The 54,066-nt window shown below is 73.2% G+C and carries 62 protein-coding genes (1 of these 62 cut by a window edge); 33 read left to right on the top strand and 29 right to left on the bottom strand.

The window, feature by feature from the left end:
- Window positions 1–245: 245 nt before the first annotated feature.
- Complete coding sequence (locus tag FHX44_RS03845) at window positions 246–1,112, bottom strand: aldo/keto reductase family oxidoreductase (protein ID WP_147254197.1); 867 nt, start codon at window positions 1,110–1,112, stop codon at window positions 246–248.
- A 101-nt stretch (window positions 1,113–1,213) separates the two neighbouring features.
- Here FHX44_RS03845 and FHX44_RS03840 point away from each other — a divergent pair, with 101 nt between their 5' ends.
- A complete protein-coding gene (locus FHX44_RS03840) occupies window positions 1,214–2,059 on the top strand; it encodes a helix-turn-helix domain-containing protein (RefSeq protein ID WP_147254196.1) in 846 nt (281 codons plus the stop codon).
- Between the two features lie 4 nt (window positions 2,060–2,063).
- Here the strand turns inward: FHX44_RS03840 and FHX44_RS03835 are convergent, their stop codons facing one another.
- Window positions 2,064–2,303, bottom strand: coding sequence for a DUF5703 family protein (locus tag FHX44_RS03835; protein ID WP_170308758.1), 240 nt, complete (start codon window positions 2,301–2,303; stop codon window positions 2,064–2,066).
- Between the two features lie 98 nt (window positions 2,304–2,401).
- Entirely contained in the window at window positions 2,402–3,346 is a 945-nt protein-coding gene (locus FHX44_RS03830; protein ID WP_147254195.1) for an aldo/keto reductase, read from the bottom strand.
- A 51-nt stretch (window positions 3,347–3,397) separates the two neighbouring features.
- Here FHX44_RS03830 and FHX44_RS03825 point away from each other — a divergent pair, with 51 nt between their 5' ends.
- Genes FHX44_RS03825 through FHX44_RS03810 form a run of 4 tightly spaced genes read left to right on the top strand, consistent with a single transcriptional unit; the run spans window position 3,398 to window position 6,374 of the window.
- Window positions 3,398–4,219, top strand: a complete 822-nt coding sequence (locus tag FHX44_RS03825) for an undecaprenyl-diphosphate phosphatase (RefSeq protein ID WP_147254194.1) — start codon at window positions 3,398–3,400, stop codon at window positions 4,217–4,219.
- 21 nt (window positions 4,220–4,240) lie between these two features.
- On the top strand, window positions 4,241–4,948 hold the full coding sequence (locus FHX44_RS03820) for a histidine phosphatase family protein (protein WP_147254193.1): 708 nt from the start codon (window positions 4,241–4,243) through the stop codon (window positions 4,946–4,948).
- A gap of 50 nt (window positions 4,949–4,998) precedes the next feature.
- Entirely contained in the window at window positions 4,999–5,568 is a 570-nt protein-coding gene (locus FHX44_RS03815; RefSeq protein ID WP_147254192.1) for a DUF3090 domain-containing protein, read from the top strand.
- 11 nt (window positions 5,569–5,579) lie between these two features.
- Window positions 5,580–6,374, top strand: a complete 795-nt coding sequence (locus tag FHX44_RS03810; RefSeq protein WP_147254191.1) for an SCO1664 family protein — start codon at window positions 5,580–5,582, stop codon at window positions 6,372–6,374.
- On the opposite strand, the gene FHX44_RS03805 is transcribed toward FHX44_RS03810, so the two are convergent.
- On the bottom strand, window positions 6,341–6,622 hold the full coding sequence (locus FHX44_RS03805; protein WP_147254190.1) for a hypothetical protein: 282 nt from the start codon (window positions 6,620–6,622) through the stop codon (window positions 6,341–6,343). The two genes, FHX44_RS03810 and FHX44_RS03805, sit on opposite strands and share 34 nt — an antisense overlap.
- Before the next feature lie 256 nt (window positions 6,623–6,878).
- Here FHX44_RS03805 and FHX44_RS03800 point away from each other — a divergent pair, with 256 nt between their 5' ends.
- The 4 genes from FHX44_RS03800 (at window position 6,879) to FHX44_RS03785 (ending at window position 9,442) form a co-directional block, all read left to right on the top strand.
- Complete coding sequence (locus FHX44_RS03800) at window positions 6,879–7,700, top strand: hypothetical protein (RefSeq protein ID WP_147254189.1); 822 nt, start codon at window positions 6,879–6,881, stop codon at window positions 7,698–7,700.
- Window positions 7,697–8,200, top strand: coding sequence for a phage holin family protein (locus FHX44_RS03795; protein ID WP_147254188.1), 504 nt, complete (start codon window positions 7,697–7,699; stop codon window positions 8,198–8,200). The genes FHX44_RS03800 and FHX44_RS03795 overlap by 4 nt, the downstream gene beginning before the upstream one ends.
- On the top strand, window positions 8,197–8,889 hold the full coding sequence (locus FHX44_RS03790; RefSeq protein WP_147254187.1) for a DUF3618 domain-containing protein: 693 nt from the start codon (window positions 8,197–8,199) through the stop codon (window positions 8,887–8,889). The genes FHX44_RS03795 and FHX44_RS03790 overlap by 4 nt, the downstream gene beginning before the upstream one ends.
- Window positions 8,890–8,983: 94 nt before the next feature.
- Window positions 8,984–9,442, top strand: a complete 459-nt coding sequence (locus tag FHX44_RS03785; protein WP_147254186.1) for a hypothetical protein — start codon at window positions 8,984–8,986, stop codon at window positions 9,440–9,442.
- On the opposite strand, the gene FHX44_RS03780 is transcribed toward FHX44_RS03785, so the two are convergent.
- Together FHX44_RS03780 and pdxR are read right to left on the bottom strand one after the other, a co-directional pair.
- Window positions 9,432–10,175: a TetR/AcrR family transcriptional regulator gene (locus FHX44_RS03780; RefSeq protein WP_147254185.1), complete on the bottom strand. Its 744-nt coding sequence runs from the start codon at window positions 10,173–10,175 to the stop codon at window positions 9,432–9,434. The genes FHX44_RS03785 and FHX44_RS03780 overlap by 11 nt on opposite strands.
- Before the next feature lie 94 nt (window positions 10,176–10,269).
- Entirely contained in the window at window positions 10,270–11,676 is a 1,407-nt protein-coding gene (pdxR, locus tag FHX44_RS03775) for a MocR-like pyridoxine biosynthesis transcription factor PdxR (RefSeq protein ID WP_212612314.1), read from the bottom strand.
- A gap of 28 nt (window positions 11,677–11,704) precedes the next feature.
- On the opposite strand from pdxR, the gene FHX44_RS03770 reads away from it, so the two are divergent.
- Complete coding sequence (locus FHX44_RS03770) at window positions 11,705–12,385, top strand: B3/B4 domain-containing protein (RefSeq protein WP_170308757.1); 681 nt, start codon at window positions 11,705–11,707, stop codon at window positions 12,383–12,385.
- Between the two features lie 103 nt (window positions 12,386–12,488).
- Window positions 12,489–13,355 carry an LLM class F420-dependent oxidoreductase gene (locus FHX44_RS03765; protein ID WP_147254183.1) on the top strand — a complete coding sequence of 289 codons (867 nt, stop codon included), beginning with the start codon at window positions 12,489–12,491 and terminating at the stop codon, window positions 13,353–13,355.
- 63 nt (window positions 13,356–13,418) lie between these two features.
- Here the strand turns inward: FHX44_RS03765 and rpsT are convergent, their stop codons facing one another.
- Both rpsT and FHX44_RS03755 read right to left on the bottom strand, forming a co-directional pair.
- Complete coding sequence (gene rpsT, locus FHX44_RS03760) at window positions 13,419–13,679, bottom strand: 30S ribosomal protein S20 (protein ID WP_075950844.1); 261 nt, start codon at window positions 13,677–13,679, stop codon at window positions 13,419–13,421.
- A gap of 93 nt (window positions 13,680–13,772) precedes the next feature.
- Complete coding sequence (locus FHX44_RS03755) at window positions 13,773–14,987, bottom strand: MFS transporter (RefSeq protein ID WP_147254182.1); 1,215 nt, start codon at window positions 14,985–14,987, stop codon at window positions 13,773–13,775.
- Between the two features lie 385 nt (window positions 14,988–15,372).
- On the opposite strand from FHX44_RS03755, the gene FHX44_RS03750 reads away from it, so the two are divergent.
- Window positions 15,373–15,810, top strand: coding sequence for an IS110 family transposase (locus FHX44_RS03750; protein WP_147254181.1), 438 nt, complete (start codon window positions 15,373–15,375; stop codon window positions 15,808–15,810).
- 16 nt (window positions 15,811–15,826) lie between these two features.
- Entirely contained in the window at window positions 15,827–16,507 is a 681-nt protein-coding gene (locus FHX44_RS03745) for a transposase (protein WP_147253830.1), read from the top strand.
- A 675-nt stretch (window positions 16,508–17,182) separates the two neighbouring features.
- Here the strand turns inward: FHX44_RS03745 and FHX44_RS03740 are convergent.
- Window positions 17,183–17,521, bottom strand: coding sequence for a CinA family protein (locus FHX44_RS03740; protein ID WP_246170194.1), 339 nt, complete (start codon window positions 17,519–17,521; stop codon window positions 17,183–17,185).
- A gap of 50 nt (window positions 17,522–17,571) precedes the next feature.
- Window positions 17,572–19,299, bottom strand: coding sequence for a GGDEF domain-containing protein (locus FHX44_RS03735; protein ID WP_147254180.1), 1,728 nt, complete (start codon window positions 19,297–19,299; stop codon window positions 17,572–17,574).
- A gap of 459 nt (window positions 19,300–19,758) precedes the next feature.
- Between FHX44_RS03735 and lepA the strand changes: the two genes are divergently transcribed.
- Genes lepA through FHX44_RS03720 form a run of 3 tightly spaced genes read left to right on the top strand, consistent with a single transcriptional unit; the run spans window position 19,759 to window position 22,313 of the window.
- Complete coding sequence (gene lepA / locus FHX44_RS03730) at window positions 19,759–21,597, top strand: translation elongation factor 4 (protein WP_212612313.1); 1,839 nt, start codon at window positions 19,759–19,761, stop codon at window positions 21,595–21,597.
- A 57-nt stretch (window positions 21,598–21,654) separates the two neighbouring features.
- Window positions 21,655–21,888: a ribbon-helix-helix protein, CopG family gene (locus FHX44_RS03725; RefSeq protein WP_147254178.1), complete on the top strand. Its 234-nt coding sequence runs from the start codon at window positions 21,655–21,657 to the stop codon at window positions 21,886–21,888.
- Window positions 21,885–22,313: a TA system VapC family ribonuclease toxin gene (locus tag FHX44_RS03720; protein ID WP_147254177.1), complete on the top strand. Its 429-nt coding sequence runs from the start codon at window positions 21,885–21,887 to the stop codon at window positions 22,311–22,313. Before FHX44_RS03725 ends, FHX44_RS03720 begins: the two co-directional genes overlap by 4 nt.
- Window positions 22,314–22,371: 58 nt before the next feature.
- Here the strand turns inward: FHX44_RS03720 and FHX44_RS03715 are convergent, their stop codons facing one another.
- On the bottom strand, window positions 22,372–22,749 hold the full coding sequence (locus tag FHX44_RS03715) for a hypothetical protein (protein WP_147254176.1): 378 nt from the start codon (window positions 22,747–22,749) through the stop codon (window positions 22,372–22,374).
- A 70-nt stretch (window positions 22,750–22,819) separates the two neighbouring features.
- On the opposite strand from FHX44_RS03715, the gene FHX44_RS43065 reads away from it, so the two are divergent.
- Genes FHX44_RS43065 through FHX44_RS03700 form a run of 3 tightly spaced genes read left to right on the top strand, consistent with a single transcriptional unit; the run spans window position 22,820 to window position 24,946 of the window.
- Window positions 22,820–23,200, top strand: coding sequence for a hypothetical protein (locus FHX44_RS43065; RefSeq protein ID WP_147254175.1), 381 nt, complete (start codon window positions 22,820–22,822; stop codon window positions 23,198–23,200).
- Between the two features lie 55 nt (window positions 23,201–23,255).
- Window positions 23,256–24,302, top strand: a complete 1,047-nt coding sequence (locus FHX44_RS03705; RefSeq protein ID WP_147254174.1) for a nitronate monooxygenase — start codon at window positions 23,256–23,258, stop codon at window positions 24,300–24,302.
- Complete coding sequence (locus tag FHX44_RS03700; protein ID WP_147254173.1) at window positions 24,299–24,946, top strand: MOSC domain-containing protein; 648 nt, start codon at window positions 24,299–24,301, stop codon at window positions 24,944–24,946. The genes FHX44_RS03705 and FHX44_RS03700 overlap by 4 nt, the downstream gene beginning before the upstream one ends.
- Before the next feature lie 66 nt (window positions 24,947–25,012).
- Here FHX44_RS03700 and FHX44_RS03695 read toward each other — a convergent pair whose 3' ends face one another.
- Both FHX44_RS03695 and FHX44_RS03690 read right to left on the bottom strand, forming a co-directional pair.
- Window positions 25,013–25,423 carry a MarR family winged helix-turn-helix transcriptional regulator gene (locus FHX44_RS03695; protein WP_170308756.1) on the bottom strand — a complete coding sequence of 137 codons (411 nt, stop codon included), beginning with the start codon at window positions 25,421–25,423 and terminating at the stop codon, window positions 25,013–25,015.
- A 151-nt stretch (window positions 25,424–25,574) separates the two neighbouring features.
- The gene (locus FHX44_RS03690; RefSeq protein WP_147254171.1) at window positions 25,575–26,540 is read right to left on the bottom strand and encodes a quinone oxidoreductase family protein; all 966 of its coding nucleotides are present in this window, start codon (window positions 26,538–26,540) and stop codon (window positions 25,575–25,577) included.
- 43 nt (window positions 26,541–26,583) lie between these two features.
- Here FHX44_RS03690 and FHX44_RS03685 point away from each other — a divergent pair, with 43 nt between their 5' ends.
- The 3 genes from FHX44_RS03685 to trpS all read left to right on the top strand — a co-directional run bounded on the left by FHX44_RS03685 (window position 26,584) and on the right by trpS (window position 29,460).
- Window positions 26,584–26,775, top strand: a complete 192-nt coding sequence (locus FHX44_RS03685) for a hypothetical protein (protein WP_147254170.1) — start codon at window positions 26,584–26,586, stop codon at window positions 26,773–26,775.
- 152 nt (window positions 26,776–26,927) lie between these two features.
- On the top strand, window positions 26,928–28,265 hold the full coding sequence (locus tag FHX44_RS03680) for a lipopolysaccharide biosynthesis protein (protein ID WP_147254169.1): 1,338 nt from the start codon (window positions 26,928–26,930) through the stop codon (window positions 28,263–28,265).
- 136 nt (window positions 28,266–28,401) lie between these two features.
- Entirely contained in the window at window positions 28,402–29,460 is a 1,059-nt protein-coding gene (trpS, locus tag FHX44_RS03675; protein ID WP_147254168.1) for a tryptophan--tRNA ligase, read from the top strand.
- Window positions 29,461–29,469: 9 nt separating this feature from the next.
- On the opposite strand, the gene FHX44_RS03670 is transcribed toward trpS, so the two are convergent.
- Window positions 29,470–30,309 carry an NAD-dependent protein deacetylase gene (locus FHX44_RS03670; RefSeq protein WP_147254167.1) on the bottom strand — a complete coding sequence of 280 codons (840 nt, stop codon included), beginning with the start codon at window positions 30,307–30,309 and terminating at the stop codon, window positions 29,470–29,472.
- A gap of 63 nt (window positions 30,310–30,372) precedes the next feature.
- Here FHX44_RS03670 and FHX44_RS03665 point away from each other — a divergent pair, with 63 nt between their 5' ends.
- The 5 genes from FHX44_RS03665 (at window position 30,373) to chrA (ending at window position 33,762) form a co-directional block, all read left to right on the top strand.
- A complete protein-coding gene (locus FHX44_RS03665; RefSeq protein WP_147254166.1) occupies window positions 30,373–30,963 on the top strand; it encodes a TIGR03086 family metal-binding protein in 591 nt (196 codons plus the stop codon).
- Window positions 30,960–31,403 carry a nitroreductase/quinone reductase family protein gene (locus FHX44_RS03660; protein ID WP_246170193.1) on the top strand — a complete coding sequence of 148 codons (444 nt, stop codon included), beginning with the start codon at window positions 30,960–30,962 and terminating at the stop codon, window positions 31,401–31,403. The genes FHX44_RS03665 and FHX44_RS03660 overlap by 4 nt, the downstream gene beginning before the upstream one ends.
- 86 nt (window positions 31,404–31,489) lie before the next feature.
- Window positions 31,490–31,930 carry a Chromate resistance protein ChrB gene (locus FHX44_RS03655; protein WP_246170192.1) on the top strand — a complete coding sequence of 147 codons (441 nt, stop codon included), beginning with the start codon at window positions 31,490–31,492 and terminating at the stop codon, window positions 31,928–31,930.
- Entirely contained in the window at window positions 31,927–32,370 is a 444-nt protein-coding gene (locus FHX44_RS03650; protein WP_147254165.1) for a chromate resistance protein ChrB domain-containing protein, read from the top strand. Before FHX44_RS03655 ends, FHX44_RS03650 begins: the two co-directional genes overlap by 4 nt.
- 9 nt (window positions 32,371–32,379) lie before the next feature.
- Window positions 32,380–33,762: a chromate efflux transporter gene (gene chrA / locus FHX44_RS03645; protein WP_212612311.1), complete on the top strand. Its 1,383-nt coding sequence runs from the start codon at window positions 32,380–32,382 to the stop codon at window positions 33,760–33,762.
- 29 nt (window positions 33,763–33,791) lie between these two features.
- Here the strand turns inward: chrA and FHX44_RS03640 are convergent, their stop codons facing one another.
- Both FHX44_RS03640 and FHX44_RS03635 read right to left on the bottom strand, forming a co-directional pair.
- Complete coding sequence (locus FHX44_RS03640; RefSeq protein WP_147254164.1) at window positions 33,792–34,772, bottom strand: NAD-dependent epimerase/dehydratase family protein; 981 nt, start codon at window positions 34,770–34,772, stop codon at window positions 33,792–33,794.
- 103 nt (window positions 34,773–34,875) lie between these two features.
- Window positions 34,876–35,466 carry a hypothetical protein gene (locus tag FHX44_RS03635; protein WP_147254163.1) on the bottom strand — a complete coding sequence of 197 codons (591 nt, stop codon included), beginning with the start codon at window positions 35,464–35,466 and terminating at the stop codon, window positions 34,876–34,878.
- A 186-nt stretch (window positions 35,467–35,652) separates the two neighbouring features.
- On the opposite strand from FHX44_RS03635, the gene FHX44_RS03630 reads away from it, so the two are divergent.
- Window positions 35,653–36,684: an endonuclease/exonuclease/phosphatase family protein gene (locus tag FHX44_RS03630; protein WP_147254162.1), complete on the top strand. Its 1,032-nt coding sequence runs from the start codon at window positions 35,653–35,655 to the stop codon at window positions 36,682–36,684.
- Window positions 36,685–36,795: 111 nt separating this feature from the next.
- Here FHX44_RS03630 and FHX44_RS03625 read toward each other — a convergent pair whose 3' ends face one another.
- The 5 genes from FHX44_RS03625 to FHX44_RS03605 form a co-directional block, all read right to left on the bottom strand.
- On the bottom strand, window positions 36,796–37,803 hold the full coding sequence (locus tag FHX44_RS03625) for an RNA polymerase subunit sigma-70 (protein ID WP_147254161.1): 1,008 nt from the start codon (window positions 37,801–37,803) through the stop codon (window positions 36,796–36,798).
- Between the two features lie 171 nt (window positions 37,804–37,974).
- A complete protein-coding gene (locus FHX44_RS03620) occupies window positions 37,975–38,541 on the bottom strand; it encodes a dihydrofolate reductase family protein (protein WP_147254160.1) in 567 nt (188 codons plus the stop codon).
- Window positions 38,542–38,695: 154 nt separating this feature from the next.
- A complete protein-coding gene (locus FHX44_RS03615; protein ID WP_147254159.1) occupies window positions 38,696–39,466 on the bottom strand; it encodes an enoyl-CoA hydratase-related protein in 771 nt (256 codons plus the stop codon).
- On the bottom strand, window positions 39,463–41,379 hold the full coding sequence (locus FHX44_RS03610) for an ABC transporter ATP-binding protein (protein ID WP_246170191.1): 1,917 nt from the start codon (window positions 41,377–41,379) through the stop codon (window positions 39,463–39,465). Before FHX44_RS03610 ends, FHX44_RS03615 begins: the two co-directional genes overlap by 4 nt.
- A 55-nt stretch (window positions 41,380–41,434) precedes the next feature.
- Entirely contained in the window at window positions 41,435–42,232 is a 798-nt protein-coding gene (locus FHX44_RS03605; RefSeq protein WP_147254158.1) for a helix-turn-helix domain-containing protein, read from the bottom strand.
- 87 nt (window positions 42,233–42,319) lie between these two features.
- On the opposite strand from FHX44_RS03605, the gene FHX44_RS03600 reads away from it, so the two are divergent.
- Both FHX44_RS03600 and FHX44_RS03595 read left to right on the top strand, forming a co-directional pair.
- Window positions 42,320–42,724 (top strand): PaaI family thioesterase, encoded by a 405-nt coding sequence (locus tag FHX44_RS03600; RefSeq protein WP_147254157.1) that lies wholly within the window; start codon window positions 42,320–42,322, stop codon window positions 42,722–42,724.
- 102 nt (window positions 42,725–42,826) lie between these two features.
- Window positions 42,827–43,765: an NADP-dependent oxidoreductase gene (locus tag FHX44_RS03595; RefSeq protein ID WP_147260899.1), complete on the top strand. Its 939-nt coding sequence runs from the start codon at window positions 42,827–42,829 to the stop codon at window positions 43,763–43,765.
- Between the two features lie 4 nt (window positions 43,766–43,769).
- On the opposite strand, the gene FHX44_RS03590 is transcribed toward FHX44_RS03595, so the two are convergent.
- From FHX44_RS03590 to FHX44_RS03580, 3 genes are read right to left on the bottom strand one after another with little or no spacing between them, the layout of a single operon-like run.
- On the bottom strand, window positions 43,770–44,759 hold the full coding sequence (locus FHX44_RS03590; protein ID WP_147254156.1) for a CapA family protein: 990 nt from the start codon (window positions 44,757–44,759) through the stop codon (window positions 43,770–43,772).
- Between the two features lie 50 nt (window positions 44,760–44,809).
- Window positions 44,810–46,069, bottom strand: a complete 1,260-nt coding sequence (locus FHX44_RS03585) for a sensor histidine kinase (RefSeq protein ID WP_147254155.1) — start codon at window positions 46,067–46,069, stop codon at window positions 44,810–44,812.
- Entirely contained in the window at window positions 46,066–46,740 is a 675-nt protein-coding gene (locus FHX44_RS03580; RefSeq protein ID WP_147254154.1) for a response regulator transcription factor, read from the bottom strand. The genes FHX44_RS03585 and FHX44_RS03580 overlap by 4 nt, the downstream gene beginning before the upstream one ends.
- 165 nt (window positions 46,741–46,905) lie before the next feature.
- On the opposite strand from FHX44_RS03580, the gene FHX44_RS03575 reads away from it, so the two are divergent.
- Window positions 46,906–47,304, top strand: coding sequence for a hypothetical protein (locus tag FHX44_RS03575; protein WP_147254153.1), 399 nt, complete (start codon window positions 46,906–46,908; stop codon window positions 47,302–47,304).
- A 66-nt stretch (window positions 47,305–47,370) separates the two neighbouring features.
- On the opposite strand, the gene FHX44_RS03570 is transcribed toward FHX44_RS03575, so the two are convergent.
- Together FHX44_RS03570 and FHX44_RS03565 are read right to left on the bottom strand one after the other, a co-directional pair.
- A complete protein-coding gene (locus FHX44_RS03570) occupies window positions 47,371–48,039 on the bottom strand; it encodes a response regulator (RefSeq protein WP_147254152.1) in 669 nt (222 codons plus the stop codon).
- Window positions 48,036–49,148 (bottom strand): sensor histidine kinase, encoded by a 1,113-nt coding sequence (locus FHX44_RS03565; protein WP_170308755.1) that lies wholly within the window; start codon window positions 49,146–49,148, stop codon window positions 48,036–48,038. Before FHX44_RS03565 ends, FHX44_RS03570 begins: the two co-directional genes overlap by 4 nt.
- A 176-nt stretch (window positions 49,149–49,324) precedes the next feature.
- Here FHX44_RS03565 and FHX44_RS03560 point away from each other — a divergent pair, with 176 nt between their 5' ends.
- Window positions 49,325–49,696: a hypothetical protein gene (locus tag FHX44_RS03560; protein ID WP_147254150.1), complete on the top strand. Its 372-nt coding sequence runs from the start codon at window positions 49,325–49,327 to the stop codon at window positions 49,694–49,696.
- A 19-nt stretch (window positions 49,697–49,715) separates the two neighbouring features.
- Here FHX44_RS03560 and FHX44_RS03555 read toward each other — a convergent pair whose 3' ends face one another.
- A complete protein-coding gene (locus FHX44_RS03555) occupies window positions 49,716–50,927 on the bottom strand; it encodes a hypothetical protein (RefSeq protein ID WP_147254149.1) in 1,212 nt (403 codons plus the stop codon).
- 490 nt (window positions 50,928–51,417) lie between these two features.
- On the opposite strand from FHX44_RS03555, the gene FHX44_RS43060 reads away from it, so the two are divergent.
- On the top strand, window positions 51,418–52,350 hold the full coding sequence (locus FHX44_RS43060) for a M23 family metallopeptidase (protein ID WP_246170190.1): 933 nt from the start codon (window positions 51,418–51,420) through the stop codon (window positions 52,348–52,350).
- A gap of 61 nt (window positions 52,351–52,411) precedes the next feature.
- On the opposite strand, the gene FHX44_RS03545 is transcribed toward FHX44_RS43060, so the two are convergent.
- Both FHX44_RS03545 and FHX44_RS03540 read right to left on the bottom strand, forming a co-directional pair.
- A complete protein-coding gene (locus FHX44_RS03545; RefSeq protein ID WP_147254148.1) occupies window positions 52,412–53,725 on the bottom strand; it encodes a sulfatase family protein in 1,314 nt (437 codons plus the stop codon).
- A protein-coding gene (locus FHX44_RS03540) for an MFS transporter (RefSeq protein WP_170308753.1) crosses the window boundary here: on the bottom strand, window positions 53,722–54,066 show its 3' portion. It continues 183 nt past the right edge of the window; the window shows 345 of its 528 coding nt (coding positions 184–528); its start codon lies off the right edge, out of view — the gene reads right to left on this strand; it ends in the stop codon at window positions 53,722–53,724. Before FHX44_RS03540 ends, FHX44_RS03545 begins: the two co-directional genes overlap by 4 nt.

The following is a 54,066-nucleotide window of genomic DNA, read 5'->3' as shown; positions in this document are numbered from 1 at the left end:
CCCGTGCTCCTTGTCGATCGGGGCGCGTAGGCCCCGGCGAGGGCATCGGCCGAGGGGGTGCGACGGGGGAGGGAGGCCCGCGGACCCCCCGTCGGCTCGCGCTTCCCGTCTCCGCCTGCGCCCCGTCGATCGGGCGCGTGGGCTGCCGCGGGGGGCGTCGGCTGACCGGGGGTGCGTCGGGGCGGGCGCTCGCGCGCCTCGTTCCGGCCGGCGCGATCCGTTGGGTTGCGTGAGCACCGATGCGTTCAGCCGCCGATCGCGTCGAGCTCCGCGATCGCATCGGCCGGGAGCTCGAGCGCGGCGGCGGCGACGTTCTCGCGCAGGTGTTCCACGGAGGACGTGCCGGGGATCAGCAGCATGTTCGGCGACCTGTGCAGCAGCCAGGCGAGCGCGACCGCCATCGGCGTCGAGTCCAGCCGCTTCGCCACGGCATCCAGGGCGTCCGACTGCAGTGGTGAGAAGCCGCCCAGGGGGAAGTACGGGACGAACGCGATCCCCTCCCGCGCGGTGAGGTCCACGAGGGCGTCGTCGTCGCGGCGGGCGAGGTTGTAGAGGTTCTGCACGCAGACCACCGGTGCGATCGACCGCGCCTCGGCCAGCTGGTCGGCGTCGACGGTGCTGAGCCCGAGGTGGCGGATCAGCCCCTGCTGCCGCAGCTCGGCGAGCGCCTCGAACTGCTCCGCGATCGAGCCCGCCTCGGGGGTGTCGAAGCCGCCGACGCGCAGGTTCACGACGTCGAGCACGTCGAGCTTCAGGTTCCGCAGGTTGTCGTGGACCTGCTCGCGCAGCTCGGCCGGGGTGCGGGCGTGGGGCCAGCCGCCGTTCTCGTCGCGGCGGGCGCCGACCTTCGTGACGATGTGCAGGTCGTCCGGGTACGGCGCGAGCGCCTCGCGGATGAGGTGGTTGGTGACGTGCGGCCCGTAGAAGTCGGCGGTGTCGATGTGGTTGATGCCGAGGTCGACGGCCGCGCGCAGCACGGCGATCGCGGCGTCGTGATCCTTCGGTGGTCCGAAGACGCCGGGGCCGGCCAGCTGCATGGCGCCGTACCCGACGCGCGTGAGCTCGATGTCGGCGACGCGGTAGCGGCCGCCGGGGAGATCGTTCGATGCCATGGCTCCATGATTCGTCCAGGCGCCCGCCGCAGGGGACGCCCTCGTCATCCTGGGGGTGACGGGACCAGGATCGGCGGGCCGCTCCGACTTACCATGACCCTGTGACCAGGTCGAACGCGCTGGGCGAGTACCTGCGTGCGCGGCGCGAGCTCGTCGACCCCGCCGACGTGGGGCTGCACGTGGCAGGGGTCCGACGGACGCCGGGCCTGCGCCGCGAGGAGGTCGCCACCCTCGCCGGGATCAGCGCCGACTACTACCTCCGGCTCGAGCAGGGACGCGACCGGAACCCCTCGACCCAGGTGCTCGAGGCGCTGGCGCGCGTGTTCGGGCTCGACGCGACCGCCACCCAGTACCTGCTGGGCCTGTCCGCCGCTCGGTCGAGGCGGCGGCGGCCGCGCCGCGAGGTCGTGCCGGCAGGGATCCGCCAGCTGCTCGACGTGATCGAGCTGCCGGCGTTCGTCGAGAGCCGGATGTTCGACGTGCTCGCGGCGAACCGTCTCGCGACGGCGCTCTCACCGAGGATCCGGCCGGGGGAGAACCGGCTGCGGTCCATGTTCCTCGACGAGGACGAACGGGAGCTGCACCCCGACTGGGAGCGGATGATCGGCGGCATGGTCGCCGCGTTCCGCACGTCGCTCGGCACCGACGGCGACGACCCGCGCCTCACGCAGCTGGTGGGCGAGCTGTCACTCGGGAGCGAGCAGTTCCGGCAGCTGTGGGCGCGCCACGACGTCAAGCCGCTCGCCGGCAAACAGCTGAAGATGCAGCATCCGGACGTCGGGATCCTCGAACTGCGCCTCGAGAAGTTCCCGGTCGGCGACTCCGGCGGCCAACTCTTGGTGATCTACCACGCGGAGCCCGGTTCGGAGAGCGCCAGGTCGCTCGCGCTGCTCGGGTCGCTCGCCTCGGATGCCACCCGAGACACGCGCACGTCCGCCGGCGGATGAGAGCTCAGACGGACAGCTCCGGCAGCATTCTCGAACTGCGCCGACGGCGCAGCACCACCTTCCGGACCCCACCCGGGTAGAGCCGTACCCGGGACAGCTCCCAGCCGCCGAACTCGGCCTGGATCGCCAGCCGTACCGCCGCGGTCATCCGGGACACGTCCCCCGGGAGCTGGACCGGGCGGTACTCCCAGTCCCCGTCGACAGAATCCCCCTCGATCGGGCCGGTCGGGCTGCTACGCGCCACCGGCTCACCTCCCTAGCACCTCGCCGCCACCTGACGCCCGAGTGAACGCCGGGTGGAATGACCACACCATAGGCGCGGCCGAGCGAGCGTGCCACCGTTCAGCGGGGGTCGCTCACGTCGTCGAGAGCGGCGCGGATCTCGGCCGGGAGCACCAGCTGGTCGGCGGCCATCGAGGCCGTGAGCTGCGCCGCGTCCCGGGCGCCGACGATGGCCGCTGCGACGCCCGGCTGATCACGCACCCACGCCAGTGCGACGGACAGCGGCGACGTTCCCAGGCCGTCTGCGGCCGTGAGCACGGCGTGGACGATCCGGGTCGCGTGCTCGGTGCGGCGGGCCTCGACGTACGGGGCGAGGCCGGGGGAGGCGCCGCGGGAGTCGGCCGGTGTGCCGTCGACGTACTTGCCGGTGAGCACACCCCGTCCGAGCGGCGCCCAGGCGAGCAGCCCGATGCCGTGGTGGAGTGCCGCGGGCAGCAGCTCGCGTTCCGGGCCGCGGCACAACAGCGAGTACTCGGCCTGCGCCGCCACCGGTACCGCGACGCCGCCGAGCATCCGGCCCCGCTCGGCCACGGTGGCGAGCTGCCAGCCCGCGGGCCCGACGAGCCCGGCGTAGCGGGTCTTGCCGGAGTACACCGCCACCTGCACCGCCGACAACGTCTCCTCGACGGGCACCCGTGCGTCGAAGAAGGGCAGTTGCCACAGGTCGATGTGGTCGGTGCCGAGCCGCTCCAGCATCGAGTCCAGCCCGTCGAGCAGGGCTCCGCGCGCGGAACCCTCGCCGAGCGGGCCTCCGGGTACGCCGCCGCGCCCGGCGATGACGACGTCCTCCCGCCGGACGGCTGTGGAGAGCACCTCGCCGAGCATCTGCTGCGCGACGCCGTTGCCGTAGCTCTCGGCGGTCTCGACGAGGGTGCCGCCGGCGTCGACGAACGCCGTGAGCTGGTTGGTGGCGGCGTCGACGTCGGTGGAGACGCCCCAGGTCATCGTGCCGAGCCCGATCTGCGAGACCTCCAGCCCGCTGCCTCCGACCCGTCGCCGCCGCACAGGGGAAGCCTATGTGGGGAGGGATGAGGGGCCCTCGGTACGGTCCCGCGCGTGACGTGGCTGGAAGTGATCGTGCTCGGTGTGGTGCAGGGGCTCACGGAGTTCCTGCCGATCTCCTCGTCGGCGCACCTGCGGATCGTGTCGGAGGTGTTCTTCGGGCGGGACGCGGGCGCGGCGTTCACCGCGGTCACGCAGCTCGGCACGGAGGCCGCCGTGCTCGTCTACTTCGCGCGTGACATCGGACACCTCCTCCTCACCTGGTTCCGCGGCTTCCGCTTCCCCGCCGTCCGCGCCACCCCGGACTACCGGATCGCCTGGCTCGTGATCATCGGCACGATCCCGATCGGTCTGCTCGGCTTCCTGTTCGAGGACCAGATCCAGACCGCGGCGCGCAACCTGTGGCTGATCGCGACGACGCTGGTGGCGTTCGGCTTGCTGCTCGGGCTCGCCGAGCGGATCGGCCGACAGCGCCTGGAGCTGGAGCAGATGAAGCCCGCCGACGGCATCCTGCTCGGCCTCGCGCAGGCCATGGCGCTGATCCCGGGCGTCTCCCGTTCCGGCGGGACGATCACCGCGGGACTCTTCCTCGGGTTCTCGCGCCCGGCCGCCGTCCGGTACTCGTTCCTGCTGGCGATCCCCGCCGTGGTGGCGTCGGGCATCTTCCAGATCCCGGACGTGTTCGCGGGCGACGGGCCGACCGCCGTGCAGATGCTGGTGGCCACGGTGATCGCGTTCGGGATCGGCTTCGCGACGATCGCGTGGCTCCTCCGCTACGTGGAGCGCCACAGCGTCTACGTCTTCGTCTGGTACCGGGTGGCGCTGGGGGCGGTGCTGTTCGTCGCGCTGGGTGCGGGCTGGGTCGCCGCGTCCTGACCGCACGTACGCTCGGCGCTCGTGACGACGCTCATCCTGCTCCGCCACGGCCGCTCGGCGGCCAACGCATCCGGTGTGCTCGCCGGGCGCGCCGCAGGCGTCGAGCTGGACGACACCGGCCGGGCACAGGCGGAGAAGCTCGTGGACCGGCTCGCGGGCGTGCCGCTCGCGGCGGTCGTGTGCTCGCCGATGCTGCGCTGCGAGCAGACGGTGGCGCCGTTGGCCCAGGCCCGCGACCTCGTCCCGACCTCGGAACCGGAGCTCGCGGAGGTCGACTACGGCTCGTGGACAGGGCGTGAGCTGAACGCGCTGGCCAAGGAACCCCTGTGGAAGGTGGTGCAGGCCCACCCGTCGGCCGCCGTGTTCCCGGAGGGGGAAGGGCTCGCGGGGATGCAGGCGCGGGCGGTGGCCGCGGTGCGCAGGCACGGGGCGCGGATCGCGGCCGAGCACGGCCCCGGCGCCGTCTGGCTGGCCTGCAGCCACGGCGACGTGATCAAGTCGATCCTCGCCGACGCGCTCGCGACACACCTGGACAACTTCCAGCGCATCGTCGTCGACCCCGGCTCGATCAGCGTCGTGCACTACACCGAGACCCGCCCGTTCGTGGCGCGCGTGAACGACCTGGGTGGGGACGTGTCCGGGCTGATCCCGCCTGCGCCGAAGCGCAAGCGGCGCAAGACGCCTGCGCGCAGCTCGGACGCCGTCGTGGGCGGCGACACCGGGGCTTAACGCTCACTGACGTGCCCTCTGCGCCGGAGCGGTCTACCCTCGGGGACGCCATGTCACGCGTCATCCACGTCTTCCGCCAGCCCGAACGCTTCGTCGCGGGCACCGTCGGCGAGCCCGGCGACCGCTCGTTCTACCTCCAGGCGATCCAGGAGGCGCGCACGGTGAGCGTGCTGCTGGAGAAACAGCAGGTGTCGGTGCTCGCCGACCGGATCAGCGCGCTGCTGCAGGAGGTGGCCCGCCGGTTCGGTGCGGACGACCTGGCCGACGAGGACCCCGGCACCGACCTCGACCCCCTCGCCGTGCCGCTCGAGGAGGAGTTCCGCGTCGGCACGATGGGCCTGGGTTGGGACGCCGAGACCCGCTCGATCGTGGTGGAGCTGCTCGCCGTCACCGAGGAGGAGGTCGACGAGTCGGTGGTCCTCGACGACACCGAGGAAGGCCCCGACGCGCTGCGCGTGTTCCTGTCGCCGGTGCAGGCACGGGCGTTCGCCGACCGCGCCGAGCGCGTGGTCTCCGCGGGCCGCCCGCCGTGCCCGCTGTGCGCCGAGCCGCTCGACCCCGCCGGTCACCTGTGCGTGCGGCTCAACGGGTACCACCGACGGTCCCCGGCCGAGGACTGACGCGAGACCCGGTGGACCCTCGTGACCCGGCCGTGCCGGGACTGCTGCGGCACGGCCGCATTGAGATCACCGGCCGTCTGGTCGACGCATCGAACGCCACGCTCTTCGGCACCATCACGCTCGACGGCGTCGACGCGGAGTGCGTCTACAAGCCGGTGCGCGGGGAGCGGCCGCTGTGGGACTTCCCGGACGGCACGCTCGCCGGGCGCGAGGTGGCCGCGTACCTGGTGTCCGAGGCCGGGGGGTTCCACGTCGTGCCGCCCACGGTGCTGCGCGACGGGCCGTTCGGGCCGGGAATGGTGCAGGTGTGGGTGGACACCGACGCCGAGCGAGAGCTCGTGGACGTCTGCCACCCCCGCGCCGTGCCCGCGGGCTGGATCGGCGTGCTGCGCGCTCGCGGCGACCGCGGCGAGCCGGCCGTGCTCGTCCATGCCGACACGCCCGAGCTGCAGGCCATGGCCGCGTTCGACGTCGTCGCCAACAACGCCGACCGCAAGGGCGGGCACGTGCTCGCCGGGGTGGACGGGAACGTCTACGGCGTGGACCACGGCCTGTGCATGCACACCGAGGACAAGCTCCGCACGGTGCTCTGGGGCTGGGTCGGCAAGCCGCTGCCCCGCCCGGTGATCGAGATGCTGGAGCGGGTGCGCGCCGAGCTGGGCGGGGCGCTGTCCGAATCCCTGTCCGAGCACATCACGCGGCGCGAGCTGCGCACGTTCGTCCACCGGGTCGATCACCTGCTCGACGAGTCGTGCTACCCGGAGCCGTCCGGCTACGGGCCCGCGATCCCCTGGCCCGCCTTCTGATCTCGGGTCGCCTTCGCGATGAGGGCGGCCGGCACAGCGGCGGCGAGGGGCAGCACCGCGGCCACGGCGAGTGCGAGGCCGGACATCCAGCGGAGCCGTGAGCCCGCGCCGCCGAGCACGAACGTCAGCGCCAGCAGACACTGCGGGACGCGGGCGTCGACCCGCCGCCGGAGCCCCCGTGCACGACGCCGCAGGACACCGACGCCTCGATCGGCACGGGCCCGCCGTCCTGGGTGGTGTTCTCCCACCGGCCGAGCTGCCGGTCGTGCGCCGCGTGGCGCTGCGGCCGCTCGAGGGCTCACCGTGCCCATCCCGCTCGCCCCGGCGCAGGGCGCGGGCGTCGACGCAGGTCCGGGCGCTGCAGCGCGCCGCGCCCGCGCGCGCGACGGGCGTTGACCACCTGGACCCGGGACCACCGCGGAAGCCGCGGCCGGTGCCGGTTGGGTACAGCCTTACTGGGTACGCATACAACGTAAACCTCGTCTACCAGAGGATTGGTGCGGAATGAGCCAGCAGAGCAGCGGTCATGCTCCGGGCGGCGTGACCGGCGTGCAGCCTGAGCCGGGCACAACTCAGGTGGCGCGCGACGAGGTCGCTGACGTCGGTCGCACGACGACCGACGCGGGCAAGGACGTCGCCGGCACAGCGGCCGAGCAGGTCACGCAGGTCGCGCAAGAGGCGAGGACGCAGGCGCGCGACCTGGTCGGTGAGGCCCGGACCCAGGTCCGGAGCCAGGCGCAGAACGGCCAACAGAAGGCGGCCGAGACGCTGCGCGGGTACGCGGACGAGCTCCAGCAGATGGCGCAGAGCGGTTCGCAGACCGGTCCCGCCTCCGAAGTGGTTCGGCAGGTGGCCGACAAGCTCACGGGCGTCGCCGACTGGATCGGGAAGCGCGAGCCCGGCGACCTCCTCGAGGAGTTCCGTGGCGTCGCTCGCCGCCGTCCCGGGATGTTCCTCCTCGGTGCCGCCGCGGCGGGCGTGCTCGCGGGCCGGCTGACCCGCGGTGCCGCCGCGGCCGCATCCGGCGGGAGCGATCAGGGCACCGCGCCGCAGCCGCAGCCCTACGGCCGTCCGGAAGCGCCACCCCCGCCGCCACCCGGTGTTCCGGCCGGTTCCGGTGTCCCCGGTGGACCCCCCGCAGGTGGCCCGCAGGCGCCGCCGCCGTACCCGCCGCCCGCGGCCGGCCCGCCTCCGGTGCCACCCGGTCCGCAGGCTCCGCCCGCTTACCCGCCGCCGCCCGGTGCGAACGCACCCGGCGGGCAGGTCTACGAGCCGGAGCTCGGGGCGCCGAGCTGGCAGGGGCAGGGGCAGGGAGGCCCGCGATGACGGCGCCGCCGTACCCACCCGCGGGTGGCTACCCGGCCGAGCCGCAGCGACCAGGCGGTACGGGCGGAGCCCACGCTCGTCCGACCGAGACCGCAGGGCGCCACGAGGACGTCGGGGAGGTGTCGCTCGGCCAGCTGGTCGGTGACGTCACCCGCGACCTGTCCACGCTGATGCGCCAGGAGCTCGCGCTCGCCCGGGCCGAGCTCAAGCAGGAAGCGTCGAAGAGCGCGAAGGGCGCAGGCGCTCTGGGTGGCGCCGGGTTCGCCGGCTCCATGGCCGTCCTGTTCCTGTCGATCGCGCTCTGGTGGGCGCTGTCGCACGTCGTCGGGCACAGCTGGTCGGCGCTGATCGTCGCGGTGATCTGGGGCATCGTCGCCGCGGTGCTCGCCGCAGTGGGGCGCAGGAAGTTCCGCGAGGTCAACCCGACGCCCGAGCGCACGGTCGACACCCTCAAGACCATTCCGGACGCCCTCAAGGGCGAGCGAGGAGGTACCCCGTGACCACTGCGAGCGAGCCCGAGCAGATCCGCGCGGAGATCGAACGGACGCAGGCGACGCTGGGCCAGGACGTCGACGCGCTGACCGAGAAGGTGACCCCGACCAAGATCGTCGGGCGGCGGGCCGACCGCGTCCGGTCGACCATGGGCAGGTGGAAGGAGAACGTGATGGGTGCGAGCCCGGTGGGCAGGGGTGACGTGACGGCCGCGGCCCAGGGAGCGGCCGGGACCGTCTCGAACGCCGCGCAGTCGGTCTCCGGTACGGCGGCGACGGCTGCCTCGACGGTGTCGGATGCCGCCTCGACCGGCACCCAGGCACTGCAGGAGGCACCGCAGGTGATCCGGCAACAGGCCAGGGGCAACCCCCTCGCGGCCGGGCTCATCGCCTTCGGCGCCGGCTGGCTGGTCTCCTCACTGCTCCCGGCGAGCCGCAAGGAGCAGCAGCTCGCCGGTCAGGCGAAGGACATGGTCCAGCAGGTGGGGCAGCCGCTCGCCCAGACCGCGGGCCAGGCCGCTGCCGAGGTGAAGGAGAACCTCCGCGAGCCCGCGCAGCAGGCCGTGGAGTCGGTGAAGTCGACTGCCACCGAGGCCGGCCAGACCGTCGCCGAAGAGGGCAAGGCAGCGGCCGGGCAGGTGCAGAGCCGCGCCCAGGACGCCACCGGCACGGTCCGGGAGCGCGCGACGAACGAATGATCGGCTGGACGGCAGGACCTTCGGCGGCGGCCACCTTGCCGCCGCGCCGGTCCTGCCGTTCACCCACATCCGTCGCAAGGACGAAGGTGCTGAGATGAACGTTTCTCCTGATGCCCCCGACGCCGCCAACCGCGAGCCCCCGGACGTTCCGGCCGCGCCCCCCGGCTCGACCGACGGCGACCAGCCCGCGGAGGCGGGATCGGGCGGCGGTGCGAAGTCCAAGATCGCGGCATCGGTCAGGAACGTGGCCACGCTGGCCAGGAAGGTCGGCAAGGCGGTCGCCGGGCGTGGTGCCGAGGGCGGGCGGGCCGTCGCCGGTCGCGCTCGCACCATGCGCGAGAAGCGGGTCGCGCGCCGCTGCGTGATCGTGACCGAGAGCAGCGGCCGGCCGGTCGTGATCGGCCCCTACCGCGACGAGGAGGCCGCCCGCAAGGACGTGGCCCGCGTACCGGGAGCGGCGCAGATTGCGCAGCTGAAGGCCGGGACGGCGTTCTTCGCCGAAGGAGGGGAAGCCGGGCCGACAGCCGGCCCGTCGTCGACCGCTACTCCGTGATGAAGCGATCGAGCCGGTCCAGCAGGTCTTCCAGCGCTTGCTCGAACTCCGCGCCTGCGTGATCTTCGGAGAGTTGTTCCTCGAGCCGCCGTACGTGCGGGAACGGGGCAAGGTCGAGATTCTGGTCGGCATTGGGCACGTGCGAATCCCCTTCGTCCAGCGGCTCTTCCGGGGGAGACGACCGCGCACCGAGGACGCTCGCCTCGAGCAGCAGGTACCCGAGCAGGAAACTCGAGAACGATCGGTAGGCGAGCACCACGCGGGTGTCGCTGAAGCCCCTCGAGATCAGCGTGTCGAAGAAGTCCTCGACCACGCGCAGGCTGCGCAGCGGTGGCCGCAGCCATGGCGCGGCGGGGTGCCTCGTGGCGATCAGCGGGAAGAGGTTGGGGTGCTCGCGCGCGAGTCCTCGAACGGCGTGCGCGAGCCACTGGAGGTATGCCTGCCACCCGATCGTCGCGTCCGGGTTCTCGTGATCCCGGTGCAGTTGCAGCTCGGCCACCATCCGGTCCACGATGCCTTCGAGGAGGTCCTCGCGACCGTTCACGTAGCGGTACAGGGACATCGCCTCGACACCGAGCTGCTTGCCCAGCCGACGCATCGTCAGCGCGGTCAACCCGTGCCGGTCGACGAAGTCGATCGCTGTCTCGATGATCAGCTCGCGGGACAGGGGACGGCGGCCGGAGGCACCGGGACCGGCGGGTTCTCCCCGGTCAGCCTCGACATCGCTGCTCATGCCCGTCTCCTCGGATCGGCATCGGTCTCATTCCACCATCGAAGTCCTCGAGATTCACGGATCTCGTCGGCAGTCCTCTGTGCACCATCGGGCATCAGCGGGTGGGCCCGGCCATGGCCGCGATGCCCCGTTCGATCCGATCGGTGGTGAGTGAGCCGTAGCCGACGACGAGGCCGGGCCGGGGCGGCGCCGCGTGCGCGTACGCGGCGAGCGGGATGGCGCCCAGCCCGCCGGGCGCGTGGGCCATGGCGTCGAGCACGCCTCGAGGTAGAGGGCGCTGCGGCACCAGGACGGCGTGCAGGCCGGCGGCGACCCCCGTGACGGACCAGCCGGGCAGGTGCCGGGCGACGGCGGCCAGTAGCGCGCGGCGGCGCTCCGCGTACCGGGCGGCCATCCGGCGGATGTGCCGGTCGAGCGCGCCCGTCTCGATGAACACGGCGAGCGCGACCTGGTCGAGCACCGGCTCGGCGATGTCGGCCCAGTGCTTGACCTCCGTGAGGGTGGTGGCCAGCCAGGACGGGGCGACGACCCAACCGAGCCGCAGGCCGGGGGCGAGGGTCTTGGAGATGCTGCCGCCGTACACGACGCGGTCCGGGGCGAGGCCCTGCAGCGCGCCGACGGGTGAGCGGTCGTAGCGGTACTCGGCGTCGTAGTCGTCCTCGATCACGACACCGCCCCGGGCGACGGCCCACTCCAGAAGTGCCGTGCGCCGGGCGGGCGCGAGGACGGCGCCGGTGGGGAACTGGTGGGCCGGCGTCACGGAGACGGCGCGCAGCCCCGAGGCGGCGAGCTCCTCGACGTCGATGCCGTGCTCGTCCACCGGGATCGGGTGGGTGCGGAGCCCGCCGACGCGGAACGTCTCGAGGACGCCGACCGAGCCGGGGTCCTCGACACCGACGGCCGTGACGTCGTGGCGGACCAGCGCCTCTGCGATCACCCTCGCCGCCTGCGCGAACCCGCCGGTGACGACGATCCGGTCCAGCGGGGCGACCACCGCGCGGGTGCGCCCCAGGTAGGCGGCGAGTGCGCGGCGCAGCCGGGGGTGGCCGCGCGGGTCGCCGTAGCCGAGCTCCGCGTCGGGCAGCGACCGCATCGCCGTCTCCAGGGCGCGCAGCCATTCGGTGCGGGGGAAGGCACCCAGCGCAGGCACACCGGGATTGCCCGGCTCGAACGGCCGCACCGGCGGGGGTGGCGCGCTCGCGTCCGTGTGGACGTCGCTCACTACCGTGCCGCGCCCGGTGTGCGCCTGCAGGTAGCCCTCGGCCACGAGCTGCTCGTACGCGCGCACGACCACCCCGCGGGAGACCGCGAGATCGGCGGCGAGGCTGCGCGACGCCGGGAGCCGCGTGCCGGCGGGGAGCCGTCCGCCGCGGACCGCGTGGCGCAGCGCGTCCGCCAGCCCGTCGGCGAGAGCCCGGGATCCGCCCGACCGCAGTTCGCCGAGCTCGATGCGTAGACCCGGATTGGTCCCGTTGATCACGGGCTCGGTGGACTCGGTCACGGGACCAGTCTGGCCTAGCGTGGTCCGGGTGTTCCGTTACGACCGTGCCGTCCTCGACCGGTACCCCGCAGTCCACGCCGGGATCGTCCGCGCATCCGGCCTGACCAACGGCCCGACGCCACCTGAGCTGTTGCAGCGCTACCGCACCGCGCAGAAGGAGGTCGCGGAGCGGCTGGCGGCCACTCCGCCCGCGGGACTGCCCTCGATCGCGGCATGGCGCCGGGCGTTCGCCGCGTTCGGGGCGAAGCCCACGCAGTACCGGAGCGCCGCAGAGGCGCTGCTGAGGCGGCTGGCCAAGCAGGGTGACATCCCGTCGATCAACGCCCTGGTCGACCTCGGCAACCTCGTGTCGATCCGGTACGCGCTCCCGGTCGCCGTCGTGGATCTCGCCGGGATCGACGGCGACATCACGGTTCGGTTCGCCACCGGCACCGAGCGGTTCACCGACCTCGGAGCGGCGGATCCGGTCGCGCCGGAGCCGGGGGAGGTCGTGTTCGTCGACCGGGCCGGGGTGGCGTGCGCCCGGCGCTGGTGCTGGCGGCAGAGCGCGCAGAGCGCGACCCGGGAGCCGACGACGGACGCGCTCGTCGTGGTGGAGGGGTTGCACGACGGGGCGGAGCGCGACGTCGCGGCCGCACGGGAGGAGATCGTGGCGCTCCTGGGGGAGTTCCAGCCGCAGGCCACCCTCGCCGCGCGGGCGCTTCCCTGAGCGGATCCTGGGATCAGCAGGACCACCCTGATGACCCGTCCGTGCGGGCCGTGAGGGTTAGCGTCGGTCGTGTCGATCGAGCAGCAGACACGGAGGATCAGACGTGGACATCGGTCTGCACATCGCGGACTTCACCTACCCGTCGGGCCCGGCGCGACTCGCCGAGGACCTGACCCGCATCGCCACCACGGCCGAGGAGGCCGGCTTCGCCCGCGTGAGCGTCATGGACCACGTGTGGCAGATCGGCGTGCTCGGCCCGCCCGAGCACGAGATGCTCGAGGCCTACACGACGCTCGGCTACCTGGCCGCGCGCACGTCCCGCGTGGAGCTGCTCGCCTGGGTCACGGCGGTGAGCTACCGCGAGCCCGGCATGCTCGCCAAGCTCGTGAGCACGCTCGACGTGCTGTCCGGCGGGCGGGCGATGCTCGGCATCGGGGCCGCGTGGAACGGCGACGAGGCCCGCGGGCTCGGGTTGCCGTTCCCGCCCACCGCTGAGCGCTTCGAGCGGCTCGAGGAGACGCTGCAGATCGTGCAGCAGATGTGGAGCGAGAGCGAGGAGCCCTACGTCGGCACGCACTACCGGCTCGACCGGACGCTCAACCGGCCTCAGCCACTGCGCAGGCCGCCGATCCTGATCGGCGGCGGCGGGGAGCGGAAGACGCTGCGGCTGGTGGCGCAGTACGCGCAGGCCTGCAACCTCTTCGCAGGCCCCGACCTCGAGCGCAAGCTCGACGTCCTGCGCGGGCACTGCGAGGCCGTGGGGCGGCCCTACGACGAGATCGAGAAGACCGTCATGCTCCCCCTCGACGTCGGGGAGCGCGGCGAGAACGTCGACGCGTTGCGGTCCGAGCTGGAGGGGCTCGCCAAGCTCGGCGTGCAGGAGGTGCACGGCTGGGTGCCGCGGGTCTGGGAGCTGACCCCGCTGGAGATCATCGGCCGGGAGCTCGTGCCGGCGGCGAAGGAACTCTGACCGGGCAACACGACAGCGCCGATCCGCGTGATGCGGATCGGCGCTGTCGTGGTTCGGGGTCTATCAGAGCGCGTCGACGCGCTTGGCCATCGCCGACTTGCGGTTGGCGGCCTGGTTCTTGTGGATGACGCCCTTGCTGGCGGCCTTGTCCAGGGCACGAGCGGCCGTGCGCTGGAGCTGTGTGGCCTTCTCGGTGTCGCCTGCCTCGGCGGCCTCGCGGAACTGCCGCACGGCCGTGCGCACGGCGGACTTGACCGACTTGTTGCGCAGACGGCGCTTCTCGTTGGTCTTGACCCGCTTGATCTGGGACTTGATGTTGGCCACGCGAATGCCTCGAGTTCTTCCTGCCGGTGGACTGCTCGCTCTCCGCACCGGCGGCGGGGATCGTTCGTCACGCCGGGCGCTCGACGGTCCATGCTACAGCGCGTCGGATTCCCGGACGAAATCGGCCCTGCCCAGCGCGATCGTGGCCGCGAAGGCGCCGAGCCCGCAGAGCCCCGCCGCGCCCGCCGCCCAGCCGTGACCGCCGGTCGCGTCCACCAGCGCGCCGGCCACCGGGACGCCGAGCAGCGCGCCGATCCCGGCGGCGGTGTACACGAGCCCGATCAGCCGGCCCAGCCCGCGCACGCCGAAGGTGTCGGCGATCACCGCGGGCTGCAGCGCGATCCACCCGCCGTAGCCGACGCCGAGCACGACGGCGAACGCGACGAGCACCGCGAACGGCCCGCCGAGCGCGATGTGGCCGAGCCAGAACGTGAACGCCACCGCGAGCACGGCGAAGCTCGCCTGGAACGTGCGCACGCGCCCGAACCGGTCGGCGACCGCCCCGAGCGCGACCCGGCCGACGACGCTCGCGACGCCGATGATCCCGACCAGCGCTGCCCCTGCCACCCGGGACGCGCCGCTCGCGGCGGCGTACGCCGGAAGGTGCACCACCGGCACGAACAGCGCGAACGCGGCGAGCAGGGTTGCGGCGTACATCGACCGGAACGGCGCCATCCGGGCCAGCGCCCGCAGCGGCGGGCCGCTCCCGCCGCCTGCCGGCTGGGGCGGACGCCGGACCAGCACCGCGCACCCCACGAGCAACACGGCGCCCACCACGCCGAACACGACGTGGGTGCCGCGCCAGCCCATCGCCTCGATCAGCGTGGCGGCGAGTGGCGCGCCGAGCAGGGTGCCGACGCCGATACCGGACACCGCAATGGCCATCGCGACGGCCCTGCGCCGCTCGAACCAGCCGCCGACGGCCGCGACCAGCGGCACGTACCCGCAGGCGACGGCGATCCCGACGCCGGCGCCGTAGGTGATGTAGCCGACCCACAGCTGCCCCACCGTCGCGGTGAGCAGCAGCCCGGCAGCCAGTGCGGCCGCGCCGGCGAGCAGCACCGGTCGCGGGCCGACCCGGTCGGCGATCCGCCCGCTGAGCGGGCTGAGCTGGAACCAGCAGAACGCCGTGACCGCGAAGACGACGGAGGTGGCGCCGCTTCCGGTGCCGAACTCCACGGCCATCGGGACGAAGAACGCCCCGAAGCTGTACGCGACGCCGAACACGACGGCCATGGACACGAACGCCGCCGCGACCGTGCGCCGGCCCGCAGCCGCGTCGAGCTCGGGTCCCGGCGCCGCTGCCACGGTCGGAGGGTACGTCCGGTGGCGGGCCGACGCGGCTGAGCGTTTCGAGAAGGCCCGCGCCGCCCGACCCGTCGCAGGCCGCCGGCTGCGACGCCGGTGATCGATCTGTGAGTGTGTCGGTGCGGTGCTCCTGGGTGGAGAACCGTCAGGCTCGGTGCCGGTGACCCGATGTGACTCGTGATCGATCTGGCCGCTTCGGCGTGCCCTGTCTCGGACTTGTTCCGTCGTGGTCGCCGGCACCGGCCCGGTTCACCGGTTGGCCTGATCAGAAGCCTGTCCGCCGGTTACGGCGTGACCCGTCACAGATGTGCCACGTGGTGACCCTCACCCGGGCCGGTGCCGCCTGTTGGACCCGTTCCCCGTCAGAAGGACCAGGCCCGTGCCCATGTTGGCAGAACGTGTCGACGCCGTCGTCGGTGTCGACACCCACCGTGACACCCACGACGACACCCACGACGCAGAAATCGCCCTCCCGACCGGAGCCCCGGTCGCGACCTGCCAGGTCAGCAATGACTCCCGCGGCTACGCCGAGCTGCTGGCCTGGATCGGCGATCACGCTCCCGGGTCGCGGGTCGCCGTCGCGATCGAGGGCACCCGCAGCTACGGCATCGGACTAGCGCGCGCAGTCAGCGGTGCCGGTGTGATGGTGATCGAGTGCGAGCAGCCCAACCGCAAGTCCCGTCGCGGTCGGGGAAAGTCCGACGCGATCGACGCGCACCTGGCCGTGCTCACCGCGCTGCGGCTTGACGCCGACCAGCTCCCGAGCCCGCGCGCCGATGGTGACCGCGAAGCGCTCCGGATCCTGATGGACGCCGGATCCTGATGGACGCCGGATCCTGATGGACGCCCGCCACGAGCTCACCGACAGCTCGACCGCTCAGACCAACCGGCTACGCGCACTGCTGCTGGGCGGCGACGACCGCGACCGTGACTTCGCCCGTGACTTCGCCCGTGGCACGCTCACCGACACCAGGCTCGCTGCGCTGGCCCGCCACCGTCCGGCCCGCGATGCCAGCCGCGAGCAGGTCGTGCGCCAGGCCGAGATCCGGCGCCTCGCTCTCGCACTGCGAGGGTCTCACCGCGCACTACGGGCCAACAGCCGCGAACTCCAGCGCATCGTGGACGACCTCGCTCCCGGGCTGACCGACCGCCGCGGCATCGGCCCGATCAGCGCCGCCCAAGCGATCATCAGCTTCTCCCACCCCGGGCGCTGCCGCAACGAGGGCGCCTTCGCCGCGCTCGCCGGCGCCAGCCCGCTCGAGGCCAGCAGCGGCCACATCAAGCGGCACCGGCTCAACCGCGGCGGTGACCGCGCCCTCAACAGCGCACTGCACACCATCGCGATGGTCCGCATGCGCAGCTGCCCCACGACCAAGGCCTACCTCGCCCGCCGCACCGCCGAAGGGAAGACCACCCGAGAGATCCGACGCTGCCTCAAGCGCTACATCGCGCGCGAGCTCTACCGCTTCCTCACCGCGACCATCACGACCACAAGCAGCAACGCGTCCTCAGCCGCTTGACAGATATAGAAGCGTCCGAGTTTGGGTGGAACGCCCCGGCGAGGGCCCTGAGCCGCACTTCGGAACGATCACGCGGGTGTGTGCATGATCATGTCGACACCACGGGTGTTCGATCTCGATCCGACCCCCGTGGTGTCGACCTGATCATGGGATGCGCGGCTTGGGCGCGCCGTTCCCGACACCCCGCGCCGGACGCTGGTCGCGCACCGCTCCCGGCTGCCCGTGCAGCCCGCCCCGTTCGCCTCGCCGCGCACGCGCCGCCGTGGCCGGGTTGGGGAGAACTACCGAACCCCGTGGTTGCGTGGGCGGCCGTCCCCGACCGGAGGGCACGGCGGTTCACGACGAGCCCGTCTCCGCCGGGTGCCTACGCAACTATCCGGTGGTCCGGATCATCCCTGGTAGGGCGACCACGGGCTCGTTGCCTCGCTGCTCAGCGGGACGGGCTCGCACGCAGGTCCGGGAGGCGAGACGAGTATCTCGCAGAGCGCCCACGGGATCGGTGTTGTCCTACCCGGCCACCTACGCCACTGCATCCGTGCAACGCGCGTCGCGCCCACTCGAGTCCCGGTGGTCGACCCCACGAGGGCGACAGCGTCCTGGGGTCGTGCATCTCCGACCGACCAACGCGAGGGCCGTCGAGAATCACGCCAACCCCACCAACTCGCATCCAGCAGGTCAGGCCCCCCGAGCCGCCCGAAGCAGCAGGTGCATCCCCACATCCGTCGACCGCTCCCGGATGTCCGTGCGCCCGCCCGGCAGGCGCGGGTCCCGGGCGATCACCCGGCCGTCCGCTGTGGTGACGCAGAAGCAGACGTAGCCGACGGGCTTCGCCTCGGTGCCGCCGCCCGGCCCGGCCACCCCCGTGATCCCGACGCCGACGTCGGCGCCGAACCGCTCCCGGGCGCCGTCCGCCAGCACCCGCGCCACCTCCGGCGACCCCGCGCTGTGGGTGGCACGACGAGCCCCGCGCCCGTGCCGACCCGGGTCGAGCGCCACCGCGCCCTTCGGCACCATGGCCTGCTCGCGGTTCGCCGCGGCCGACGCCGAACGGGCGGCTGGGCCGGCTAGCGTCCCGCGACCGGCACCGCCGCGCCGCTGACCACCGTGTTGCCGCCGGCGTGCTTGGCCCGGTACATCGCGGCGTCGGCCGCGGCGAGCGCGGCGGCGGGCTCGCCGTCGATCGAGGCGCGCACCACCCCGATCGATGTCGTGACGCCCGCCGCGACCTCGACGGGCAGGGTCGCCACCGCGTCGGCGGCGCGTCGGAGTGCCGCGCAGGCGATCGGGAGCGGCGTTGCCGGCATGACCACCACGAACTCGTCGCCGCCGTAGCGGGCCACGAGGTCCCGGGAGCGGAGGGTGGAGCGCAGGCAGTCCGCGATCACGCGCAGCACCTCGTCGCCCGCGGCGTGGGAGCGTTCGTCGTTGACGTTCTTGAAGCCGTCGAGGTCGATGAGCGCCACGGCGCAGGGCTGTCCGGCTGCGTCCGCGACGACCTCGGCGAGCCGCATGTCGAGCGCCCGCCGGTTCGGCAATCCCGTGAGCGGGTCCTGCAGCGCCTGAGCGGCCACGGCGCCGTGCTCGCGGGCGAGGCGGTGGTGCTCGGCGTGGCTGCGCAGCGCCGTGTGCCGCGCCTCGCGCAGCGCCCACATCTCGCTCTCCAGCGCGGCGGCGTAGAGCTGCAGCGGCCCGGACGGGGCGCCGCCGTGGGCGATGTGATCCACCCGGGCGACCTCCCGGTGCAGCGCGAGGGTGAGGACCGTCCCGGCGGTCGCGCCCGAGCCGGGGGAGCGGGGGCGCAGCTCGGCCTGCAGCGGGACGAGCGCAGCGACGGCGTCGTCGGGTCGGCCCGCGGTGAGGAGGCACCGTGCCGTGGCGATGGCCAGCACGACGCGGTCCTCCGGGAAGTGCGCCATCGGGTGCAGCCCCACCAGCATGGCCAGGTGCTGGGCGCCGGGCCGGGCCAGCGCGTAGGCAGCGCCGATCACCGAGCACTCCTCGGTGGCGGGCCGCCCGGTGCGCATCGCGGTGGTCCAGAGCTCCGCGGCGGCGTGTGCGGTCTGCGCCGCGGCGCCGAACCGGGTGGCCGCCGCGGCGTCGCGCCCGCCGCGTTCGAGCCGCAACGCCCACGACAGCTGCAGCCGTACCCGGTTGAGCTGGTGCACCAGCCGGTCCATCACCGACCCGGTGCTCTCCGCCACGGCGACGGCGCGCTGCGACACCTCGTCGGCCAGCTCGTGCGAGCCGAGCTCGAGCAGCACGACCACGAGCCCGTTGAGGCTGCGGGAGAGGTAGCGCGACCAGCGCGCCGGATCCTCGCCCGTGGCCGGTGCGGCGATGTCGGTGAGGATGGCGAACGCGGAGGCGGCGTCGGTGAGCGCGTTCTCCCCGTGTCCGAACACCGAGGTCCGGTGCGCGCGCAGGGTGGCCGCCTCGCCGAGCCGCCGCGGGTCGGCGTCGAGCTCGGCGAGCTCGATGAACTCCTGCAGCAGCGCCTCGACATCGTCGGCGTCGGCCTCGTCCTCGCCGAGGAGCCGGATCATGATGCCCATCCTGAGCAGCTCGGAGACCAGCGTGGACGGGCCCTGCCCGCGCGCCTTGTCGAGCATCGCGTCCAGGCCACGGCGAGCCGCCGCCTTGCCCGCGCGGTCTGCGCGCTGCTCGAAGCGCATCTTGGTGAGCGCGCGGGTGACGATCTGCTCCTCGGTGAGGTCCGCGGTGTCCTGCGTGCACCTGCACTCCGGTGCCCCGCTGAGGAGGGCGCACTCGTCCGACGTGCGTGGCGCTGTCACCGCTCCCTCCCGGGTGGTCGGAGATCGGCATCGTGGCATGTCAGAGGGCTGTGGAAGGGCGCGGCCTGCCATCCCGGCCCCAAGATCCGACGGATGGTTGCCCGACGGTCACGCACGGTGATCGAGATCGGCCGGTAGGCCGCGTGTGCTGCACCGATCGGCGGGCGAGGCATGTCGAGCCGTGCATCCGAGTGTCGTTGGTCCGATCATCGGCGCCATCGCGGGCGAGGTTGTCCGCTCGAGGAGGGCAGCCGCGAGTGCCCGTACTGCAAGGAGTTCGTGCCGATCGACGCCATCAAGTGCAAGTACTGCACCGGCGACATCGACCCGGTCGTCGCCGACGAGGACGAGGCCCGGCAGGTCGCCACGGAGAAGCGGGTGGCCGAGTAGCTCACCCGTTCGGACCGGGGCCCGCATCGTCGTGGGACGATGGTCGGACCCCGTACGAGAAGGAACAGAGTGAGCTTCGCCGATCAGACGTTCACGCCGCCGGAGCTGATCCGGAACTTCTGCATCATCGCCCACATCGACCACGGCAAGTCGACCCTGGCCGATCGGATGCTGCAGCTCACCGGCGTGGTCGAGGAGCGCATGATGCGCGCCCAGTACCTCGACCGGATGGACATCGAGCGCGAGCGCGGCATCACGATCAAGGCGCAGAACGTGCGGCTGCCGTGGCGGGTGGACGGCAAGGACCACGTCCTGCACCTGATCGACACCCCTGGCCACGTCGACTTCACCTACGAGGTCTCGCGCGCGCTCGAGGCGTGCGAGGGCGCGATCCTGCTCGTCGACGCCGCGCAGGGGATCGAGGCGCAGACCCTCGCCAACCTCTATCTGGCGCTGGACAAGGACCTCACGATCATCCCGGTCCTCAACAAGATCGACCTGCCTGCCGCCGACCCGGACCGCTACGCGGCGGAGATCGCCCACATCATCGGGTGCGATCCGTGGGACGTCCTGCGGGTGAGCGCGAAGACCGGCGAGGGCGTGGTCGAGCTGCTCGACCAGGTCGTCGACGTGGTCCCGCCGCCGCAGGGCGACTCCGACGCTCCCGCCCGCGCGATGATCTTCGACTCGGTGTACGACACCTACCGCGGTGTCATCACCTACATCCGCGTCGTCGACGGGAAGATCACCCCGCGCGAGCGGATCAAGATGATGTCCACCGGCGCGACCCACGAGCTCCTCGAGGTGGGCATCGTCTCCCCGGAGCCGAAGCCGTCGGACGGGCTGGGCGTCGGCGAGGTGGGCTACCTGATCACCGGCGTGAAGGACGTGCGCCAGTCGAAGGTCGGCGACACCGTCACGAGCCAGCGCCACGGTGCCACCGTGCCGCTCACGGGCTACCGCGAGCCGCGCCCGATGGTCTACTCCGGGCTCTACCCCGTGGACGGCTCGGACTACCCGGAGCTGCGCGAGGCGCTGGACAAGCTGCAGCTGAACGACGCCGCGCTCACCTATGAGCCGGAGACGTCCGCGGCGCTCGGGTTCGGGTTCCGCTGCGGCTTCCTCGGCCTGCTGCACCTGGAGATCACCCGCGACCGGCTGGAGCGCGAGGCCGGCCTCGACCTCATCTCGACGGCGCCGAACGTCGTGTACCGGGTCGAGCTCGACGACGGCACCGAGCTGATCGTCACCAACCCGTCGGACTGGCCCACCGGCAAGGTCGCGCGGGTGCACGAGCCGGTCGTCAAGGTCACGATCCTGGCGCCGTCGGAGTTCATCGGCGCGATCATGGAGCTGTGCCAGAGCAGGCGCGGCCAGCTCGGCGGCATGGACTACCTGTCGGAGAGCCGCGTGGAGCTGCGCTACACGATGCCGCTCGCCGAGATCATCTTCGACTTCTTCGACGCGCTGAAGTCCCGCACCCGCGGCTACGCGTCGCTCGACTACGAGGAGGCAGGCGAGCAGGAGGCCGACCTGGTGAAGGTCGACATCCTGCTGCAGGGCGAGCCGGTCGACGCGTTCTCGGCGATCCGGCACAAGGACCAGGCCTACTCCTACGGCACCACGATGGCGTCAAAGCTGCGCGAGCTCATCCCGCGCCAGCAGTTCGAGGTGCCTATCCAGGCGGCGATCGGGTCCCGCATCATCGCGCGCGAGAACATCCGCGCGATGCGCAAGGACGTGCTCGCCAAGTGCTACGGCGGTGACATCACCCGCAAGCGAAAGCTCCTGGAGAAGCAGAAGGAGGGCAAGAAGCGGATGAAGACCATCGGGCGGGTCGAGGTCCCGCAGGAGGCCTTCGTCGCGGCCCTTTCCACCGAGTCCACCGCCGACAAGGCGAAGAAGTAGGAGTTCGCATAGCATCGTGATGCGCAGGCCTTCGCATCACGAAGCTATCCTCGGAACATGCGGACGACGGTCAACCTCGATGACGATGTGGCGGCCGCCGTCGAGCAGCTGCGGAAGGAACGCGGCATGGGCGTCAGCTCGGCTCTCAACGAGCTGGCCCGGCGCGGGCTGGCGCACGGTGGGATCCCGAAGCCACGCTTCGCCCAACAGACTTCATCGGGCGGGGCCAGGATCGACCTGATCGATGTCGCCGACGCACTCGATCTGTTGGACGGACCGCCCTCGCGGTGATCGTTGACGCGAACATCCTGCTCTTCGCCGAGGACCGATCGAGCCCGCATCACGGGCCAGCGGTCGAGTGGCTCACGGACGCGCTCAACGGTCCGATTCGCATCGGCCTGCCGTGGCCATCGCTGCTCGCCTTCGTGCGGACCCGGACCAACCCCCGGGCTTTCGAGCGGCCGCTGCCGCCGGACGAAGCATGGTCCCGAGTCGCCGCATGGCTCGCTGCTCCGGCCGCATGGGTGCCCCACCCGACCGACCGGCATGCGGACGTGCTCGGACGGCTGATCATCGAGCACCACCTCGGTTCCTCGATGATCCCCGACGCCCACCTCGCCGCGCTCGCCATCGAGCACGGTGTCGGCGTGTGCTCTGCTGACACCGACTTCGCCCGGTTCACCGGCCTCAGGTGGCTCAACCCACTCAGTGGTTGACCCCGTCCCGGTCGCTCCGGGGTGACGATCATTCCCGCAGCTGGACGCGGTATGCGCCCTAACCGGCCTGTGTGCTCAGCTCGATGACCGCACCGTCCGGCCCGAGCTCGAGCACCCGCACGGCCAGCGTGCCCTTCTCCGAGCCGAACCGGACCGAGCCTGCCGGCCCGACCACGCCCAGTCCGTCGCCGGTGGGCCGGTGCACCCAGAACGCCACCGCGAAGGGCCCGACCGACGACACCGAGAGCCCGGTGGGGCCTGCCCGGCCGTCGAGGGGGATCTGCACCGGGCCGGTGATCCGCAGGGTGCAGTTCCCGTCGAGGCAGCCCGCCACATCGACGTTGCCCGGCGGCTGAGCCGATGCGGTTGCGGGCGGACCGATCAGGCCCAGCGCGAGCGCGGTGAGCAGGGCGGCTGCGGCGGTGGGACGGCGCACGCCCCGACGCTAGATCACCACCGGCGCGGCGGCTGCCCGGATGACCCGGTCGGGGGGCACGATGGGGTGCATGACCGCGAGCCTCCTGCCCTATGCCCCCGCGGTGACGGGCGCGGTGCTGCTCGTCGTGCTGGTCGTCGGCGTCCTATCCGGGCGGGCGAAAGGCAGGTGGACGCTGCTCGCGGCAGGCATCGTGGTGATCGTCGCCGTCGGCGTGGTGCTCACCGCGGTCGGCGGTGGCCCGGTGACCGAGGATCCCGGCGCCGAGCTCACCGCGCTCTTCACGATCACCCTGCCGCTCCTGGTCGCCTATGTCGCGGGGTGGCTCGTGGTCCGCGGCGGTTGGCTGCGCCGGTTCCTCGTCATCGCGATCAGCGCGCTGCTGCTCGTGGCCTTCCCGTACGCCGCGGCCGGGCAGGCCACGGCGGACGCGTTCCTCAGCGGCCGCTGACTCGCCGCTCACAACTCGCGTGCCGGCCCCCGACCGCCGGGATAGCGTGAGCCGCGTGCTGACCGCGCTGGACTCCCCGATCGTGTTGGCGCCGATGGCCGGTGGCCCCACCACCCCCGACCTGGTCGCGGCGGTGTCCGAGGCAGGTGGGTTCGGCTTCCTCGCAGGCGGCTACCTGGACGCGGGTGCGCTCGGTGCCGCCATCGCCGCCGTCCGGGGGCGCAGTGCGCGCCCCTTCGGCGTGAACCTGTTCCTGCCCGGCGAGCGCCGTGACGCCGGGGTCGCCGAGTACCGGGAGCGGCTCGTCGCCGCTGGCCTGCAGCCGGGGGAGCCGGTGTGGGACGACGACGGGTACCCGGACAAGCTCGCTCTCCTGCTCGCCGACCCGGTGCCGGTGGTGTCGTTCACGTTCGGCTGCCCCGAGCCGGATACGGTGTCCCGGCTGCACGCGGTCGGCAGCGAGGTGCTCGCCACGGTGACGAACCCCGACGAGGCGCGGCAGGCCGCCGCGGTGGGCGTCGACGGGCTCGTCGTGCAGGGCATGGAGGCGGGGGCGCACCGGGGTGTGTTCGCCAACGACCCCGCCGATCCGGCGGGCGGGCAGCTGTACGGGCTGCTCGCGCTGCTGCGGCTCGTCGCGGCGGCCGTGGACATGCCGCTGGTGGCCACGGGCGGCATCGTCGACGGCTCCGGTGTCGCCGCAGCGCTGGCGGCGGGCGCGGTGGCGGCCCAGCTCGGCACCGCGTTCCTGGCCTGCCCGGAGGCCGGCACGAAGCCCGCACACCGCGCCGCGCTCGACGATCCGGACGTCCCCGCGACGGCGATCACCCGCGCGTTCACGGGGCGCCCGGCGCGCGGCATCCGCAACCCGTTCCTGGACGAGCACACCGCCGCGGCGCCGGCCGCCTACCCTCAGGTGCACCACATGACACGACCGATCAGGGCCCACGGCGACCCGGCCACCACGAACCTCTGGGCCGGGCAGGCCTACCCGCTCGTCCGGCCACTGCCGGCGGCGGAGCTGGTGGCGATGCTCCTCGCGGAGGCGCGCGAGGCCGCGACGCTGGCCGCGGGGCGCCTTGCGACGGGCGTGTCGCGATGACGGGCCGGGTCGAGTCGGTCAACGTCGCCCACGTGCGCAGCGACATCGACACGCGCGCCCCGGACGGGCGCACCGGCATCGACAAGCGCCCCGTCGACGGCCCCGTGCTGCTCACGGCCGCCGGCGTGCAGGGCGACACGATCTGCGAAACGAAGCACCACGGCGGCCCGGACCAGGCCGTCTACGCCTACGCGGCCGAGGACCTCGCGTTCTGGGCGGCCGAGCTCGGGCAGGAGTTCCGCCCCGGTGGCGTGGGCGAGAACCTCACCGTGTCCGGCGTCGACTGCACCGGCGCGGTGCTCGGCGAGCGCTGGCGGGTGGGCGAGGCGGTGCTGCAGGTGCGCAGCTCCCGCACGCCCTGCCGGGTGTTCGCCGGGTTCCGCGGGGTGCCCGACCTCGTCAAGCGGTTCATCGCCGCCGGTCGGCCAGGGGCGTACCTGGCCGTGGAGCGCGCCGGGCTGGTGCGCGCCGGCGACACGGTGGAGCTGCTCGACCGGCCGGATCACGGTGTGACCGTGGCCGACCTGATGGCGGCGTCCACCGTGGCGCGCGAGCGGGCACCCGAGGTGGCCGTGGCCCGGGAGTACATGGGGGTGCGAGACCAGGCCTGGCTGGATCGGGCGTTGGAGCTGTTGGGGTCGTAGGTCGGGGGATCTCAGGGGTCGGGGCGGGGGGTCGGGGGATAGTCGGGGGTCGGGGGATCTCGGGGGTCAGACGGGCTGGCTCGCCAGTGCCTCGAGAAGCTCGGCGAGCTGCGCGCGTTCGGGGGTGTGGGGTGGACCGAGCGCTTCGCCCGCCCGGCGCTCCACGCGGCCGCACACCCGCTCGACGACGGCGCGGCCGTCGCCCGCGAGGTGGACGAGCACGCGCCGGCGATCGACGGGGTCGGTGCGCCGGTAGGCCAGCTGCGCGGCGACGAGGCGGTCGACCACGCGGGTGGCCGTCGGCGCCGGCAGAGCGGTGTGCGAGGCGATCTCGCCCATGCTCCGTCCGCCGCCGCGGGCCAGCATCAACAGCACACGCCAGCCGTCGCGGCTCACACCCTCGGCCGACGTGACCGGCGAGAGCGCGGTGGCGACCGCACGGTCCAATCGGTCGAGCAGCTCGACCAGACCTGTCATCCGCGGCGCCGAGGCGGCGTATCCATTCCCCGGCGCCATTCGACTTGGTGGCTCAGACACGGTCACACACTGTACGTCCTGAGAGGGCCGATAGGGGTTCTCAGCAACCTGAATCGCTAGACGAGTGGACGATTCAGCGCGATAAACGGCTTCATCGGGTGAATACGATCTTCCCGGACGTGTTCCCATCGAGCATCGCACGGAAGCCCTCGGCGGCCCGATCCATCGTCAGCTCGAGCCCGATCTCGGGCGAGATGCCGGCGTTCTCGACGAAACGCAGCAGGTCAACGAGCTCCTGGCGGGTTCCCATGGTCGAACCGACGACGCGCAGCTGGAGGAAGAACAGCCGCTGCAGGTCGGCTCCGGGGTTGGGCCCACTGGTGGAACCCGAGACGACTATCACTCCGCCCGGCTTGAGCGCGCGCATCGAGTGCGACCACGTGGCGTCACCGACCGTCTCGAAGACCGCGTCGACGCGCTCGGGCAGCCGCTCGCCGGACGGGAACGTGGCGTGGGCTCCGAGCCGCTCGGCGACCGCCCGCTTCTCCTCCGTGCGGCCGGTCACCCAGACCCGCATCCCCGCGGCCCGGCCCAGCTGCACCAGCGCCGTCGACACCCCGCCGGAGGCGCCCTGCACGAGCATCGTCTGCCCGGGCTTCAGCCCGGACTTCGTGAAGATCATGCGGTAGGCGGTGAGCCACGCGGTGCCCATCACCGACGCCTGGACGGGCGTCAGGCCGGCCGGCTTCGGCACGACGTTGCGCGCCGGCACCACCACGGTCTCGGCGAACGTCCCCTGGTGCTTCTCGGTGAGCAGCGTGCGCTTGGGGTCCAGGGTCTCGTCCCCGTCCCATGCCGGGTCACCGATCACGGAGTGGACGACGACCTCGGTGCCGTCATCCAGGGTGCCGGCGCCGTCACACCCGAGGATCATCGGGAACTGCTCCGGCTTGATCCCGACCCCGCGCAGGGTCCAGAGGTCGTGCATGTTGAGGCTCGCGGCGGTGACGGTCACGGCCACCCAGCCGTCGGGCACCTCGGGTGCGGGCCGCTCGCCCACGGTGAGCGAGTCGAGCGGAGCGTCGGCGTTGGGCTCTGCGGCGTAGACGGCGAACATGGCGCGAATCTAGTGCCGTCGGCCTGGGTCTACTGTGTGAGTCGTGTTGCGGGCCGTGGCGGACTGGTGGGATGCGGTCGAGCTGTGGCTCACGCAGCTCCCGTTCGGGTTCCAGGTCCTGCTCGCCACCGTCGTGCTGGTGCCGCTGTGCTGGGGCACCGCGGTGCTCTCCGATCGCGTGGTGGACGCCGCGGCCGCTCGGTTCGCCGCCCGCCGGGCCGCCCGGCGCGAGTGATCACCGGGCGCCCGTCACTGTGACGGGCGTCTCACCGCTAAGCGTGGTCTCAGTTCGCGAGTTGCTCTCAGCGTCGCCACAGCACTCACCCATCAGGGTGGGCGCAATACCCGATGCGGCCGCTTCGGGTGACCCGGCGAGCGGAAGGGCCCATGACGATCGTGCAGGAGCACCGCGTTCCGACCCGTGACCGTGCGTCCCAGGTGCGGTCGGGTCTTCTGCGCGGATGGCGAAGCCCGCAGCACCGCGACGGGTTGGCGCTCGTGCTCAGCTCCGGCCTCACCTCGGGGCTCGGGCTGCTGTTCTGGATCCTGGCCGCCCGGCTGTACGACCCGGCCACCGTGGGCGTGAACAGCACCGCCCTGTCGGCGATGACGCTGCTGGGTACGGCGGCGCAGCTCAACCTGGGCAACGCGCTGCTGCGCTTCGTACCCGTCGCGGGCCGCCACGTCCGCGCGCTCGTCGTGGGCTGCTACGCCGCCGCCATCGCCGCGGCGGCACTGGCCGGTGCGGTGTTCGCCCTCGGCGCCTCGTGGTGGGCGCCCGAGCTGCACGCCGCGTTCGGCGGGTCGGAACTGCTGGCGTTCTTCACGCTGTCCACGCCGGTGTGGGCGATGTTCGTGATCCAGGACTACGTGCTGCCCGCGCTCAAGAAGGCCACCCTCGTCCCGGTGGAGAACCTCGTGTTCTCCGTGCTGAAGATCGTGTTCCTCGGCGGGGCGGCCGCGCTCGGGATGTGGAGCGGGCTGGCCGTCTCCTGGGCCGCGGCGACCGCGGTGATCGTCCTGATCGTCACCGTCTACCTGGCGCGGGTGCTCCCGCGCTCCGAGGGGCGCGCCGACGACGCCGGCCCGGCACCGGCAGCCGTCACGGTGCGGGACGTCGCATCGTTCGTCCGGGCCGACTACGCCGGCACCGTGTTCCTGCTCACCGCGGTCTTCGGGCTCCCGCTCGTGGTGTTCGCCCGCCTCGGCCCGGAGGCCGCCGCGGTGTACGGCATCACCTGGCAGATCGCCTACGCCCTCTACCTGGTCGTCAACGGCATGGGGCAGTCGCTGGTGGCCCACGTCGCCGCCGACCCCGACCGGCTCGAGGCGGCCCGCCACAGCATGATCTGCAAGGCGATGGCGCTGCTCGTCCCGGCCGTGCTCGTGATCGCGGCGGCGGCGTACCCGCTGCTGTCGCTGTTCGGCGCCCACTACGCCGACGAGGGCAGCCTGCTGCTGGCGTTGCTCGTCCTGTCGGCCGTCCCGAACGCCGTCACCTGGTCCGCCGTCTGGGCCGCGCGCGTGCGCCGGGACGGGCGGATCCTGTTCGGGGTGCCGGCGGCGGTGACGACGGCGGTCATCGCCGGGAGCTGGTTCCTCATGCCGGTCATGGGCGTCGTCGGCACCGGGGTGGCGTGGCTCGGCGCCCAGAGCGTCGCGGCGGCAGGTGTGCTGACCGTGCGCGCCGTGATGAAGAGGCGGCTACGCTTGCAGCGTGCGTAGATTCTCGTGCCTGAGCTGGTGGCCGTCCTAGGACGGCCGTCTTCCCACGCACGAATCAGGGCCGTCCCGCCGGGGCGGCCCTGATCTCTTCGGGGTGCTCCGTCAGGCGGTCCTGACGACTCTTCGAGGAGCTCCCGTGACCCCCATCAGTTCCGACACCGTGCTCGCCGCACAGCGCCGCAGCGCCGAGCTGGAGACCCGCATCGCCCAGGACCCGTCGGAGTTCAGGATCCTGACCGGCGATCGGCCGACCGGGCCGCTGCACCTGGGCCACTACTTCGGGACGCTGGCCAACCGCGTGCGCCTGCAGCAGCTCGGCGTCGAGCTGTTCGTGCTCGTGGCCGACTACCAGGTGCTCACCGACCGGGACATCGCCGAGAACCTGCCCGAGCACGTCGACGGCCTGATCGCCGACTACCTGGCCGTCGGCATCGACCCCGGCAAGAGCACGGTGTTCGCCCACAGCGCCGTGCCCGCCCTCAACCAGCTGCTGCTGCCGTTCCTGTCGCTGGTGTCGGTCGCCGAGCTGCAGCGCAACCCGACGGTCAAGGAGGAGATCGAGGCGTCCAGGAGATCCTCGGTGAGCGGCCTGATGTTCACCTACCCGGTGCACCAGGCCGCCGACATCCTCTTCTGCAAGGCCGACCTCGTGCCGGTCGGCAAGGACCAGCTGCCGCACCTGGAGATCACGCGCACCGTCGCCCGCCGCTTCAATGAGCGGTACGGGCCGGTCTTCCCGATCCCGGACGCGCTGCTGTCACCGGTGCCGCACCTCCTGGGCCTGGACGGGCAGAAGATGAGCAAGAGCCGCGGCAACGCGATCGCCCTGTCGCTCACCGCCGACGAGACCGCCCGCCGGATCCGCAGCGCCAGGACCGACTCCCGGCGCCGCATCACCTACGAGCCCGAGACCCGCCCCGAGGTGGCCAACCTGGTCCGGCTGACCGCCCTCTGCCAGGACCGCGATCCGCACGAGGTGGCCGAGGAGGTCGGCGACGGGGGAGCGTCGGCCCTCAAGCGGCTCGCCGTCGAGGCGGTCAACGAGTTCCTGCGGCCCATCCGCGCCGGCCGGGCCGCCCACCTCGCCGACCGCGCCCACCTGCGCCAGATCCTCGCGTCGGGCAACGAGCGCGCGGCCGCCATCGCGGACCAGACCCTTCGGGAGGTCCGCGCCGCCATGAAGACCGCGTACTGAAACCGGCCCTCAGGCCGCTGTGCCCACCGCGGCGGCCAGAGCGGACAGAGTCTCCGAGCACCCGGCGTCCACCCGCACGGCGGCGAGCTCGTCGCCCCGGGTGGCACCCCGGTTGACGATCACGACCGGGACGCCTGCCTTGTGCGCGTGCCGCACGAACCGCAGGCCCGACATCACCGTCAACGACGAGCCGGCGACGAGCAGCGCCGCCGCGGCGTCGACCATGGCGTAGGCGCGGGCCACCCGCTCGCGTGGCACGTTCTCGCCGAAGAACACCACGTCGGGCTTCAGCACGCCGCCGCACCCGGTGCACCGGGCCGGCCGGAACCCGTCGACGGCGGCGAGCTCGGCGTCGCCGTCCGGGGCGGCCTCGACGGCGGTGCCGGCCGCCTCGACGAACCCGGGATTGAGCGCGGTGAGCCGCTCCTGCAGCTCGGCGCGGCTGCTGCGCCTGCGGCAGTGCACGCAGACGACGTCGGCGATGCGGCCGTGCAGATCGATCACCGCCCGGCTCCCGGCCTCCGCGTGCAGGCCGTCGACGTTCTGGGTGATCAGCCCGTGCAGCGCCCCGCACCGTTCCAGGGCGACGAGCGCGCGGTGGCCTGCGTTCGGCGCGGCTCGCGCCATGCGGGCCCACCCGACGTGGCTGCGCGCCCAGTACCGCCGCTGTGCGGCCTCGCCGGAGAGGAACTCCTGGTAGGTCATCGGGGTGCGCCGCGGTGAGCCCGGACCCCGGTAGTCGGGGATGCCGGAGTCGGTGGACAGGCCGGCACCGGTGAGCGCGACGATCGGGAGGCTCGCGAGCACGCCGACCGCGCGGTCGAGCCCCGGCGCTTCCAGCAGATCCACGCGTCCAGGCTAACTGTCGCGTTCGTGCAATACGGCCGTCGCGGCGGCGCGCATGCTCGAGGCATGGATTCGGCAGACCAGCTGCGACAGAGCATCGACCTGGCGGTCGCGACGATCCGCGACGCCGACCTCGCCCGCTTCGACGACCCGTCGCCGTGCGCCGACTACACGGTCCGCGATGTCGTGAACCACCTGGCGTTCGGGTTCCTGCTCGCCCACCGCTCCGGCGCCCGCGAGCCCTGGGACCCGTCGTGGAACGGGGAGGACCGCACGCCCTACCTCGTCGGGCTGCCCGAGGAGAAGTGGGCGCAGGGCTGCGCCGACGAGGCCGCGGCCGCCGCGCGGGTGTGGACCGACCCCTCCGCGTGGCAGGGGGAGGCGAGCATGGGCGGCGCGGCCATGCCTGCGGCCGCGATCGGCTCGATGATGACGGCCGAGTTCGCCGTGCACGCCTGGGACCTGGCCGCCGCCACCGGCCGGTCCGTCGACGTCCCCGAGGCACTCGGTGCCGCTGTGCTCGAGGGAGTACTGGCGATGGCGCCGTCGGGGCGCGAGGGCGGCTGGTTCGGACCCGAGGTCACGGTGGCGGCCGACGCGCCTGCGTTCCACCGGGCCCTCGCGGCGTCCGGTCGTGATCCGCGGTGGACGCGATGACCCGGCAGGCTGTCCCGATGGACGTGCGTGAGGTCAACAAGCGGGTGATCGAGCAGTTCCGGGCGGGCGGCGAGGTCGACGGCATGCACCGCGAGCGCCTGGTGCTGCTCACCACCACCGGCCGGCGTAGCGGTGAGCCCCGCACCACCCCGATGATGTTCCACCGCGACGGCGACCGGGTGCTCGTGATCGCCTCCAACATCGGCGCGCCCCGCCACCCCGACTGGTACCTGAACCTCGTGGCCGACCCGGAGGTCACCGTCGAGGTGGGCGACGAGTCCGGTGCTGCCCGGCGTGCCGTGGCGCGGGCGCTCGAGGGCGCCGAGCGCGAACCGGTGTGGGAGATGCTGAAGGCGACCTATCCGTTCTTCGCCGAGCACGAGCAGAAGACGACGCGCACGATCCCGGTGGTCGCGCTGCTGCCGAGCACGGAGGGCTGACCGCGCCCGCGCAGCGGGCGCGGCACCGAGCACCGAGGCCCGGCGCACCGCTTGCCGGACGATGCAACCGTGGTTACATTGGCCGCGTGCAATGGGTGCTGCTGAACTACCGGATGCCGCGGGAGCCGTCCACGCCGCGGATCGCGGTGTGGCGCCGGCTCAAGAGCCTCGGCGTGGCGCAGCTGGGCGACGGCCTGGTGGCGCTCCCGGCCGACGCCCGCACCCGGGAGCACCTGGAGTGGGTGGCCGAGGACGTCGAGCAGGCAGGTGGGTCGGCCATGCTCTGGACCGCCGAGCCGGAGTCGGTGACGCACGAGCGGCGGATCGCGGCGGAGATGGCCGCGGCGCGTGCGCAGGAGTACCGGCAGCTGTGCGAGCAGGCCGCCTCAGCGGACGCCGGCCTGCGGCGGCTGCGGGCGGAGCTGCGGCGCATCGAGCGACGCGACTACTTCCCGCCGCCGGAGCGGGAGATGGCCCGCGCCGCGGTGCAGGCCGTCGACGACCCCGCCGCCAGGGAGCGGGCATGAAGTGGGCGACGCGGCGCGGCGTGCACATCGATCGGGCGGCCACGGCGTGGCTGATCCGGCGGTTCGTCGACCCGGAGCCGGAGTTCGTCTTCGTCACGGGACCAGACGACGTGCCTGCGGACGCGCGGCCGTTCGACATGCGCGGTGTCGAGCTCGGGCACCAGGTGCACGAGGGCCTGCAGGAGTGCACGTTCGAGACCGTCCTGCGGCGCTTCGAGCTCACCGACCCGGTGCTGTGGAAGCTCGCCGAGGCCGTCCACGAGGCGGATCTCGAGGACGACCGGTTCGACGCCCCGGAGGCCGCGGGGCTCGATGCCGTGCTGCGCGGCCTCTCGATGACCGTGGACGACACGACCGTCCTCGCGGTGACGGGCCCGATCTTCGACGGGCTCTACGAGTACTACAAGCGAGCGGTGCTGCTCGGCCGTCCCCCCGCTTAGGAGATCGACTTGGCTTCACCCGCTGGCGAGCGCACCGACGTCGTCCCGTTCCGGTCGGCCGTGCGGGCCTGGTTCGCGATCTCGCTGCAGACGTTCGGCGGCCCTGCCGGGCAGATCGCGGTGATGCAACGGGCGCTGGTCGACGACCGGCGCTGGATCAGCCAGCGCCGCTTCTCCCACGCGCTGAACTACTGCATGCTGCTACCCGGGCCGGAGGCCCACCAGCTGGCCATCTACGTCGGCTGGCTGCTCAACGGGCTGCGCGGCGGGCTGGCCGCCGGGGTGCTGTTCGTGCTGCCCGGGATGATCGCCCTGCTCGCGCTGTCGGCGATCTACGTCGTGTTCGGCGACACCACCGTGGTCTCCGCGCTGTTCACCGGACTCGGCGCAGCGGTCGTCGCGATCGTGGCCCAGGCGCTCGTGCGGGTGGCAGGGCGTGCGCTGACCCACCGGGTACTGGTCGCGGTGGCGGTGGCGGCGTTCGTCGCGCTCGCGGTGTTCGGGGTCCCGTTCCCGGTGGTGATCGCGGTGGCCGCGTTCGTGGGCTGGCTGGCCGGGCGGCGTTTCCCCACGCTGACCGGCAGTAGCTGGCACGGTTCCGCGGACGGCGGGCCCGCTCCGCTGGTCGCGGACGACGCGTTGCACACCGAGGCCCCGTCGACGGCGAGGACGCTGCGGATCCTCGCGATCGGGCTCGCCGCATGGACGGCGCCGATCGCCGTGGTCGCCCTCGTCACCGGCCTGTCGAGCGTCTACACGACCCAGGGGCTGTTCTTCGCCGGCACCGCGCTCGTCACGTTCGGCGGCGCTTACGCCGTGCTCGCGTTCGTCGCGCAGCAGGCGGTGCAGGCCTACGGCTGGCTGACCGCGGGGGACATGGTCCGTGGCCTCGCGCTCGCCGAGACCACGCCGGGCCCGCTGATCATGGTGGTGCAGTTCGTGGCGTTCCTGGGTGCCTACGCGGCACCCGGCCCGTTCACCCCGTGGGTGGCGGGCGTGGTCGCCTCGCTGCTGGTGACGTGGGTGACGTTCGTGCCGAGCTTCCTGTTCATCTTCCTCGGCGCCCCCTACGTCGAGCGCCTGCGCGGCAACCGCGCCCTCGCAGGTGCGCTCGCGGGCATCAGCGCGGCCGTGGTGGGGGTCATCGCCGACCTCGCCGTCTACTTCGCGATCAACACACTGTTCGCGCGGACGATCGAGGTCGATGCCGGCCCGCTCGCCGTGCACCTGCCCGACCTCGCGACGCTGCGCCCGGCGCCGCTGGTGATCGCCGCCGTGGCGGCCGTGCTCGTGTTCGCCGCGCGGTGGTCCGTGCTCCGCGTGCTCGGGGTCAGCGCGCTCATGGGCCTGGCATGGGCTGCTGTGGGCCTGGTGACCGGCGTCGGCATCTAACGCCGACGCCGGTCACGAGCCCGCCTGACCTACGCCGTCCGCCGCTGCGCGGCCTCGCGCAGAGCCGGCCCGGACATCTCCGCGAGGTGCCAGTCGACGGTGCGGGCGATCCCGGTCGGCAGGTCCACCTTCGGCTGCCACCGCAGGTGCTCGACGGCCGGCCCGATGTCCGCGACCAGGTCGCGCTCTTTCGCGCGGTCGGGTAGCCGGCCGAAGCCGGGCGGGACGCTCGCACCGATGGTGTCGGCGATCAGGGCAACGGTGTCGCGGATCGAGTGCACGGCTCCGGAACCGACATCGAGGACCTTTCCGGCCGCGCCGGCCTCGGTCGAGGCGGCGAGGAGGGCGTCGACCACGTCGTCGACGTAGACCCAGTCCACCCGGCGGCGTCCGCTGCTCAGCTCGGGTGCGACTCCGCGCAGGAGGCTGTCGATGACGTAGGGCACCAGTCGCTTGCGGTTGGGCTCGTCCGGCCCGTAGACCATGGCCAGGCGCAGCACGGTGACCGGCAGGTCCCACAGGTCGCGGAACAGCTCCGCGTACGCGGTCGCGGCGACCTTCGACGCGGCGTACGGCGACCGTGCGCCGTCGCCGGCGGCGGCGATCTCCTCGATCGAGCCGGCGAGCACCGCACGGCAGCCGGGAACGGCGGCCGAGGCCGTCATGACGTGGACGGCGCTGAGCAGGTTGTCGGCGAGCATGGGGACGACGACGTCGAGCGCGCGCGTTCCGGCGGCCCGGCTCGCGAGGTGCACGACGACGTCGGGTCGGACCTCGCGCACCACCTGCTGGGTGGCGGCCAGGTCGGACAGGTCGCACATCCACCAGCGCGGCCCGGGCTCGAGGGAGCGTCCGGCCCGGGTCGTCGCGTGGACGTCGGCGCCCATGGCGAGGAGTCGACGGATCAGGTGGCGGCCGATGAAACCTCGACCGCCGGTGACGAGGTAGCGCATCCGCTCCGGACGGTCTGGGCTCGGCGGATGCGGTGCGGTGGCATGGGACAACGGCATGACAAGTCCTCGGAGGCGCAGCGCGCGCTCGGCGCGCAGGGTGGCCGGGCCCCGTCGGGCGGACGCAAGGGAGTCCGGTGGAAGGACGCGGGGTCCGGAGGGATCAGCGGGGGAGCGGGGCCGGTGGGCCTCTCCGTGGAGCACGGGCCGCCCAGCCGCGCAGCCGGCGAAGGCTTGATCCGAGCGGAGACGTGCGGACCCGGACCTGCACCGGCTCGGAGGGCTCGATCGGCTCGGTGAAGAGCAGCCGCACCGGGTCGAGGACGGAATCGAGGAGCCCGTTGCACCGGGCGAGAACGGCGAAGATCGCGATCAGGGTGCCGGACAGCACGATCTGAACGGCGGCGGTGGGGGCGTCCGCTGCCAGGACGTGCAGCAGGCCGTGCCCGGTGTGTTCCACGCCGGACGTGGCGAGCTTGCCGACCCCGTGCAACGCCGGCTGCAGGGCCACGACGCCGACCAGCGCGGCCGCCAGGCCCGCCGCACGTCCGTGGAGGCGCAGCCACAGCACCGCGGCGATGGCCACGACGAGCGCGAGTCCGAGCGTGTGCGTCGGATGCTCGTCGCCTGCGAGGTCCCAGGCGATGGCGAGCCCCACCGCGACAGCCGCCGCTGCGGTCAGCACGAACCGCGGGCCGGTCCCCATCTCGGAGACGGCCGGGTGCTCCGGCGCGCTGACCGCGAACTGCCGCATCGTCGAGAGTGTGCCTCACGTTCCTGTGACGGCGCTGAACGAGGAAACCTCTCGGCCGCTCGGAGGACATCTGACGGCCACCAGGACGTCACCTTCGACAGGCGCTGAACGGCCGGCCCTGACGAGGGCCTGCGTTCGTGATCTTCTTTCACCGAAACCACAGGGAGCGCCCGCAAGACTCTCTGCGTGAGTTCGCCGTCCGGGACCGGGATCCGCACGTCGGCCGGTCCGTCGCCGTCCGTCCCGTCTCGGCGCCGTCGGGTGCGCCTCGGCGTCGCGGAGATCGGATTCGTCGGGGTCGGGTTGCTGACGGTGCCCGATCTGCTCGGCATCGACAGAGTCACCCCGTTGGCGCAGCTGGTGTCGTTCCGGCCGTACGTGCTCGTCGGGGTGGCGGCGCTCGTTGTGGTCCTGGTCGGGCTCTCGTGGCGCAACCGGCGGCTGCTCCTGCCCGCGGTGGCGCTGTTGGTCGTCCTGGCCGTGGGTGTCGTGATGACCGTCCCGCGAACGCGGGCGGAGCCGTCGCCGGTGGGTGGGCGGCCGTTGACCGTGCTGGCCGTCAACGTGTTGGACGGCGCGGCGGACGTCACCGCGCTGGCGGAGCTCATCCGCGACGAGCGGCCCGATCTGGGTGCGCTCATCGAAGTCGGCCCGTGGTACAGGGATCGGCTCGCGCCGCTGGTCGAGCCGCTGGGCTACCGCTTCGTCACCGCGACCGGGACGGATTCCGACGGCGTCACCGACGTCTTCGGCGTTTCGGCGCTCGTCGCCGCGCACCTCGGCGACGTGACGGTCACCATCGACGAGTCGAGGCCGTTCCCGAGCGTGGGGATCGCGGGCGGTGGGCTGGGTGCGATGCGGTTCGTGGCGTACCACGCGGTGGCGCCGCGCCCCGGTGACGTCTCGCAGTGGAGCACGGATCTGGGCGAGCTGACGCGGTACTGCGCAGGCGGCACCCCGACGATCGTCGCGGGGGACTTCAACGCGACGTTGGACCATTCCCGGCTGCGCGAGGTCACCGCAGGCTGTTCCGACGCCGCCACTCAGCGCGGGCAGGGTCTGGCGCCCACCTGGCCGGCCTGGATGCCGGACTGGTTCGGCGCGCAGATCGACCACGTCTTCGTCACGCCCCCGATCGCCGCCGAGGAATTCGCCGTTCGCGAACTGGCCGGGAGCGATCACCGCGCCGTGCTGGTCCGGCTCCGCGTCCCGCAGTGAGCAGATCGCCGATCCCGGAGGGCTGACCTCGCTCGCACACCGATTGCGGTGCCGGCACTTCGGTGACGGCGGCCCGTGCGCTGGACTCGTCCACGACGGAGACCTTCCTGATCACAGTGTCGGGGGCAGGCCCAGCCATGGCTTGTCGGAGGCGGCGAATCCGGTGAGCTCGGCGATCTTCCCGTCGTCGATGTGCAGGACCGCGATGGCGAACAACCGGTACTCCGGGTCGTCGGGGGTGCGGAGGTACAGCGCGGCGGCCGGCATGCGGTTGACCGTCGTGGTGATACCGCGCCAGTCGTCGTGGCCGCGCTGGAAGAGCCCACCGGAGACCCAGCCGTCCACCGCGTCCTCGGCCGTCATGAGCACGGTGCCCATGTCGGGCAGCATCGCGAAGCGCAGCTCGTCGCGCAGCAGGGACATCAGCCCGTCGAGGTCGTTGCGCTCATGGGCGTCGATGTACGACTTCACCACGCCGCGCTCGTCATCCGACAGCTCGTGGGTGGCAGGGCTCCGCCAGTCGAGGCGGCGGTCGGGCAGCTGCTCGCGCATCGTCACGCGCGCCCGCTGCAGTGCGCTGGTCACGGATGCGACGGTCAGCTCGAGGGCGTCGGCGGCCTTCGACGCCGGCCAGCCGACGACGTCGCGCAGGATGAACACCGCCCGCTGCCGCGGCGGCAGGTGCTGGACGGCGACGATGAACGCCAGCTCGATCGTCTCCCGCGCCACCACCGATTCCTGCGGGTCCTCGGGGAGCATCCGGTCGGGGTACGGCTGCAGGTACAGCACCTCGGAGCCGGGGTCCGGCAGCTCGGACGGCACGGGTGTGCGGTCGTCGCGCTTCTCCAGGAAGTCGAGACAGGCGTTCGTCGCGATCCGGTACAGCCAGGTCCGCAGCGCAGCGTGGCCCTTGAACGACTCCCGCTTGTTCCACGCTCGCAGGAACGTCTCCTGCGTCATGTCCCGGGCGTCCTCGTAGTTCGCGAGCATCCGGTAGCAGTGCACCTGCAGCTCACGCCGGTGGCGCTCCGTGAGGAGTGCGAACCGCGCCGTGTCGTCCGAGCGGACCGCCGCGATGAACGTGGCCTCGTCGGCGCCCGGCAGTCCGGTGTCGGTCATGGTCATCAATCCTCGGGTTCCGTAGTACTGGGGAAGATCGGGCGGAGATGGCTCATCCAGCTGGTCGGAGACCTCCTCGTCGACCACCGACGCGCCGACCGCCGAGGGTCGCGGTGAGCACGCCAGAAAGGATCTCGACCTGGCCTCACGAGCCGAGCATTCGGCCAGTGCTCATCGCCTCGTCTCGTATCGGGTCAGCACCACGCCGCCGGGAAACGTCCGCGTCTCCACCAGGTTCAGGTTCACCCAGCTGTCCAGCGCCGTGAAGAACGGCGTGCCGCCGCCCACCATGACCGGGTGGGTGGCCAGGGCGTACTCGTCGATCAGCCCGGCCCGCATGGCAGCTCCGGCGAGCGTTGCGCCGCCGATGCTCATCGGGCCGCCGTCCTCGGCCTTGAGCCGGGTGATCTCGGCGACCGCGTCGCCGGTGACCAGGCGGGTGTTCCAGTCGACCTCGTCGATCGCCGAGGAGAACACCACCTTCGGCGTGTCCCGCCAGTTCCGCGCGAACTCGATCTCCGCGGGGGTGGCGTCGGGCTGCTGGTCGCCGGTGGGCCAGTAGGAGCTCATCGTCTCCCACAGCTTGCGCCCGTACAGCGACAGATCGCTCGCCAGCTCCTGGTCGAGCCACCACTGGAACAGCTCGTCGCTCGGCGGCCCGCTCCAGCCGATGTCGTCGCCGGGCGCGGCGATGTAGCCGTCCAGGGTCACGTTCATGCCGAAGATCAGTTTCCGCATCGTGCAGCCTCCCGTGAGTCGATCTCACACGTACAGACGGGCGCGGCGCGAAAACCTAATCTGTGCGCGATCTGCGTCCGCAGGTGGTCCTCGCGTTCCGAACTCAGCACGGCGTACTCGGCCGGACCCGAAGTCGGTGCGAGTGACCGAGCGGTTACTCCGCCTGGGCCCAGGACGGGCGGCGCTTCTCCGCGAAGGCTCGCATGCCCTCCTGCCCCTCCTCCCCGGCGAAGTGCCGGGCGGACAGCTCCTGCATCTCGGCGAACTGCGCGCCCAGCGCGGTGGGGCGCTCGCGGCGCAGCATCTCCTTGGTGGCGGCCAGCGCCCCCGGGGCGCCGAGCCGCAGCATCTCGACGTACCGGTCGACCTCCGCGTCGAGGTCGACCGCCGGGACGGCGCTGTTGATCAGCCCGATCCGCACGGCGCGTGGCCCGTCGAACGTCTCGCCGGTGAGGAACAGCTCGTGGGCCGCGCGGGGCAGCAGCCGCGGCAGCACGGTGACCGAGATGACCGCGGGCACCACGCCGACCCGCACCTCGCTGAACGCGAAGGTGGCCTCCTCGGCCGCCACCGCGATGTCGCACGCGGCCACCAGGCCGACCCCGCCCGCACGCGCCGGGCCTGCCACCCGGGCGACGACCGGGGTGGGGGAGGCCCAGATCCGTTCCAGGATCGCCGGGATCTCGTTCACCCCCTGGTTCTGCGCCCCGGCGCCGCGCGACTCCTTGAGGTCCATCCCCGAGCAGAACACCCGGCCGGTGTGGCCGAGCACGATCACGCGCACGCCGGAGTCGTCGATCGCCGTCTGCAGGTGCGCGAGCAGCTCCCGGCGCACCTGGGCGGAGAGCGCGTTGCGGTTGTCGGGGGAGTCGAGCGTGATCGTGGCGACGCCGGCGGCGACGTCGAGGTGCACCAGCTCCGTCATGCCGGGACCGTATCCCGCGCGTCTCCCTCATCGGTGTACGCGCTCGCCTGGAGCGTGAAGAGCTCCCGGTAGGTGCCCCCGCGGGCGATCAGCTGCTCGTGGGTGCCGTGCTCGATCAACCGGCCCTGCTCCAGCACCAGGATCTGGTCGGCGTGCTTGACGTTCGCCAGCCGGTGCGTGACGAGCACGGTGATCCGGTCGCCGCGCGTGCCGGCGAGACCGCGCAAGGCGGCGAACACGGCGTGCTCGGCCCGGGCGTCGAGGGCGGCGGTGGGCTCGTCGGCGATCACGACGGGTGCGTCGCGGTAGAGCCCGCGGGCCACCGAGAAGCGCTGCCACTGCCCGCCGGACAGGTCGCGCCCACCCTGGAACTCCCGCGACAGCACCGTGCTCCACCCGCCGGGCAGCTCGGCCACGACCGCGTCGGTGCCCGACCGGGCGGCGGCATCGGCGAGCCGGGCGCCGCCGGGATCGGGCCGATCGAGGCGGCCGATGCGGACGTTGTTCTCCGCGTGCATCGGCCAGCGCAGCGGGTCCTGGAACACCACGGCGACGCGCTCGTGCAGCTCGCGCTGGTCGACCGTGGCGATGTCGACGCCGTCCCACGAGACCGTGCCGGATTCGGCGAGGTAGAGCCCGGTGATGAGCTTGGCGAGCGTGGACTTGCCCGACCCGTTCTCCCCGACGAGCGCGATGACCTCGCCGCGGCGCAGCGTGCAGCTGACGCCGTTGACCGCCTGCTGCTCCTGCCCCGGGTAGCGGAACGAGACGTCGGTGAGGGTGATCTCGGCCGGATCCCCGGGCAGCCGTCCCGCGGCGGGCGGGCGGCTGCGGCGCCGGGTCTCGTCGAGGCAGGATCGGTACAGGTCGAGGTAGAAGCTCGCCTCGTAGAGGTGGTTGATCTCGTAGATCGTGTTGGCGACGGACTGCCCGGCGGTGCGCATGGCCAGCGCGGCGGCGCCCGCCAGCGCCAGTGGCATGCCGCCCGCGTAGAGCAGCAGGGCGAGCACGCCGTACGCCAGCCCGGTGCCGACACCCGACACCGTGCGCCCGACCAGCTGGACGACCGCACGGTCGCGTTCGAGGCGCACGGCCTCGGCAGTGATCAGGTCGCTGATCCGGCGGTGCTCGCCCAGCAGCACCGGCTGGGTGGTGAACGCCCGCACCTCTGCCGCGGGGTCGCGTCCGGTGATCAACATCCTCGTGACGGAGCTGCGGCGGCGGGCGGACGTCATCCGCACGAAGGACGCGAACATCAGGCGGGCGGAGCGCACGGTGGCCCAGCCCCGCGGCAGGGCCGCGAGCAGCACCACCGGGGCCAGCACCGGGTGCAGCACGCCCGCGCTGACGACGGCGGCCGAGACCGAGACGAGGCTGGCCATCAGATCGCCGGTGTCCTGGGCGCAACTCCTGATCCGCGACGGCCCCTCCGAGGAGGCCCGCTCGACGAGCTCGGTGAAATCGGCGTCGTCGAACGCGGCGAGGTCCACGCGGAGCACCGCGGCGTGCAGGTCGTCCTGCGCCCGCTGCTCGACCCGGGGCACGAGCGCCCCCTGCACCGCGGCCACCGCGGCGTCGAGCAGGCCGCGCGCCGCCCCGGCCGCGACGACCGTGGCGATCGCGGGCAGCGCCGCCACCACCCGCTCCGGCGTGGGCCCCTGCGCGAGCAGCTGGGTGAAGACGTCGGCGGTGGCGAGGAGCCCGAACGCGGTGACCGCGCCCGCGGCGAGCTGCACGACGCCCGCGAGCAGCGTGAGTGGCGGCGACGCCCGCCAGGCCCACCGGACGGCGAGCGCCACTGTGGCCGGCACCTTCGCGGCCACCGCGCGCAGGCCCGCGTTCGCCGTGGCTGCGTAGCCCTCGGCCCAGCGCGGGGTCTCCATGTCCTCGACACCGATCAGCGGCTCGCCCACCCGCCCCACCCCCGGCACTCCATGGTGCCGGGTGGGCCCGACGTTCCGGGCCGAATTACCCGAACCGCTCCCGCAGGTACGCGCTGGTGGCGTCGTCGGCGGGGAAGAAGCTCTCGATGGCGATCTCGTCGAGGGTGACGTCCAGCGGGGCGCCGAGCACGGCGACGGTGCTGAACATCGTGAGCTCCTGGTCGGGGTGGCGCAGCCGCAGCGGCAGCACGATGCGGTCGCGCGGCTGCGCCATCGGGTCGAGCCCCGCGTCGCGGCAGTAGCCGGTGAGCTCGTCCAGCAGGACCCGCAGCCCGGTCGTCGCGGAGCGCTCGGCCTGCCTGCGCAACCGGGAGACCAGGTGCGCCGCGTACTCGGGCAGGTCGGCGACGTGCGGGGCGAGGCCGCGCGGGTGCAGGCTCACGCGCAGCACGTTCACCGGCGGCGTGAGCAGCGCGGGGTCGACGAGGTCGGTGAGCAGCGCCACGGCGCTGTTGGCGCCCAGCATGTTCCAGCTCCCGTCGACGAGCACGGCCGGGAACGGCGCGTGGCCCTCGAGGATCTGCTTCAGGGAGCGCTGGACCTCACCCATCTCGGCGTCGTCGAGCGAATGCTCGGTGTAGGCGGGGGCGTACCCGGCGGCCATCATCAGCTCGTTCCTGGCGCGCAGCGGCATGTCCAGCTCCTCTGCGAGCAGCAGCACCATCTCCCGGCTGGGCCGCGACCGGCCCGTCTCCAGGAAGCTGAGGTGCCGGGCCGACACGTCCGCCTGGATGCCGAGGTCGAGCTGGGTGAGGCGGCGCCGCTGCCGCCACTCGCGCAGCTGGGATCCGAACGAGGTGCCGGTGGCGGTTGCGGCGGTCATGCCGGCGACGTTAGCCGCCCGGCCGTGGCCGCTCGATGACGTCCGGGGTAATGGACCGGCGTCGGGACGACGGGCAGGGTGATCGCCATGACCGACGAGCTCACCACTGCGCTGCACGCCGCCATGCCGTTCACCGCAGTGCTCGGTGCGACGGCGCTGAAGGTGGGTCCCGACGAGGTCGTGCTGCGGTTGGACTGGGACGCCACCCGCTGCACGTCGGGCGGGTTGCTGCACGGCGGGGCGCTGATGGCGCTCGCCGACGCCGCGGGCGGCTGGTGCGCGTTCCTCAACCTGCCCGACGGGGCGACGGGCACCGCCACCGTGACCTCGGCGACCAACTTCCTGCGACCGGTGACGGGGGGCCACGTGGAGGCGACGGCCCGGCTGCTCAACGCAGGGCGGAGCGTGATCGTGGCCGACACCGAGCTGCGCGACGCCGACGGCCGCCTCGCCGCGCGCGTCACCCAGACACAAGCGGTCCTGCGCGGATAATCCTGGCGCGGAAAGGATGCCGTTCGTCGCGCGAGGAGGCGGGGACGCGGTTCCTGCCCGCGATGCGGGGCGTGCCGGTGGTAGGCATCCGGCGTGGGAACGATGCGCGTCATCACACAGCTTGCGACCGGCGGACCGGAGGTGCTCGAGCTCGGCGAGGCGGAGATCCCGCAGCCGCTGCCCACCGAGATCCGGGTGCGGGTCGGAGCGGCCGGCGTGAACCCCGTGGACTGGAAGACCCGCGCGGGGGCCGGGATGGCCGCGGTGCTCGGCCCGCCGCCGTTCACCGTGGGATGGGACGTCGCGGGCACCGTCGACGCGGTCGGGCGTGGCGTCACCCGCTTCGCGGTGGGCGACTCCGTGTTCGGGATGCCGTGGTTCCCGCGCCAGGCGGGCGCGTACGCCGAGTTCGTGACGGCCCCGTCCCGCCACTTCGCCCACCGCCCCGCCGGGCTCTCCGAGGTGGAGGCGGCCGGCCTGTCGCTCGCCGGGCTCACCGCGTGGCAGTGCCTCGTGGACATCGCCGCCGTGCAGCCGGGGCAGCGTGTCCTCGTGCACGCCGCGGCGGGCGGGGTGGGCCACCTCGCAGTCCAGATCGCGAAGGCGCGGGGCGCGCACGTGATCGGCACGGCGTCGGCGGGGAAGCACAACCTGCTGCACGACCTAGGCATCGACGAGGCGATCGACTACCGCGCCGAGGCGTTCGAGAAGGCGATCGACCCGGTCGACCTCGTGCTCGATCTCATCGGCGGCGAGGTGTCGACGCGCTCGCTCGAGGTCCTGCACCCGGAGGGCCGGCTCATCTGCCTGCCTTCGGCGGCCGCGCCCGCCGCGCTCGCCGCGGCGGCGGAGCGTGGCCTGCGCGCCACCACGATGCTCGTCGAACCGGACGGCCACGGGCTCGAGGGGCTCGCCCGCCTCGTCGACGACCGGCGGCTGCGCGTGCTCGTGGCCGAGACGTTCCCGCTGGAACGCGCGTCACACGCCCACCGCGCGGGGGAGCTGGGACGCACCACGGGCAAGCTGGTGCTGACGGTCTGAGCCGCTAGCAGGCCGGGGCACCGGTCAGCTCCGGATGCGCGTGCTCCACGATCACCGCGGGGAGCAGGCAGCCGCGCACCGCACCGTCGGGCTCCACCACGAACCGGGCCACGGCCGTACTGGCCGACTCCTGCGAGAGGCGCGGCCACACGAAGTTGCCCAGGCCCCATGCGATCGGGCGCTCCCGGTACGTGCCGAGCGGGCCCAGCCGGTGCTGGTGGTGGCCGAAGATCCCGTCCGCGCCCGCCTCGATCATCGCCTCGGCGAAGCGGATGTCGTCGGCGCGGGGCGCGGTGTCCAGCTCCATCCCCCAGTGGATGGTGACGAACACCAGGTCGGCCACGGCGTCGGCGGCGCGCACCGCCTCGACCATCAGGTCGGGATCGTCGCCGGACGCGAGGCCGGGGGAGCGCGGGGTCGCGAGCCATTCGGCGGTCGGGACCACCCCGCCGAAGCCGAGCACGGCGATCCGCCAGCCGCCGCGCTCGACGACGGCGGGTGCGGTCGCGGCCGCGAGGTCCTCGCCGACGCCGACCGGCGCGATGCCGGCCTCGTGCGCGTGCCGGATCGAGTCGAGCATCGCGTCGCGGCCGAAGTCGCGGATGTGGTTGTTCGCGAAGTTGGCGACGTCCACGCCCGCGGCCCGCGCGGCCGGCAGGGCGGCGGGGTCGCAGCGGAAGGTGAACGCCTTCTCCACCGCCGTGCCCCGCGTCGAGACCGGGCACTCGAGGTTGACGATCGTGAGGTCGTCGGCGGCGAACAGACCCCGGAGGCCGGACCAGGCGTGGGCGTAACCCTCGGCCCGCAGCGCGGGGATGTACTCGGGATCGAGGCTGACGTCCCCGGTGCCGTGCACGACGATCCGCTCGAGGGCCGGGTGGGGCGCGCCGGTCGCCACCTCCTGCGCGGCCGCGGGCTCGACGGGGAGCGGCGCCGCGCAGGCCGCGACGGCGAGCGGAGCCAGCACGACCGCCGCGATCGCCCGGAGCCCCATGCTGATCTCGTCGGCAGGAGGGCCGCAGGCGTTTCCGCGGCCGCGCGAGATCAGCCGATCGGGAACCGGGCCCGCAGCAGCGCGCCCGGCGGGCCGCCCGCCACCGTGAGCGAACCGCCGTGGAGCACCGCGACGTCGCGGGCGATCGCCAGACCCAGCCCGGAGCCGCCTGCGTCGCGGGCCCTCGCCTCGTCGAGGCGGGCGAACCGGTCGAAGACCGCTTCCTGCCGGTCGGCCGGGATGCCCGGCCCGTCGTCCTCGACCTCCAGCACGGCATGGCCGTCACGCTCGCCCAGGCGGACGGTCACGGTGCTCGACGCGTGCCGCACGGCGTTGTCGACGAGGTTGGCCACCAGCCTGCGCAGCTGCTCCGCCGAACCGGGCACCACGATCCCGGCGTCGATCCGCAGGTCCACCTGGACGTCGGAGCGCGGCCGGGCCAGCGCGGCCTCCTCGGCGGCGACCTGCCCGAGGTCGACCTCGCCGTGCTCGGGTGGTTCGCCGGCGTCGAGCCGGGCCAGCAGCAGCAGGTCGGTGGTGAGCCGCTGGATCCGCTCGACGTCGGCGAGTGCCTCGGCCGCGAGCGGCTGGGGCGGGGCGATCTCCAGGCGGGTGCGCAGCACTGCCAGGGGGCTGCGCAGCTCATGCGCCGCGTCGGCGACGAACCGGCGGTGCTGCCCGACCGCGTGCTCGAGCCGGTCGAGGGTGCGGTTCGTGGTCTCGGCGAGGAGCCTGACCTCGTCCCGCGCGGCTGGCACCGGGACGCGGCGGTGCAGGTCGGTGGCGGTGATGTCGGCGAGCTCGCGGCGGATTTCCGAGACCGGTGCGAGCGCCCGCCCGACGGCGAACCAGGTGAGCGCGGCGACCAGCAGGAGCAGGGCGGGGACACCGGGCAGCAGCACCGAGCGCAACGTCTCGAGTGCGGCGGCGGCCGGGTGCAGCGACGCCCTGGCCTGCACGAGCACGGCGCCGTCTGCGGTCAGCACGGGCCGGCTGGCCACGGCGAAGCGTTCCGACTGCGTGACGGTGGGCGGGGGGACGCCCGGCAGCGCCGGGCGCACGACGACGTCCGGCGCGACCATCAGCCGGGGTTCCTCCACCGGGGCCGGTGGGGTGGGCATCGCGAGCAGCTGCGCGGTCAGGGCGGCCCGGCGCTCCGCCTCGGCGGCCGCGCTGTCGGCCAGGCTGCCGGCCAGCACGCTCACCAGCACCGCGGACGCGCCGCCGAGCGCGACGGCGACGACGGCCGTGGCGGCGAGCGTCGCCCGCAGGCGCACCGACATCCGCGAGGGCAGCTTCACGACCCTCATGACGTTGCCTCCAGCCGGTAACCGGCTCCCCGCACGGTGACCAGCGACGTCCGGCCGAACGGGGCATCGATCTTGCGCCGGAGCGCGCTCACGTAGACCTCGACGATGTTCGGGTCGCCGTCGTAGGCGAAGTCCCACGCCTGCGCGAGCAGCTCCCGCTTGGACACGACCTCGCCCGCCCGGCGCGCCAGCCCGTGCAGAACGGCGAACTCCTTCGGCGTCAACGCGATGTCCACCTCGCCGCGCCGGCAGCGCAGGCCGGCCGGATCGAGCGTCAGGTCACCGACGGCGATCGACACCGGTCGCGCCGGTCCACCCCTGCGGACGAGGGCCCGCAGCCGCGCGAGCAGCACCACGTACGAGAACGGCTTGGACAGGTAGTCGTCCGCCCCGGTGTCGAGCGCCTCGGCCTCGTCGTGCACGCCGTCCTTGGCGGTGAGCATGAGGATCGGCGTCCAGTTGCGCGCATCCCGCAGCTCGCGGCAGACGGCGTAGCCGGACAGCCGCGGCAGCATCACGTCGAGGACGATCACGTCGTAGTCGTTCTCGGTGGCGAGCCACAGCCCGTCCCGCCCGTCGTGGGCGACGTCCACCGCGAACCCCTCGTTCGCCAGCCCGCTCGCGAGCACGTCGGTCAGCCGTCGCTCGTCGTCCACCAGCAACATCCGCACGGCAGGCAGTCTCGCGGGTGCGCCTGAGCCGAACCTGAAGACGCGTTCGGGAACGTTCAGGCCCGGTTCAGCCTGACCCCGCGAGGCTTCCCCCGTCCGAGAGAGACGAGCGGAAGGCGAACGATGCGCAGACCTGGGGGATGGCGAGCCGGCGGAGCCGGCGGGGTGGGTGAGCGGAGCATCGCGGTGGCCGTGCTGGTGGCCGCGGCCCTGTCGGTCGCGACGGCAGGTGCGGCCTCGGCGGGCGAGCCGGAGGACGACCGCAGGCCCTTGATCGTGACCTGCGAGAACGGTGAGCTCGTGACGCGGGAGCCCACCGAGGAGGACCGCGAGCGGCTTCGGGCCGTTCCGGCCCGGCCGGAGCGGCCGCGGGTGGAGGAGGGGAGACGCCACCGCGTCGAGCCCGGTGAGGGAGCCGTCCGCGTCCTGCCGGACGGGGAAGCGATCCGGGTCGTGCCCGCCGAGCCGGGGGCGCCGCCCCCGGTGACGTGCGACGCCGACGGCCCGCCGTCGCCTCCGCGCGTCGACCGGGTCGAACCGGCGGTGCCCGCACCGCCGCGCTGAGAGCGGCAGGGGTGGCGGTAGGGGGGCCGCCACCCCTGCTCATCGCACGGCCTCGCCGACGCTCGCTCATCCGGCGACGTCGGGGATGGACAGTCCTTTCCGCATCGCGAAGACGACGAGCTGGGCCCGGTCGCGAGCGGCCAGCTTGACCATCGCCCGGCTCACGTGGGTGCGCACCGTGTCCGGGCTCAGCACGAGCTCACGGGCGATCTCGTCGTTGGAGAGCCCGGTGGCCACCCAGGCGACCATCTCGCGTTCCCGTGTGGTCAGGGAGTCCCACGCGGCACGCGGCGGCGTCGGCCCGGCGAGGTTGCGCCCGAACATGCCGACCACCCGGCGGGTCACCGACGGCGAGAGCAGCGCATGGCCCTCGGCGACCACGCGGATCGCCCGAACCAGCTCGGCGGGCACGTTGCTCTTCAGCAGGAACCCGCTCGCCCCTGCCTGCAGCGCCTCGGCCACGTATCGGTCGATCTCGAAGGTGGTCACGACGATCACCCGTGTCCCGGACAGCTGCGGGTCGGCCGCAACGGCCCGCAGCACGCCGATACCGTCCAGGCCGGGCATCTTCAGATCGAGCAGCAGCACGTCGGGGCGGGCCGAGCGCACCAGGTCGAGCGCGCCCCCGCCGCTGTCCGCCTCGCCGACGAGCTCGAGATCGCCCTCGCGCTCGACCAGGACGCGCAGGCCCATCCGCACGAGCTCGTCGTCGTCGGCGAGGGCGACCCGGATCACCGGGACCCCCCGTGCGGAAACGTCGCCGCCACCTCGTAGCCGCCGGTGGGCCGCTCCCGCGCGGTGAACGTGCCCTGCAGTTCCTCGACCCGCTGCCGCAGGCCACGCAGGCCGCGTCCCGGCTCCGCCGCACCGCCCGCGCCCCGGTCGCGTACGGCGACCGACACCTCGTGCACGCCGTACTCGACGTCCACCTCGGCCGCCGTCGGCCCGGCGTGGCGCAGCACGTTCGTCAGCGCCTCCTGAACCAGCCGGTAGACGGTGGCGGACTCGCGTTCGCCGAGCATCCCCGGGTCGCCGGTGACGCTCAGCGCGACCGGGAGCCCGCCGGCCCGCACACGTTCGACGAGATCGGGGACGTCCCGGGCGGTTGGCGCGCCGGTGTGCAGCGTGTCGAGCGTGGCCTGCAGCTCGTGCAGCGCGTGCTCGCTGGCCGACCGGATCGCTTCGAGGGACAACCGGGCCTGGGCGGGCTGTTCGTCGAACACGGTGAGCGCCACACCCGCCTGCATCGCGACCACGGCGAAGCCGTGCCCCGCGATGTCGTGCACCTCGCGCGCAACACGCAACCGCTCCTCGTCGGCGCCCCGTGCGATCAGCGCGGCGCGTTCCCGCTCCGCGGCCTCGGCCCGGACTCTCGTCAGCGCCCCGGCGAGCGCGGGAACGGCGAGGAACACGGTCGGCCACGCCAGGAGGAGCGTCACGGTCACTGCGTGGGGCTCGGTGTCGAGGCGCGTCCACAAGGCCGCGGCCAGTGCCAGGCAGGACGCGACGCAGACGGGCGCGGCGATCCGGACGGGGCGGTGGCGGGTCAGGGCGAATGCGGCGAGCACGACGAAGAACAGGATCGGTCCGAACGCCTGGCCGGCGAGCACGTAGCCGACGACGATGGCGACGACGGCAACCGCCGAGACGGCGGGTGCCGCCCGGTGCCGGCTCCACGCCGCGGCGGCGAGCAGGATCGCGACGACACCCCGCGCGTCGAACACCGCCTCCGCCTGGAACCGGGCGACGAGCGCGGTGCCGGCCGGCACGACGACCGCCAGCACCGCAGCCACGGCGACGACGCGGACGCTCGGCAGCGCGCCGCGCCGGCCCCAGGAGATCACGAACATCGAGGCTAGTGGCCTGCGGACCGCCGCGGACCTCGCCGGAGCCGATCTACGCGGATCTGCGTAGCGGCGGTGCCGCTCCCGGACGGACGTGCTCGGCCGCCGCCGTCCCTAGCGTCGGTGACGGCCCACACCGGGTGGGCCGCACAGCACTGGGGGTAGCTATGTTCCGGATGCTCGCCGACCGCCTGCGGCGCGTCGTCCTCGTCAGCCTGGTGATCTCGGCGCTCGGGATCCCGATCCAGGTGCTCGGCGGTTGGGAGTATCCCGTCGTCCCTCCGGGGATGCTGATCCTCCTGGCCGCAGGCCTCGTCGCCCTGCTGCCCGTGCGCTGGGCGCCGGTGATCTCGCTCGTGGCCGGCGGGTTCATCCTGGTCGGGTTCTTCGTGGTCGGCGACCTCGCGAACATGTTCGGCAGCCAGAACGCCCTGGTCACGGTGGGCAAGTGGGTGCAGATGGTCGCGCTCGTGGTGGGCGTCGCCGCAGCGGTCGGTTCCCTGGTGAAGCCCCCCGTCCGGCTGGGCGAGACTCGCGCGCACTCGTAGCCCGACTCACGGGATCGGGCTACTGCCCGGAGCGGCGGACCTGCCCGACGACCTCGCGCACCCGCTCCCGGATGCCCCGCAGCTCGGTGACGAAGAACCAGTAGTCGGGGTGGACGCCGGCGAGCCGCTGCTGGGCCCTCTCCAGCCGCACCGCCTGCCCGTCGAGGATCGGCCCGAACTCACGGACGAGGCCACGGTCGACGACGAGGCGCTGCGCGTCGCGCAGCACGAAGCGGGTGTCGGCCGCGTGGCGGGCCGGATCGGCCCGGACGTCGCGCAGCGCGGCGAGCCGGTCGACCACCGCGTCGTGCCGTTCCTCGGCACGGGCGAGTGCCGCCCGGGCGGCCGTGACCCGGTCGGTCGCCTCGTCCCACTCGCCTGCCTCGGCCAGGCGGCCTGCCTCCGTGAGGGCGCGCTCGGCGTCGGCGATGGCCGTGCGGGCGGCGGTCTCGGCTTTGGTGAGATCGCGGGAGCAGGGTTCGGAGAACTCCCGCAGCAGCGCCGAGAGCGACGGCGCGATGCGGCCCGCCTTCGTCTCCGCGGCCGACCGGCGGGTGGCGATGCTGGCGAGCGCCGTGCGCACCTGCTGGGCGGTGCGGGGCGCCTCGGCGGCGAGCTCCGCCGCGGAGCGGGCGAGCTCGAGGGTGTGCTGCGCCGCGCGCATGCGCTCCTGGAGCCCGGCGCCCGGCCCGTCCATCCCCGCGGCGCTCCGTTCGGCCTCCGCGAGCCGCTCCTCGGCCCGCCGCGACCGCACGCCCGACGCGGCGGCGTTCTGCACGGCCGTGCGCGCGCTGCCGAGCGTGGTGCGCGCTTCCTGCGCGATGCGCGGCAGGTTCCTGACGGCGTACTCGGCCTCGTCGAGGCTGCGCGCGTGCATGGCCCGGAACCGGCGGATCGCCTCCCGCGCCCGCTCGATCTCGCGCAGCGCCTTCACGTCGGCGTCGAGCGCGCCGAGGGCGGGGCGGCTGCCGTCGAGCGGGTGCTCCTGGGTGGCGGTGAGGTATGCGCTGGTGGCGGCGTCGCCGATCGCGGCGACCTCGAGCCACTCGTCCCCGAGCCGGGTCCTCCCGCTCAGCTCGACGGCCACCCGCACGGCGTCGGCCACGGCGCGCTGCTCGTCGTCGAGGGCGAGGAAGGCCTGGGTGGCCTCGTTGCGCGCGGCCAGGACGCGCTCGTCGGGGAGTCCGCCCCCACGGTCTGACCTGCGGAACACCTCGCTCCCCTCGCGCACCGGCGGCCCAACCGTACCCGGACGGGTGGGGGTGGGGACATCGGTTGCGTGATCTCCTCCGGTGGACTTGACGGGTGCGCCGGTCGTCGATCCTGATCATCGACTCGTCACCGCCCACCGCAGCCGGTGCGGCGATCGACAGCTGAGGATGCCCCGTTTGCCGGTACCCGCGGGTGCAGACGCGCTCCAACCGACGCACGGGACGGCCATCGGCGGGGGACAGGACGTGACCATGCGGTGAACGGCGGACGGCAGACCGGTCGCCGTCACCGGGGGTGGCCGTTTCTGCCGCTCGTCGCGCGACCTGGGCCGACGGCCTCACTCCGCGGCCTGACGAGTTGTCCAACGCTGGGCGGCGGCTAACGTTGCCCCCGGATCGATAACGACCCGGTCACGAAACCGGACACGGACCGAACGCCCCCCGACGGTCCGCCCGCACCCCCGAGCGGGACGTCCGGCCGGGTCGCCACGAGATCCGGAAGGAAAGGTCGTGGCTCGGCACCGCTCCCCCCAGGGCCGGCACGCGCACCTCGGGCCCCCGCTGTCCGCCGCACTGGCGGCAGCGGGGGTCGGTGCCGCGCACCGGTCGGTACCCGTCCAGCAGTTGACCTCGTCGCTGCCCGCACGGTTCGTCGCCACCGTCGTGGCAGGCGGAGCGCTCGCGGCCACGGCCCAACACGCGCTCGCCCAGACCCTCCCCGTCGCCGCGGACGGCGCCGCCCTGCGCGCCGCCGTCGAGGAGCTCATCGGCGTGGAACCCGCGTCAGCGCCCGCGGAGGCGTTCGACGTCACCGACGCGACGTCGGTGGCGTTCGCGCCGGTGGTTTCCGACGTCGCGGCCGACCTGCCCGCCGACCTCCAGCTGGCCGACGCGGCGTCGCTGGTCAAGGCGGCCGACATGCAGCGGGCCGCAGCCGAGGCCGCGGCGGCGGCTCGTGCGGCGGAGGAAGCCGAGGCGGCGGCCGAGGCGGCCAAGGCGGCCGAGGCCGCGCGCGCAGCCGAGGAGGCCGCGAAGAAGGCCGAGGCGACCTCGGCGGGCAGCGCCCTGCAGATGATCGCCGGGCGCGTGACGTCCGGGTTCGGCTCCCGATGGGGGCGGGCCCACGAGGGCCTCGACATCGCCGCCCCGATCGGCACGCCGATCCGCGCCCCGCTCGCCGGCACCGTGATCGAGTCGGGTCCTGCGAGCGGTTTCGGCATGTGGGTCCGGGTGCGCCATGACGACGGCACCGTCACCACATACGGCCACATCAACCGCTCGATGGTCCGGAAGGGCCAGCAGGTCGCGGCCGGGGAGTTGATCGCCGAGGTGGGCAACCGCGGCCGGTCCACCGGCCCGCACCTGCACATCGAGGTCGAGACCCCGAACGGCAACAAGATCAACCCGCGCCCGTGGCTCGACAAGCTCGGCATCGACTACTGAGCGGACTCCGAGGCGCCTCAGCGGCTCGCCGGCGCCGTTCCGCCGGTCGGCGATCCGTCGTTCAGCCGGCCCGTTCCAGCGGGGCCGGCTCGACCAGCGGGCGTGCCTCGCCCGCCTCCGCGATCCGCTCCGCCAGGCGCTCGCGCAGCTCGGCGAGCACCTCCCGGTGTGTCGGGCTGTCGACGAGGTTGTGCAGTTCGTGCGGGTCGGCATCGAGGTCGTAGAGGTGGGAGTCGACGTACCGCTCCGCCGCCGGGGTCGTCCACCCGTCGGCTCCCGGTGCGACGGCCGCGTACTTCCAGCGCTGCGTGCGCAGGGCCCGTCCGACCTGTGACTCACTGATCTGCACCAGCACATCGTCGGGCTGCGGGTCCGGCTCGCCGCGCACGACGGGCAGCAGCGAGCGGCCGTCCATCTCCTCCGGCACCGGTAGCCCGGCCGCGTCGAGCAGGGTCGGGGGCAGGTCGAGGTGGCTCACCAGCCGCCGCACCGGCCGCCCGGTGCCGAACCCCGGCCCGGCGAGCGCCGTGGGCACCCGGATCGACGCGTCGTGGCAGCTGCGCTTGTACTCGCCGTTGCGGGTCTTGAAGTGGCACCCGTGGTCGGAGGTGTAGAGCACGACCGTGTCGCCGGTGAGGCCGAGCTCGTCGAGCGCGCCGCGGACGCGGCCGAGGCACTCGTCCACCCGCTGGACCATCCCGTAGTAGCCCGCGATGTGCTCGCGGGTGTTGCCGTCGAGCGCGGCGAGGTCTCCGGGCAGCCACGGGTCGGCGTAGCGCTCGGCGTAGCCGTGCGGGGCCGGGTAGTCGTCGCGGCTGTTCTGGTGGTGCGGCTCCAGGTAGGACAGGAACAGGAAGAACGGCCGGTCCCGCGCCTCGCGCAGGTAGGCGATCGCGGCGTCGGTGAGCGCGTCGGCGCGGTAGCCGGGCAGGTCGTGCGGATCGCCGCGCTCGTCGTAGAGGGTGGTCTCGTAGGCGTCGGAGGTGAACTCCAGCAGGTTCGACGTGAGCCACCGCTCGTACCCGCCGCGCTGCTCGGGTCGCACCGGACCCGCCACGTCGTCGTCGGCGAGGTGCCACTTGCCCATGTACGCGGTCTCGTACCCGACGGCGGCGAACCGGTGGGCCAGCGTCGGCTCGCCCACCGGCAGGGGGATGCCGTTGCGGAAGCAGCCGGTCGCCGTCGGCCAGCGGCCGGTCTGCAACGCCGCCCGCGACGGCGCGCACACCGGCTGGCAGGTGAACGACCGCTCGACGTGTACGCCCTCGCGCGCCATCCGGTCGAAGTGCGGCGTGAGGCCGTGCGGGTTGCCGTGCACCCCGGTGGTGTCGAAGCGCTGCTGGTCGGTGAAGAAGACGAGGACGTTCGGCGTCACGCAGGGGCCTCCACGGATCGGGATTCGAGCTCGGACACGTCGAGGTCGCGGGTCTCGGGCAGGAACAGCGTGGCGATCGCCGACACCAGGCCGAGCGCGACGGCGAGCGTCGCCACCGGCCAGCTCGCGCCGCCGGACGCCACGAGGAACGAGGTGGCGATCGCCGGGACGAACCCGGCCACCATCGCCGACAGTTGGTAGGCGAAGGACATCCCTGAGTACCGCACACCGACGCCGAACATCTCCGTGAACAGCGTGGCCTGCAAGCTCGACATGCACACGGCGCCGCCGAGCACGGCGAGCGCCATCGCCGTCCAGACGAGCGCGGTGGAGCCGGAGTC

Origin of the sequence: Pseudonocardia hierapolitana (assembly GCF_007994075.1) — a bacterium.
Taxonomy (GTDB): domain Bacteria; phylum Actinomycetota; class Actinomycetes; order Mycobacteriales; family Pseudonocardiaceae; genus Pseudonocardia; species Pseudonocardia hierapolitana.
The sequence above is the reverse complement of the archived record's forward strand: the minus strand, read 5'-3'. Positions and strand labels throughout refer to the sequence as shown.

Bases quoted from the DNA above. Each gene is read 5' to 3' on its own strand.
- FHX44_RS03845 (WP_147254197.1), bottom strand. From the start codon at position 1,112: ATGGCATCGAACGATCTCCCCGGCGGCCGCTACCGCGTCGCCGACATC.
- FHX44_RS03815 (WP_147254192.1), top strand. From the start codon at position 4,999: ATGTCACGCGTCATCCACGTCTTCCGCCAGCCCGAACGCTTCGTCGCG.
- FHX44_RS03800 (WP_147254189.1), top strand. From the start codon at position 6,879: ATGAGCCAGCAGAGCAGCGGTCATGCTCCGGGCGGCGTGACCGGCGTG.
- FHX44_RS03795 (WP_147254188.1), top strand. From the start codon at position 7,697: ATGACGGCGCCGCCGTACCCACCCGCGGGTGGCTACCCGGCCGAGCCG.
- FHX44_RS03785 (WP_147254186.1), top strand. From the start codon at position 8,984: ATGAACGTTTCTCCTGATGCCCCCGACGCCGCCAACCGCGAGCCCCCG.
- FHX44_RS03780 (WP_147254185.1), bottom strand. From the start codon at position 10,175: ATGAGCAGCGATGTCGAGGCTGACCGGGGAGAACCCGCCGGTCCCGGT.
- FHX44_RS03750 (WP_147254181.1), top strand. From the start codon at position 15,373: ATGTTGGCAGAACGTGTCGACGCCGTCGTCGGTGTCGACACCCACCGT.
- FHX44_RS03745 (WP_147253830.1), top strand. From the start codon at position 15,827: ATGGACGCCCGCCACGAGCTCACCGACAGCTCGACCGCTCAGACCAAC.
- FHX44_RS03740 (WP_246170194.1), bottom strand. From the start codon at position 17,521: ATGGTGCCGAAGGGCGCGGTGGCGCTCGACCCGGGTCGGCACGGGCGC.
- FHX44_RS03725 (WP_147254178.1), top strand. From the start codon at position 21,655: ATGCGGACGACGGTCAACCTCGATGACGATGTGGCGGCCGCCGTCGAG.
- FHX44_RS43065 (WP_147254175.1), top strand. From the start codon at position 22,820: ATGACCGCGAGCCTCCTGCCCTATGCCCCCGCGGTGACGGGCGCGGTG.
- FHX44_RS03700 (WP_147254173.1), top strand. From the start codon at position 24,299: ATGACGGGCCGGGTCGAGTCGGTCAACGTCGCCCACGTGCGCAGCGAC.
- FHX44_RS03695 (WP_170308756.1), bottom strand. From the start codon at position 25,423: ATGACAGGTCTGGTCGAGCTGCTCGACCGATTGGACCGTGCGGTCGCC.
- FHX44_RS03690 (WP_147254171.1), bottom strand. From the start codon at position 26,540: ATGTTCGCCGTCTACGCCGCAGAGCCCAACGCCGACGCTCCGCTCGAC.
- FHX44_RS03680 (WP_147254169.1), top strand. From the start codon at position 26,928: ATGACGATCGTGCAGGAGCACCGCGTTCCGACCCGTGACCGTGCGTCC.
- FHX44_RS03665 (WP_147254166.1), top strand. From the start codon at position 30,373: ATGGATTCGGCAGACCAGCTGCGACAGAGCATCGACCTGGCGGTCGCG.
- FHX44_RS03660 (WP_246170193.1), top strand. From the start codon at position 30,960: ATGACCCGGCAGGCTGTCCCGATGGACGTGCGTGAGGTCAACAAGCGG.
- FHX44_RS03650 (WP_147254165.1), top strand. From the start codon at position 31,927: ATGAAGTGGGCGACGCGGCGCGGCGTGCACATCGATCGGGCGGCCACG.
- FHX44_RS03640 (WP_147254164.1), bottom strand. From the start codon at position 34,772: ATGCCGTTGTCCCATGCCACCGCACCGCATCCGCCGAGCCCAGACCGT.
- FHX44_RS03635 (WP_147254163.1), bottom strand. From the start codon at position 35,466: ATGCGGCAGTTCGCGGTCAGCGCGCCGGAGCACCCGGCCGTCTCCGAG.
- FHX44_RS03625 (WP_147254161.1), bottom strand. From the start codon at position 37,803: ATGACCGACACCGGACTGCCGGGCGCCGACGAGGCCACGTTCATCGCG.
- FHX44_RS03620 (WP_147254160.1), bottom strand. From the start codon at position 38,541: ATGCGGAAACTGATCTTCGGCATGAACGTGACCCTGGACGGCTACATC.
- FHX44_RS03615 (WP_147254159.1), bottom strand. From the start codon at position 39,466: ATGACGGAGCTGGTGCACCTCGACGTCGCCGCCGGCGTCGCCACGATC.
- FHX44_RS03605 (WP_147254158.1), bottom strand. From the start codon at position 42,232: ATGACCGCCGCAACCGCCACCGGCACCTCGTTCGGATCCCAGCTGCGC.
- FHX44_RS03600 (WP_147254157.1), top strand. From the start codon at position 42,320: ATGACCGACGAGCTCACCACTGCGCTGCACGCCGCCATGCCGTTCACC.
- FHX44_RS03595 (WP_147260899.1), top strand. From the start codon at position 42,827: ATGCGCGTCATCACACAGCTTGCGACCGGCGGACCGGAGGTGCTCGAG.
- FHX44_RS03590 (WP_147254156.1), bottom strand. From the start codon at position 44,759: ATGGGGCTCCGGGCGATCGCGGCGGTCGTGCTGGCTCCGCTCGCCGTC.
- FHX44_RS03585 (WP_147254155.1), bottom strand. From the start codon at position 46,069: ATGAGGGTCGTGAAGCTGCCCTCGCGGATGTCGGTGCGCCTGCGGGCG.
- FHX44_RS03560 (WP_147254150.1), top strand. From the start codon at position 49,325: ATGCTCGCCGACCGCCTGCGGCGCGTCGTCCTCGTCAGCCTGGTGATC.